At 68.0% G+C, this 55,018-nt stretch carries 54 protein-coding genes and 2 tRNA genes (2 of these 56 only partly in view); 37 read left to right on the top strand and 19 right to left on the bottom strand.

The window, feature by feature from the left end:
* A protein-coding gene (locus AC1RUS_RS08330) for a nucleoside hydrolase (RefSeq protein ID WP_492914900.1) crosses the window boundary here: on the bottom strand, window positions 1-649 show its 5' portion. Its footprint begins 293 nt before the window's first position; 649 of the gene's 942 nt are visible here — the first part of the coding sequence; it begins with the start codon at window positions 647-649; its stop codon lies beyond the left edge, outside the window.
* Complete coding sequence (locus tag AC1RUS_RS08325; RefSeq protein WP_492914897.1) at window positions 646-1,293, bottom strand: phosphoribosylanthranilate isomerase; 648 nt, start codon at window positions 1,291-1,293, stop codon at window positions 646-648. The genes AC1RUS_RS08330 and AC1RUS_RS08325 overlap by 4 nt, the downstream gene beginning before the upstream one ends.
* Window positions 1,294-1,402: 109 nt before the next feature.
* Here AC1RUS_RS08325 and AC1RUS_RS08320 point away from each other — a divergent pair, with 109 nt between their 5' ends.
* Window positions 1,403-2,248, top strand: coding sequence for a carbohydrate kinase family protein (locus AC1RUS_RS08320; protein ID WP_492914895.1), 846 nt, complete (start codon window positions 1,403-1,405; stop codon window positions 2,246-2,248).
* Here the strand turns inward: AC1RUS_RS08320 and AC1RUS_RS08315 are convergent.
* A complete protein-coding gene (locus AC1RUS_RS08315; protein WP_492914894.1) occupies window positions 2,232-3,509 on the bottom strand; it encodes a NupC/NupG family nucleoside CNT transporter in 1,278 nt (425 codons plus the stop codon). The genes AC1RUS_RS08320 and AC1RUS_RS08315 overlap by 17 nt on opposite strands.
* Window positions 3,510-3,793: 284 nt before the next feature.
* Here AC1RUS_RS08315 and AC1RUS_RS08310 point away from each other — a divergent pair, with 284 nt between their 5' ends.
* The 4 genes from AC1RUS_RS08310 to dusA all read left to right on the top strand — a co-directional run bounded on the left by AC1RUS_RS08310 (window position 3,794) and on the right by dusA (window position 9,658).
* On the top strand, window positions 3,794-6,169 hold the full coding sequence (locus AC1RUS_RS08310; protein WP_492914892.1) for a TonB-dependent receptor: 2,376 nt from the start codon (window positions 3,794-3,796) through the stop codon (window positions 6,167-6,169).
* Window positions 6,170-6,298: 129 nt separating this feature from the next.
* Window positions 6,299-7,312, top strand: coding sequence for a LacI family DNA-binding transcriptional regulator (locus tag AC1RUS_RS08305; protein WP_492914890.1), 1,014 nt, complete (start codon window positions 6,299-6,301; stop codon window positions 7,310-7,312).
* A gap of 2 nt (window positions 7,313-7,314) precedes the next feature.
* Window positions 7,315-8,415 (top strand): esterase-like activity of phytase family protein, encoded by a 1,101-nt coding sequence (locus AC1RUS_RS08300; RefSeq protein ID WP_492914889.1) that lies wholly within the window; start codon window positions 7,315-7,317, stop codon window positions 8,413-8,415.
* A gap of 229 nt (window positions 8,416-8,644) precedes the next feature.
* Window positions 8,645-9,658 carry a tRNA dihydrouridine(20/20a) synthase DusA gene (gene dusA, locus AC1RUS_RS08295; RefSeq protein ID WP_492914888.1) on the top strand — a complete coding sequence of 338 codons (1,014 nt, stop codon included), beginning with the start codon at window positions 8,645-8,647 and terminating at the stop codon, window positions 9,656-9,658.
* Between the two features lie 2 nt (window positions 9,659-9,660).
* On the opposite strand, the gene AC1RUS_RS08290 is transcribed toward dusA, so the two are convergent.
* Window positions 9,661-10,176, bottom strand: a complete 516-nt coding sequence (locus tag AC1RUS_RS08290) for a TIGR02281 family clan AA aspartic protease (RefSeq protein ID WP_492914886.1) — start codon at window positions 10,174-10,176, stop codon at window positions 9,661-9,663.
* 256 nt (window positions 10,177-10,432) lie between these two features.
* On the opposite strand from AC1RUS_RS08290, the gene AC1RUS_RS08285 reads away from it, so the two are divergent.
* A complete protein-coding gene (locus tag AC1RUS_RS08285; protein WP_492914884.1) occupies window positions 10,433-10,759 on the top strand; it encodes a hypothetical protein in 327 nt (108 codons plus the stop codon).
* A gap of 4 nt (window positions 10,760-10,763) precedes the next feature.
* Here AC1RUS_RS08285 and AC1RUS_RS08280 read toward each other — a convergent pair whose 3' ends face one another.
* Complete coding sequence (locus AC1RUS_RS08280; protein WP_492914882.1) at window positions 10,764-10,979, bottom strand: DUF1289 domain-containing protein; 216 nt, start codon at window positions 10,977-10,979, stop codon at window positions 10,764-10,766.
* Between the two features lie 84 nt (window positions 10,980-11,063).
* On the opposite strand from AC1RUS_RS08280, the gene AC1RUS_RS08275 reads away from it, so the two are divergent.
* From AC1RUS_RS08275 to AC1RUS_RS08250, 6 genes are all read left to right on the top strand, one after another.
* Window positions 11,064-11,399, top strand: coding sequence for a hypothetical protein (locus AC1RUS_RS08275; protein ID WP_492914880.1), 336 nt, complete (start codon window positions 11,064-11,066; stop codon window positions 11,397-11,399).
* 38 nt (window positions 11,400-11,437) lie between these two features.
* Window positions 11,438-12,319 carry a nicotinate-nucleotide--dimethylbenzimidazole phosphoribosyltransferase gene (locus AC1RUS_RS08270; RefSeq protein ID WP_492914878.1) on the top strand — a complete coding sequence of 294 codons (882 nt, stop codon included), beginning with the start codon at window positions 11,438-11,440 and terminating at the stop codon, window positions 12,317-12,319.
* Window positions 12,320-12,467: 148 nt separating this feature from the next.
* A complete protein-coding gene (locus tag AC1RUS_RS08265) occupies window positions 12,468-13,682 on the top strand; it encodes an acyl-CoA dehydrogenase family protein (protein WP_492914876.1) in 1,215 nt (404 codons plus the stop codon).
* 127 nt (window positions 13,683-13,809) lie between these two features.
* A complete protein-coding gene (locus AC1RUS_RS08260) occupies window positions 13,810-14,955 on the top strand; it encodes an acyl-CoA dehydrogenase family protein (RefSeq protein ID WP_492914874.1) in 1,146 nt (381 codons plus the stop codon).
* A gap of 164 nt (window positions 14,956-15,119) precedes the next feature.
* The gene (locus AC1RUS_RS08255) at window positions 15,120-15,494 is read left to right on the top strand and encodes a hypothetical protein (protein WP_492914871.1); all 375 of its coding nucleotides are present in this window, start codon (window positions 15,120-15,122) and stop codon (window positions 15,492-15,494) included.
* 205 nt (window positions 15,495-15,699) lie between these two features.
* Window positions 15,700-15,843 carry a hypothetical protein gene (locus AC1RUS_RS08250; RefSeq protein ID WP_492915298.1) on the top strand — a complete coding sequence of 48 codons (144 nt, stop codon included), beginning with the start codon at window positions 15,700-15,702 and terminating at the stop codon, window positions 15,841-15,843.
* 43 nt (window positions 15,844-15,886) lie between these two features.
* On the opposite strand, the gene AC1RUS_RS08245 is transcribed toward AC1RUS_RS08250, so the two are convergent.
* Both AC1RUS_RS08245 and AC1RUS_RS08240 read right to left on the bottom strand, forming a co-directional pair.
* Complete coding sequence (locus AC1RUS_RS08245; protein WP_492914869.1) at window positions 15,887-16,186, bottom strand: DUF8200 family protein; 300 nt, start codon at window positions 16,184-16,186, stop codon at window positions 15,887-15,889.
* A gap of 69 nt (window positions 16,187-16,255) precedes the next feature.
* Window positions 16,256-16,864 carry an LOG family protein gene (locus tag AC1RUS_RS08240; RefSeq protein ID WP_492914867.1) on the bottom strand — a complete coding sequence of 203 codons (609 nt, stop codon included), beginning with the start codon at window positions 16,862-16,864 and terminating at the stop codon, window positions 16,256-16,258.
* A gap of 93 nt (window positions 16,865-16,957) precedes the next feature.
* Here AC1RUS_RS08240 and AC1RUS_RS08235 point away from each other — a divergent pair, with 93 nt between their 5' ends.
* The 3 genes from AC1RUS_RS08235 to AC1RUS_RS08225 all read left to right on the top strand — a co-directional run bounded on the left by AC1RUS_RS08235 (window position 16,958) and on the right by AC1RUS_RS08225 (window position 20,163).
* The gene (locus AC1RUS_RS08235; RefSeq protein WP_492914866.1) at window positions 16,958-17,806 is read left to right on the top strand and encodes a hypothetical protein; all 849 of its coding nucleotides are present in this window, start codon (window positions 16,958-16,960) and stop codon (window positions 17,804-17,806) included.
* Window positions 17,734-19,662, top strand: a complete 1,929-nt coding sequence (locus tag AC1RUS_RS08230) for an ABCB family ABC transporter ATP-binding protein/permease (protein WP_492915296.1) — start codon at window positions 17,734-17,736, stop codon at window positions 19,660-19,662. Before AC1RUS_RS08235 ends, AC1RUS_RS08230 begins: the two co-directional genes overlap by 73 nt.
* 63 nt (window positions 19,663-19,725) lie before the next feature.
* The gene (locus AC1RUS_RS08225) at window positions 19,726-20,163 is read left to right on the top strand and encodes a VOC family protein (RefSeq protein ID WP_492914864.1); all 438 of its coding nucleotides are present in this window, start codon (window positions 19,726-19,728) and stop codon (window positions 20,161-20,163) included.
* A 3-nt stretch (window positions 20,164-20,166) separates the two neighbouring features.
* On the opposite strand, the gene AC1RUS_RS08220 is transcribed toward AC1RUS_RS08225, so the two are convergent.
* The 3 genes from AC1RUS_RS08220 to AC1RUS_RS08210 form a co-directional block, all read right to left on the bottom strand.
* Window positions 20,167-20,577 carry a hypothetical protein gene (locus tag AC1RUS_RS08220; protein ID WP_492914863.1) on the bottom strand — a complete coding sequence of 137 codons (411 nt, stop codon included), beginning with the start codon at window positions 20,575-20,577 and terminating at the stop codon, window positions 20,167-20,169.
* Between the two features lie 199 nt (window positions 20,578-20,776).
* Window positions 20,777-20,851 (bottom strand) — tRNA-Asn (locus tag AC1RUS_RS08215).
* Between the two features lie 143 nt (window positions 20,852-20,994).
* Window positions 20,995-21,069: transfer RNA gene (locus AC1RUS_RS08210), tRNA-Asn, on the bottom strand.
* Between the two features lie 348 nt (window positions 21,070-21,417).
* Here AC1RUS_RS08210 and AC1RUS_RS08205 point away from each other — a divergent pair.
* The 6 genes from AC1RUS_RS08205 (at window position 21,418) to AC1RUS_RS08180 (ending at window position 29,929) form a co-directional block, all read left to right on the top strand.
* Complete coding sequence (locus AC1RUS_RS08205) at window positions 21,418-21,990, top strand: protein-L-isoaspartate O-methyltransferase family protein (RefSeq protein ID WP_492914861.1); 573 nt, start codon at window positions 21,418-21,420, stop codon at window positions 21,988-21,990.
* A gap of 162 nt (window positions 21,991-22,152) precedes the next feature.
* On the top strand, window positions 22,153-23,592 hold the full coding sequence (locus tag AC1RUS_RS08200; protein WP_492914859.1) for a TolC family outer membrane protein: 1,440 nt from the start codon (window positions 22,153-22,155) through the stop codon (window positions 23,590-23,592).
* A gap of 129 nt (window positions 23,593-23,721) precedes the next feature.
* Window positions 23,722-24,258 (top strand): pole-organizing protein PopZ, encoded by a 537-nt coding sequence (popZ, locus tag AC1RUS_RS08195; RefSeq protein ID WP_492914857.1) that lies wholly within the window; start codon window positions 23,722-23,724, stop codon window positions 24,256-24,258.
* A gap of 216 nt (window positions 24,259-24,474) precedes the next feature.
* On the top strand, window positions 24,475-27,198 hold the full coding sequence (locus tag AC1RUS_RS08190) for a valine--tRNA ligase (RefSeq protein ID WP_492914855.1): 2,724 nt from the start codon (window positions 24,475-24,477) through the stop codon (window positions 27,196-27,198).
* A gap of 605 nt (window positions 27,199-27,803) precedes the next feature.
* A complete protein-coding gene (locus AC1RUS_RS08185; protein WP_492914853.1) occupies window positions 27,804-29,561 on the top strand; it encodes a class I adenylate-forming enzyme family protein in 1,758 nt (585 codons plus the stop codon).
* A gap of 8 nt (window positions 29,562-29,569) precedes the next feature.
* Window positions 29,570-29,929: a DUF1801 domain-containing protein gene (locus AC1RUS_RS08180; protein WP_492914851.1), complete on the top strand. Its 360-nt coding sequence runs from the start codon at window positions 29,570-29,572 to the stop codon at window positions 29,927-29,929.
* Window positions 29,930-29,942: 13 nt separating this feature from the next.
* Here the strand turns inward: AC1RUS_RS08180 and AC1RUS_RS08175 are convergent, their stop codons facing one another.
* Window positions 29,943-31,427, bottom strand: a complete 1,485-nt coding sequence (locus tag AC1RUS_RS08175; RefSeq protein ID WP_492914849.1) for an amidase — start codon at window positions 31,425-31,427, stop codon at window positions 29,943-29,945.
* Between the two features lie 99 nt (window positions 31,428-31,526).
* Here AC1RUS_RS08175 and AC1RUS_RS08170 point away from each other — a divergent pair, with 99 nt between their 5' ends.
* A complete protein-coding gene (locus tag AC1RUS_RS08170; protein WP_492914848.1) occupies window positions 31,527-32,258 on the top strand; it encodes a TlyA family RNA methyltransferase in 732 nt (243 codons plus the stop codon).
* Window positions 32,259-32,313: 55 nt separating this feature from the next.
* Here the strand turns inward: AC1RUS_RS08170 and AC1RUS_RS08165 are convergent, their stop codons facing one another.
* Entirely contained in the window at window positions 32,314-32,925 is a 612-nt protein-coding gene (locus tag AC1RUS_RS08165; RefSeq protein WP_492914846.1) for a hypothetical protein, read from the bottom strand.
* A 274-nt stretch (window positions 32,926-33,199) separates the two neighbouring features.
* On the opposite strand from AC1RUS_RS08165, the gene AC1RUS_RS08160 reads away from it, so the two are divergent.
* The 6 genes from AC1RUS_RS08160 to AC1RUS_RS08135 all read left to right on the top strand — a co-directional run bounded on the left by AC1RUS_RS08160 (window position 33,200) and on the right by AC1RUS_RS08135 (window position 38,851).
* Complete coding sequence (locus AC1RUS_RS08160) at window positions 33,200-34,429, top strand: class I SAM-dependent RNA methyltransferase (RefSeq protein ID WP_492914844.1); 1,230 nt, start codon at window positions 33,200-33,202, stop codon at window positions 34,427-34,429.
* A gap of 7 nt (window positions 34,430-34,436) precedes the next feature.
* Window positions 34,437-35,486: a class I SAM-dependent methyltransferase gene (locus tag AC1RUS_RS08155; RefSeq protein ID WP_492914842.1), complete on the top strand. Its 1,050-nt coding sequence runs from the start codon at window positions 34,437-34,439 to the stop codon at window positions 35,484-35,486.
* A 58-nt stretch (window positions 35,487-35,544) separates the two neighbouring features.
* Window positions 35,545-36,564, top strand: a complete 1,020-nt coding sequence (locus tag AC1RUS_RS08150) for an acyltransferase family protein (RefSeq protein WP_492914840.1) — start codon at window positions 35,545-35,547, stop codon at window positions 36,562-36,564.
* A 70-nt stretch (window positions 36,565-36,634) separates the two neighbouring features.
* Window positions 36,635-37,006 (top strand): YciI family protein, encoded by a 372-nt coding sequence (locus AC1RUS_RS08145; protein WP_492914838.1) that lies wholly within the window; start codon window positions 36,635-36,637, stop codon window positions 37,004-37,006.
* Entirely contained in the window at window positions 37,003-38,259 is a 1,257-nt protein-coding gene (locus AC1RUS_RS08140; RefSeq protein WP_492914836.1) for an RNA polymerase sigma factor, read from the top strand. The genes AC1RUS_RS08145 and AC1RUS_RS08140 overlap by 4 nt, the downstream gene beginning before the upstream one ends.
* 70 nt (window positions 38,260-38,329) lie before the next feature.
* Window positions 38,330-38,851, top strand: a complete 522-nt coding sequence (locus AC1RUS_RS08135; protein WP_492914834.1) for an SRPBCC family protein — start codon at window positions 38,330-38,332, stop codon at window positions 38,849-38,851.
* Here the strand turns inward: AC1RUS_RS08135 and AC1RUS_RS08130 are convergent.
* Together AC1RUS_RS08130 and AC1RUS_RS08125 are read right to left on the bottom strand one after the other, a co-directional pair.
* Window positions 38,848-39,399 carry an SRPBCC family protein gene (locus tag AC1RUS_RS08130; protein WP_492914832.1) on the bottom strand — a complete coding sequence of 184 codons (552 nt, stop codon included), beginning with the start codon at window positions 39,397-39,399 and terminating at the stop codon, window positions 38,848-38,850. The genes AC1RUS_RS08135 and AC1RUS_RS08130 overlap by 4 nt on opposite strands.
* Entirely contained in the window at window positions 39,399-40,484 is a 1,086-nt protein-coding gene (locus tag AC1RUS_RS08125) for a PA0069 family radical SAM protein (protein WP_492914830.1), read from the bottom strand. The genes AC1RUS_RS08130 and AC1RUS_RS08125 overlap by 1 nt, the downstream gene beginning before the upstream one ends.
* Window positions 40,485-40,529: 45 nt before the next feature.
* On the opposite strand from AC1RUS_RS08125, the gene AC1RUS_RS08120 reads away from it, so the two are divergent.
* Window positions 40,530-41,054 carry a glycosyltransferase family protein gene (locus AC1RUS_RS08120; protein WP_492914828.1) on the top strand — a complete coding sequence of 175 codons (525 nt, stop codon included), beginning with the start codon at window positions 40,530-40,532 and terminating at the stop codon, window positions 41,052-41,054.
* A 4-nt stretch (window positions 41,055-41,058) separates the two neighbouring features.
* Here the strand turns inward: AC1RUS_RS08120 and AC1RUS_RS08115 are convergent, their stop codons facing one another.
* The gene (locus AC1RUS_RS08115) at window positions 41,059-42,612 is read right to left on the bottom strand and encodes a lytic transglycosylase domain-containing protein (protein WP_492914826.1); all 1,554 of its coding nucleotides are present in this window, start codon (window positions 42,610-42,612) and stop codon (window positions 41,059-41,061) included.
* Between the two features lie 59 nt (window positions 42,613-42,671).
* On the bottom strand, window positions 42,672-43,490 hold the full coding sequence (locus AC1RUS_RS08110; protein WP_492914824.1) for a uracil-DNA glycosylase: 819 nt from the start codon (window positions 43,488-43,490) through the stop codon (window positions 42,672-42,674).
* A gap of 165 nt (window positions 43,491-43,655) precedes the next feature.
* Here AC1RUS_RS08110 and AC1RUS_RS08105 point away from each other — a divergent pair, with 165 nt between their 5' ends.
* From AC1RUS_RS08105 to AC1RUS_RS08090, 4 genes are all read left to right on the top strand, one after another.
* Window positions 43,656-45,329 (top strand): electron transfer flavoprotein-ubiquinone oxidoreductase, encoded by a 1,674-nt coding sequence (locus tag AC1RUS_RS08105; protein ID WP_492914822.1) that lies wholly within the window; start codon window positions 43,656-43,658, stop codon window positions 45,327-45,329.
* Between the two features lie 114 nt (window positions 45,330-45,443).
* Window positions 45,444-47,174: a tetratricopeptide repeat protein gene (locus AC1RUS_RS08100; protein WP_492914820.1), complete on the top strand. Its 1,731-nt coding sequence runs from the start codon at window positions 45,444-45,446 to the stop codon at window positions 47,172-47,174.
* 38 nt (window positions 47,175-47,212) lie between these two features.
* Window positions 47,213-48,100, top strand: coding sequence for a 4-(cytidine 5'-diphospho)-2-C-methyl-D-erythritol kinase (locus AC1RUS_RS08095; RefSeq protein ID WP_492914818.1), 888 nt, complete (start codon window positions 47,213-47,215; stop codon window positions 48,098-48,100).
* A 10-nt stretch (window positions 48,101-48,110) separates the two neighbouring features.
* Window positions 48,111-48,773 (top strand): peptidylprolyl isomerase, encoded by a 663-nt coding sequence (locus AC1RUS_RS08090; RefSeq protein ID WP_492914817.1) that lies wholly within the window; start codon window positions 48,111-48,113, stop codon window positions 48,771-48,773.
* Here the strand turns inward: AC1RUS_RS08090 and AC1RUS_RS08085 are convergent.
* The 3 genes from AC1RUS_RS08085 to AC1RUS_RS08075 all read right to left on the bottom strand — a co-directional run bounded on the left by AC1RUS_RS08085 (window position 48,770) and on the right by AC1RUS_RS08075 (window position 51,584).
* Window positions 48,770-49,573: a lipid II flippase Amj family protein gene (locus tag AC1RUS_RS08085; RefSeq protein ID WP_492914815.1), complete on the bottom strand. Its 804-nt coding sequence runs from the start codon at window positions 49,571-49,573 to the stop codon at window positions 48,770-48,772. The genes AC1RUS_RS08090 and AC1RUS_RS08085 overlap by 4 nt on opposite strands.
* Before the next feature lie 116 nt (window positions 49,574-49,689).
* Entirely contained in the window at window positions 49,690-51,216 is a 1,527-nt protein-coding gene (locus AC1RUS_RS08080) for an ammonium transporter (protein WP_492914813.1), read from the bottom strand.
* Between the two features lie 29 nt (window positions 51,217-51,245).
* Entirely contained in the window at window positions 51,246-51,584 is a 339-nt protein-coding gene (locus tag AC1RUS_RS08075; protein ID WP_035046383.1) for a P-II family nitrogen regulator, read from the bottom strand.
* Window positions 51,585-51,909: 325 nt separating this feature from the next.
* Between AC1RUS_RS08075 and AC1RUS_RS08070 the strand changes: the two genes are divergently transcribed.
* The 4 genes from AC1RUS_RS08070 to glyS all read left to right on the top strand — a co-directional run.
* Entirely contained in the window at window positions 51,910-52,260 is a 351-nt protein-coding gene (locus tag AC1RUS_RS08070; RefSeq protein WP_492914811.1) for a DMT family protein, read from the top strand.
* An 84-nt stretch (window positions 52,261-52,344) separates the two neighbouring features.
* Window positions 52,345-53,271: a fasciclin domain-containing protein gene (locus AC1RUS_RS08065; RefSeq protein WP_492914809.1), complete on the top strand. Its 927-nt coding sequence runs from the start codon at window positions 52,345-52,347 to the stop codon at window positions 53,269-53,271.
* An 87-nt stretch (window positions 53,272-53,358) separates the two neighbouring features.
* Window positions 53,359-54,243 (top strand): glycine--tRNA ligase subunit alpha, encoded by an 885-nt coding sequence (locus tag AC1RUS_RS08060; RefSeq protein WP_492914807.1) that lies wholly within the window; start codon window positions 53,359-53,361, stop codon window positions 54,241-54,243.
* 5 nt (window positions 54,244-54,248) lie between these two features.
* A protein-coding gene (glyS, locus tag AC1RUS_RS08055) for a glycine--tRNA ligase subunit beta (RefSeq protein ID WP_492914804.1) crosses the window boundary here: on the top strand, window positions 54,249-55,018 show its 5' end (the start). The gene runs 1,360 nt beyond the window's last position; 770 of the gene's 2,130 nt are visible here — the first part of the coding sequence; the start codon lies at window positions 54,249-54,251; its stop codon lies beyond the right edge, outside the window.

Raw genomic sequence — 55,018 nt, 5'->3', positions numbered from 1 at the left:
CGGACGCGGCCAAGGCTTCGGCCTGGTCGTTGGTCATTACGCATCGCGTCGTGACGTCCAGGCCCACCAGGGTCACCGGCCAGGCGGCCGCCAGGACCTCGGCGGCGGCTTCGGGATCGTTGTGGATATTGGCCTCGGCGAACGGCGTGACGTTGCCGGACTTGCCGCCAGTCCCGAACGCTCCGCCCATGACCACCACCTGGTCAACCAGGTCGGCGATGTCGGGCGCTGCGCGCAGGGCCAGCGCCAGGTTGGTCAGCGGGCCTATGGCCAGCAGGGTGATCTGGCGGGGATGGGCCCGGACGAGATCGACGATGCGCTCATGTGCGACGCCCGGCTCGACGGCGCTCACGACCGGCGGAATGTCGATATCGCCCAGACCGTTCTGACCATGCACATGGGTCGGCGACGGGCCGCGTGGGGAGGCCAGGGGCGCGGATGCGCCGCGATGGACCGGCGCGTCGGGGCAGAAGCGGTAGCGAAGATAGAGGGCGTTGCGGGTGGTGGTCTCGATGTCGGCGTTGCCGAACACCGTGGTCATGGCCAGCAGGCGCAGGGCCGGACTGGCGCGCAGATAGAGCAGGGCCAGGGCGTCGTCGACGCCCGGATCGGTGTCGAGGATGACCAGCTTCGGCGACGCGACGCTCATCCATAGACCGCGCGGCAGACGGCTTCGCACTTGGCCAGGTCGAAGGCGCCGTCGGTGCGGACGCCCGACTCCATGTCGATCCAGTAGAGGGCCCCGTCGGGCGCGGCGATGCGCTGAAGGATGTCGCTGACCGTCGCCGGGCCGATGCCGCCGGAATAGCCGCAGAACGGGCCGCCAGGCGTAAGGGGCGGCCAGTCCTTGGGTTTGACGCCCGTGCCGAACGACACGTCGTACAGCCAGTCGACGCCGGCCTCGTCCGGAAAGGCGCCGGCGCATTGCAGGACCGTGCGCACGCCCATCCGGCGGCCATAGTCGCGGGCGGCGGCGATCTGGTCGGCGTTGCTGCCCTGGAAGCTGTGATTGACCTGGATGCGTTGGACGCCGCCCACCGCAACGGCGGTCGTCAGCGGCGCGGCGACGATGTCGCGCGCCCCGGCTCCGCAGATATGGGCCGCCCAGCGCAGGCCCGGCTCGGCCAGCAGGCCGGCGCGAACCGCGGTGTCGGGGAACAACGCCTTGTCCTCCTGGTCGGGATCGACCAGCACGCCCCACTCGATCGGATAGCGGGCCGACAGGCTCTTCAGGCCGGGGAGCAGGTCGAGGCGATCGACGCCGGTGAAGGCGATGAAGGTGGGCGGCTGCATGAGGAAATCCGGAGACGTGTCGAACGTGAAAGTCCTTGCAAACTAGCAAGTGAAACGTTTCAGTCAATCTTCATCTCCGCAGTGGTGCGGGGTGTCGCCGGAGACGGGCATGGCGCGGATATCGGTGGTGGTCTCGGGCTTCGCGACCCTGGACTATGTCGTCAGGGCGCAGGGCGTGTTCACCGGTCAGGGCACGCTGACCATGCGCCAGGGCGTTCACGACGCCTGGCCGCGCGCCGGCGGCGCGGCGCTCTATGCCGGCCTGGCCCTGGCCAAGGCCGGCGTGCCGACCGCGCCCTTGACCTGGGTCGGCGACGACGGCGATGGCTGGAGCTATCGACGCGTCTGCCTGGAAGGCGGCCTGTCACTGGACGGGATCGCCGTCGCCCAGGGCGCGCCCTCGACCCGTTGTCTGCTGATCTACAACACCGACGGGACCTATGGCTGCCTGCTGCGGCCGGGCCCAGCCGTGCTGGGCCCGGCGCAGCGGGCCTTGGCGGCGCGCGCCGAATGGCTGGCGATCTCGGCCGGACCGGCGGAGATCGCCCAGGCCTTGCTGGACGACCTCGCGCCCGCCACGCGCTTGGCCTGGATCGCCAAGTTCGACCCGGCCTGCTTCCCGCCCGACCTCGTGGCGCGGCTGACGGCGCGCGCTGACGTGATCTTCTGCAATGGCGGCGAGCGCGCCTGGTTGGAAGGCGAGCGGCGGGGCGCGCCCTCCGCCGGCCAGATCCTGTTCGAGACGCGCGGCGCGGAAGGGGTGTTCGTCGAAGGCTCGGGCGGCGTCGTCCATCATCCCGTCCAGCCCGTGGCGGTCGACGACGCCACCGGCGCGGGCGACACCTTCGCCGGCGCGGCGCTGGCCGTCCTGGCGCGGGGCGGGGCTGCGGACGCGGCGGCGCGAGCGGGCCTGGACGCCGCGCACGCCCTGCTCGCGGCTAGGGCAGGGCGCTGAGCAGGCCCATGATCGTCGCGGTCAGGCAGGTGGTCAGGAAGGCCGCCGCCAGAGCCTTGAAGCCCAGTTCCACGACCTCGCCGACCTTTTCCGGGGCCATGGCTGAGAGGCTGCCGATCAGGATGGCGACGCTGCCGACATTGCCGAAGCTGCCCAGAGCGTAGGTCAGGATCAGTAGGCTCTTGGCCTGCAGCGCGCCGGCCGGCAGGGCCATCATGTCGCTATAGGCCACGACCTCGTTGGCGGCGACCTTGGTGCCCAGCAGCGCGCCGACCGTCTGCAGGTCGCTGAGCGGCGTTCCGGTCAGCCAGACGATCGGCGTCAGCAGCTTGCCCAGGAGAAAGCCCAGCGTGATGGGGGCGCCCGTGTGGGGAAGGGCGGCCAGGCCCATGTTGATCAGGGCGATCAGCCCGACGAAGACGATCAGCAGGCCGGCGATGTTCAGCACCATCTTCACCGCATCGAGCGTGCCGAAGGTCAGGGCTTCCAGGCTGCTGCGATAGGGGCTGGCCAGGACGATCGGCTCATGCGCCTCGGAGGGCGCATCACCGGGAATGATCAATCTCGCCATGCCGATCGCCATCGGCGTGCTGATCAGCGAGGCGATCAGCAGGTGGCTGAAGGCGTTGGGCATCTTGGCCGAGATCAGCGCGCCCAGCACGATCATCATGGAGCCGCCGATCACCGACAGGCCGTCGACCATGATGATGAACAGCTCGCCGCGCGACAGCTTGGGCAGGAACGGTTTGACCAGCAGCGGGGCCTCGATCATGCCCAGGAATACGCAGGCCGAGGTCGAGACGCCGACCGGGCCGCTGACGCCGAACAGCTTGCCGAACACCCAGGCCGCGCCGCGCACGATCCAGATCAGGATCTTCCAGTGCCAGAGCAGGGCCGAGAGCGCTCCGACCAAAAGGATGGCCGGCAGGGCCTGGAAGGCGAAGATGAAGGCGGCGCTGGGGTCGGCGACGCTGAACGGCGCGCGGCCGCCGCCCAGATAGCCGAACATGAAGCTGGAGCCAGCGCGCGAGGCGGCTTGCAAGGCGTCCATGCCATGGGTGGCGGCGGCGAAGGCGGCGGTGATAGCCGGTACGCGGGTCAGCAGGATCGCCAGGCCGATCTGGCAGGCCAGGCCGACCAGCACCGGCTTGACCGGAAAGGCGCGCTTGTTCTCAGACAGCAGCCAGCCGATGCCGATGAAGGCGACGACGCCGCACAGGCCGCGGGCGATTTCCCCTGGGGCGATTTCACTGGCGATCATGAGACGGTGTCCGGGCGAGCGATCTTGCGGGTGTATAGAGTGAAACGTTTCAATGAAAGGGCTTCAAATCCGCCTATAGTGTCATCGGCAGGATGGAGGCGCACGAAAACATATTGAAGCGGGTTCTTACCCGGTCGCTATTGAGAAGACAGGGTTTGCCGCGCAATCGGGCGCCGATGCGCCTCGTCGCCATCGTGATGAAAATGTCATTGAACTCGAATATGAAACGTTTCACTAAATGACATCGACATCCGCGCAGGCGGGTCGCCTAAGGGGGCTTGAGCATGAAGACGTCCATCTGGCTGGTTTCGAGCGCGCTGTGTTCGGTGCTGGCGACCGGCCCGGCCATCGCCCAGGAAGCGGCCAAGCCGGTCGCCGCGCCGAGCGAGACCATCGACGAAGTGGTGGTCACCGCCGAGCGCTTCGGCTCGGGCCTGACCCGCGCCACCTTCACCCTGGGCGCCGAGGACATCCAGCAGCGCCCCCTGGGCGCGGAGATCACCCAGGCCCTGGTCAAGGTTCCCGGCATCCAGGTCTCCACCGGCGACACCCGCGGCGGCAGCTTCTCGTTCGAGATCTATATGCGCGGTCTCAGCGACGAGCAGATCGGCCTGACCCTGGACGGCGTGCCGACCGGCGACTCCCGCTTCAACGGCGGCTCGCCGCCGGCGCGGTTCATCGAGTCCAACAATGTCGGCAAGATCGTCGTCTCGCAGAGCGCCGGCGACATCGGCGCGCCGTCGCGCTTCGCCCTGGGCGGCTTCATCGATTTCATCACCGACGCGCCGCGCAAGGACTTCGGCGTCACCGTCGAGGGCGGGGCCGGCTCGTTCGACTTCACGGGCCTCTATGCTCGCGTCGACAGCGGCGAGATCGCGCCGGGCCTCTCGGGATATCTGAGCTACTCCACCCAGAAGAACGACATCTGGGCCGGCCGCGACAGCCGCCACTCCAAGCGCGATCACTACGAGTTCAAGGCGCTGAAAGAGTTCGACGACGGCTCGTCGATCCAGGCCCGCGTCTCCTACAACGACCAGACCGACAACGACTTCAACATCGTCACCAAGGGCGAGTTCGAGGCCGCGCCGCGCAGCGATCGGGCGCTGGACGCCATCACCGGCATTCCGGCCAAGGACATCGATTTCGGCGGCGCCCTGGGCGGCACGCGCAAGGATTGGCTGGCCTATGTCAACGGCCGCTTCAAGCTGAGCGACAGGGTCATGCTGAGCGTCAATCCATACTACCAGACGCTGAAGGGCGAATCCTTCCGTTACCAGGACCGCCAGCGCATCCTGACCGGCGGCGATCCGCGCGCGGTGACCAGCTACAACGCCAATGGCGGCGCGGTGCGCCCGACCCTCACGACCCTGCGCAACAGCAACGTGGTCGGCGGTCCGGCTGACATGCGGGTGACCCCGCGCGATCGCGAGCGCTATGGCGTGACCAGCGAGATCAAGGCCGACGACCTGATCGCCGGCCACAGCTTCCGGGCCGGCGCCTGGTACGAGGGCGGTGACTCCACCGAGAAGCGCAACTTCTACCCGATCATCAATTCAGCCACGAGCATCGCCTATGACCGCTCCAAGCTGAACTATGTGGAATACGAGCGCACGGCCTCGGTCGAGACGGTGATGCTTTACGCGCAGGACCAGATCAAGCTGCTGGACGAGCGGCTGAAGATCGACCTGGGCGTCACCTGGTACGACGTCAAATACGACGCCAAATCGCCGCTGGAATACAAGGCCAACGTCAAGTTCTCACAGCACTCGGACGTCAATCCCAAGCTGGGCGCGACCTTCAAGCTGGCCGACGCGCTGGAGGCGTTCGGCGGCTACGCCAAGAACTTCGCCGGCATCCCGGAGGACGCCTTCCTCGGCTCCACGGCGGTGATCAATCCCAACGACCTGACGCCGGTCTCGACCGAGAACGTCGACCTGGGTCTGCGCTATGTGAAGCCGAACCTGGCCTTCTCGATCCAGGCCTATGACGTCGAGCTGAAGAACAATGTCGGCATCGTGCCGCGCGACTCGACCGCCGCTCTCGATCCGCAGGAAGTGGTGCGCGGCAATGTGGCGACCAAGGCCGCCAACATCGCCGGCATCAAGACCAAGGGCGTCGAGCTCACCGGCTATTACGACTTCGGCGCGGTCGATCTCTACGGCTCCTATTCGCACCAGGACGCCAAGCACGACAACCCGGCTGTCGGCAGTGCGGCGCGCAAGGCCCTGGCCTCGGTGGGCGTGATCGGCGGCGCCGGCGTGCGCGACATCCCCAAGGACTCGTTCTTCGGCCAGGTTGGCTGGAAGCCCTTTTCGGGCCTGAAGCTGGAGGCCAACGCCCGCTATGTCGGCGATCGCGTCGGCGGTCACATCATCGCGCCGGTCACCTTCCAGGAGCTCGGGGTCGAGATGATCGACGGCTACACCCTGGTGGGGCTGACGGCGACCTATGACGTCAAGCGCGAGGGCGTTCCGGATCTGCGGCTGCAGTTCAACGTCGATAACCTGTTCGACGAAGAATATATCGGCGCGGTCAGCGGCTCGACGGCCACCCAGCCGGAGTTCGGCTACACCGCCGCGACGCCCAACGCCCGCACCCTTGACCGCTACTTCGTCGGCGCGCCGCGCACCTACACCGTTTCGGTGCGGGCCCGTTTCTGACGCTCGGATGCGATGGCCTCGTGACCCTCATTCCGGGGCTTTCGCAGGGGCGGGCCGCAAGGTCCGCCCCGCTTTCTTGACGCGCGAGCTGAAAGGTTTCACGTGCTGAACGGCAAACGGGACCGACGCATGGCCAAGAACGATCCGCCGCAGAACGACACGGGCCGCCGCGCCACCTTGAAAGAGGTCGCCAAGGCGGCGGGCGTGTCCCTGGCCAGCGCGTCCTATGCGATCAACGGCGCCGGATCGGTGGGCGAGGCGACCCGCGAGCACATACTCAAGGTCGCCGCCCAGCTGGGCTATCGCCCCAACCAGAGCGCCAAGGCGATGAAGACCGGCCGCACCGGCGCCATCGGCCTGATCCTGCCCGACCTGACCAACCCCTTCTTCCCCAGCCTGGCCCAGGGCGTGATCCAGGCGGCGCGCAGCTATGGCTACAGCGTCTTCCTGACCGACACCGAAGGCTCGCCCGAGGCCGAGCAGCGCTCGGTCAGCCTGCTGATCGACCATGGCGTCGACGGTGTGGTCTGGTTCCCGATCGCCGACACCGACACGGTGGGCAAGATGATCGGCAATACGCCGACCGTGGTGCTGGACCGCAATCTGCCGGGCTATGACGTGATCCAGGCCGACTACGCTGACGGCGGCCGGCTGGCGGCCGAACACCTGATCGAGGCTGGCCACGTGAACATCGGGGTGATCTCGGGTCCGCACGCGGCGTCCAGCGCCCGGCAACGGGCGGAAGCGGCGATCGCCGTGGTGCAAGAGCGCGCCAACCTGACCTGGCACGTCCACAACGCCTTCGCGCTCGATCTCGAACCGCAGGTGACGGCGGCGCTGGAGGGGCGCGCCGCCACGGCTGTGATCGCGGGCGCCGACCTGATCGCCATCGGCGCCATCCGACACATCCAGTCGATGGGTCTGTCGGTGCCGGGCGACGTCTCGGTGATCGGCTTCGACGACATCCCCTGGGCCGAGTTGAACAGCCCGGCCCTGACCACGATCGACATGCCGGTCGAGGACATGGCCGCCGCCGCCGTAGAGACCCTGGTGCGGCGCATGGCCAACAAGACCGAGCCTCGTCGCCGGGTGATGTTCAATGTCGAACTGATCGCGCGCGACTCCGTGCGTCGCCTGGGTTGAACATGCGCGCCGTCGCGGTCCTATGGCTGTGGCTGGCCCTGGCCGGCGCCGCACAGGCCGCGCTCCGGATCAGCCTGATCGGCGCTTATGACGTCCCCAAGACCCTGGCGATCGACGGCGCGCCGTTCGGCGGGGTGTCGGGCGTCGACTACGATCCGAGGACCGGCGAATGGCTGATGATCTCGGACGACCGGTCCGACAAGGCCCCGGCGCGGTTCTATGCGGGGCGCCTGACCTATGACGTCCGGGGCGTGTCGGCCTTCGCCCTGACGCGCCGCGTTATCCTGCGTCGCGAGACCGGCGAGCCGTTTCCACCAACCGACGGCCGTGACGGCGAGCGCGCCGACGCCGAGGCCCTGCGGCTGGATCCCCTCAACGGCGAGGTCGTCTGGGCCAGCGAGGGCGATCCGACCCGCGGCTTCGATCCGGCGGTGCGTCGCGCCGGCGCCGACGGCGCGCCTCTGAGCCGGCTCGCCTTGCCGGCCGGTCTGGCGTTCGATCCGGAAGGCCGGTCCGGCGCGAGGGCCAACCTGACCCTCGAGGGGCTGAGCTTCTCGCCAGACGGCCGATCGCTGTGGATGTCGATGGAGGCGCCGTTGATCCAGGACGGGCCGGTCAGTTCGGCGACGGCCGGCGGCCTGATCCGCATCACCCGTCTGGACCGCCGGGGCGCGATGCGAGCCCAGTTCGCCTATCGCCTGGATCCGATCCAGGTCGCGCCCGGCGCCGGCCTGCGCGCCGACAATGGCGTGAGCGAGATCCTGGCTGTGGACGATCACCGCCTGCTGGTGCTGGAGCGGTCCGGCGTCGAGATCCGCAAGGGCCACTTCGCCTTCCACTGCCGGCTCTACCTGGTCGACACCCGCCGTGGGCAGGATGTCGCCGGCCGCGAGAGCCTCTCGGGCGCGCCGGTCCGGCCGCTGGCCAAACGACTGCTGGTCAATTTCGCCAAGCTCGAACAGATCGACGCCGGCAATCTGGAAGCCATGACCTGGGGGCCTTCGCTGAAGGACAGGCGGCGGACCCTGGTCCTGATGGCCGACGACAATTTCGATCCCGACAGCCCCGGCGCGCTGCTGGTGCTGGCTGTGGCGGGACTTTAGACGGTCCGTCTTGGCTAGGGGCAGTTTCCGCGCCGCCTTGCGCGGGATCAACGTGCTGGAGACGCGTCGGCCATTTTGGCGTATCAGGGCGCGCCGATTGCCGGACGGAAGTTTTTGGCGTGTGCGCCTTGTGTTCAGCGCGCCGTCGTAGGATGGCCAGAGGCGTCGTAGAGCAGCATACGAAGGACGAAGTCGAGCACGTTTCGACGTGTCGAAAAACTGTCGGAACATGAAGCAATTTCAACCGCATAGATTTTCCGTCGCGCCGATGATGGATTGGAGCGACCGGCATTGCCGCTCGTTGCATCGGGTGCTGTCGGGCCGGGCGCTGCTGTATTCGGAGATGGTGACCAGCGGGGCCGTGGTGAACGGTGATTGCGAGAAGCTGCTGGGCTTCGACGCCGATCAGCATCCGGTGGCGCTGCAACTGGGCGGGTCGGATCCGGCCGAGTTGGCGCTGGCGGCGAAGATCGGCGAGGACTTCGGCTATGACGAGATCAACCTGAACGTTGGCTGTCCGTCGGACCGGGTGCAGAGCGGCCGGTTCGGGGCCTGCCTGATGCGCGAGCCGCAGCTGGTCGCCGAGTGCATGGCCGCGATCCAGGATGCGGTCTCGGTTCCCGCCACGGTGAAGTGCCGGATCGGCGTCGACGACCAAGACCCCGAGGAAAGCCTGTTCACCCTCGTCGACGCCAGCGCGGCCGCGGGGATCGATAGTTTCGTCGTCCACGCCCGCAAGGCCTGGCTGAAGGGTCTGTCGCCCAAGGAGAACCGGGACATTCCGCCGCTGGACTACGACCTGGTCTATCGGCTCAAGCGCGATCGGCCCGACCTGACCATCGTCATCAACGGTGGCGTCACCGATCTCGACGCCGTCGAAACCCATCTCCAGCACGTCGACGGCGTAATGCTGGGCCGCTCGGCCTATCACGAGCCGGGGCTGCTGGGGGCGGTGGACCGGCGGGTGTTCGGGGCGTCGGGGCCGGACGTGTCGGAGTTCGAGGCGGTCGAGCGCTTCAAGCCCTATATCGCCGAGAAGCTGGCGGCGGGCGTGCATCTGGCGGCCATGAGCCGGCACATGCTGGGCCTGTTCCATGGCCTGCCGGGCGCGCGCGCCTGGCGGCGGATCCTGACCGTCGAGGGCGTGAAGTCTGGAGCCGGTCTCGATGTCGTCGAGCGCGCGCTTGACGCGGTGCGCGAGGCGCTGGCGGCTCGCGAGGCGAAGGTCGCCGAGAGCGTCTGATCCTACGGGTGCAGGATCAGCGCCTGGGGCGTGGCCTCGAAGCGCGACAGCCGGCCCAGATAGCTCATGCCCAGGAGCGAGGTCTCCAGGCCCTTTTCGATGACCAGGGCGTCGACGTCGCGGACGCGGGCGCCGGCGATGGCGACGCTGGCCAGCTTGACCGACGCGGCGCGGGTGCGCCCGTCAGCGGTGATGACGCTGTAGTCGTAGTTCAGCTTGCCGGTGTCGATGCCCAGGCGCTGGGCGTCGGCCATGCTCAGCGAGACGGCGGTGGCGCCGGTGTCGACCAGGAACTTCACGGCCTTGCCGTCCACGGCCGCCTCGGCCCAGAAGTGGCCGTCGGCGTCCTTGGTGATCTGGGCCGCGCCTTCCGATCCGCCCAGCGTGGCGCTGGCGGCGGTCGGGGCGCGCAGCTCCGGATGACGCAGATCGTCCAGGGAAACCACGGCCTTGGCGGCTCCCACCGCCGAGAGCGCGCCCACCATCGCGATCATCGCGAACTTGAACATCGAAGACATCCTGCCTTGTAGGCTTTGTGACCGTTTCTACGGCCGTTGAGCGCCACCTTAGCGCGGCAGGCGTTTGCAAGGCGTGAATCGGAGCGTTGATTTATTGCGCATAGTTAATGATTACATAATCGTGACGGTGGGCGTTCGGAAAAGACTGTGATTAAACTTGTGTAATGAAATTGATGTCCTCGAATTAACTTCAGGTCTGTTTTAGGCGGCAGTATCTCTCGCGCACAGAAAGTTGCTTATCGAGGGAACAACGCACATGAAGACGATCATCATCGCCGCCGTGGCCGCCACGGCGCTGGCGGGCGTCGCGCAAGCGGCTCCGCTGTCGGACAGCCAGTTCCTGCAAGCCGCGCGCTGCCGGGGTCTGGCGGCTTCGGAAGGTCTCGGAAAACTGGACACCGCCGGCATCGACGCGGTCCTGCGCGCCGAAGGTGACGGACGCGACCAGCCGGTCCGCGCTTCGGCCGGCCGCAAGATCGCCGAAGGCCAAGCCCAGGGCGACAAGGCCGACGGCGCCAAGAAGGAAAAGCTGCTGGCCGAGCGTCAGTCGGCGTGCGGCGAGTGGCTGGCCGCGGGCAAGTAGGCCGTCAGGTCCGGCCGGCCATCAGGCTGGCCATCGGATCGGGGCGACCGGGGAGGGCGGCCATGATGTCGGCTCTCTCCTGGTCGCTCAGCTTCGCCCAGCCGGCGATCTCCGGAAGGGTGCGGCGACAGCCAAGGCAGTAACCAGTGACGCCGTCCACGGCGCAGACCTTCACGCAAGGCGTGACGATCGGTCGGGGCGGTCTGGCGTCGGAATTCATCGTTTCAATCTCTTCGTTCGACCGCCGGGACGCAAGTCTCGGCGGCCCGGCGAAGCCATGTCTCAAACCTGGAGAGCTCCCGTCATGCGCAAGATCATCCTTTCGACCATCGCCGCCGCCGCCCTTTCCGCCAGCGTTGCGCCGGCGTTCGCCGCCGAGCCTCGCTGGACCGACGCGCAATATCTGCGGGCCAGCCGCTGCGTGGGCCTGGCCCAGTCCGAAGCCCTGGGCGCGGTCGACGCCACGGCGCTGGTCACCGTGCTGAAGAGCCAGGCGCGCGGTCGCGAGAGCTCGATCACCGATCGCGGCGTGTCGCTGCGCGCCGAGGCCCTGCGCCAGGGCAAGACCAAGGACGAGGCCCGCAAGGCCTCGCTGGTCGCCGAGCGCGCCGACGCCTGCAAGACCTATCTGGCCAGCTGATCTAGCAATTGGGCGCGGGCCTCTTTAAGTCCGCGCCCATGACCGCTTCTCCCTTCGACGACATCCGCGCCCTGGCCTACGGCCTTCCGTCGGCCGGCCCGACGCCTGTGCTCGACCAGGCCAACCGTCTCGCCGAGATCTCGGCCTGGCTCACCACCTGGACCGGCAAGACGCCGCCGGCGGTGAACCGTCCGGTCGTGGCGCTCTATGCGGGCGCGCGTCAGGGCGTGGGGCCGCGGGGCTATGCGCGCGACAGGCTGGAGGCCGTGGCTTCGGGCGGCGCGACCGTCTGCCGGCTGGCTGGCGTTCAAGGCGCGGGCCTGGAAGCCTTTGATCTAGCCGTTGATCGCCCGACGCCCAACGCCGTCGACAAGCCGGCGATGAGCGAGAAGGAATGCGCCGCCACCATGGCCTTCGGCATGGAGGCCCTGGCCAAGCAGCCCGACCTGCTGGTCCCCGGCGTCATCGCCGCCGAGACCGACATGATCGCCTCGTCGATCGCCCTGGCTCTGTTCGGCGGCGAGGCCGGCGACTGGACCGACGCACCCGATCTCGTGGTCGCCGCCGTGACGCGGGCCCGGGAGGAGGGCGATCTTTCCGATCCGCTGGAGGTCCTTCGCCAACTGGGCGGACGCGAGACGGCCGCCGTGGCCGGCGCGATCCTGGCCGCGCGCGTGCAAAAGATCCCGGTGCTGCTGGACGGCTACGCCGCCTGCGCCGCCGCCGCCGTGTTGATGAAGATCGATCCCGACCTCGTCGCCCATTGCCTGGCCGCCCATGTCGGCGCTTCGAAGGGCCATGCGCGCCTGTTGGCGGCTCTCGACAAGCGGCCGCTTCTGGCGCTCGATATCGCCGTCGAGGAAGGGGTGGGCGGCGCCAGCGCTCTCGCCCTCGTCAAGCTGGCCTGCGAGGCGCGGTAGGCGTCGAAAGACGCGCTAACTGAACGCGGATCATATTCGCTTCCGTTGACGCTAACGTCATCTTTCCAAACGCTCGTTCGACATCTATCGTGGCGCCCGACACAACAAATCGGCCCTCAGTCAAAGAGGCCGGAACCGGGAGCCCGCCATGAATCTCGACTTCTCGCCCGAGGACGTCGCCTTCCGCGACGAAGTCCGCGCCTTCATCGCCGAGAACTATCCGGCTGGCCTGCGTGAAAAGCAGGAAGAGGGCGAGGAAATGGCCAAGGAGGACTTCCTCTCCTGGCACCGCACCCTGGCGAAAAAGGGCTGGGTCGCCCCGGCCTGGCCCGAGAAGTTCGGCGGCCCCGGCTGGACCTCGGTTCAGCGCTACATCTGGTCGGAAGAGACCGCCCGCGCCGACTGCGTGCCGATCCTGCCCTTCGGCATCAACATGGTCGGGCCGGTGATCTACACCTTCGCCACGCCCGAACAGAAGGAGCGGTTCCTGCCGCAGACCCTGTCGGGCGACATCTGGTGGTGCCAGGGCTATTCCGAGCCGGGCGCGGGCTCGGACCTGGCCTCGCTGAAGACCAAGGCCGAGCGCTTCACCGGCGACGACGGCAAGGAATACTACCTGGTCAACGGCCAGAAGACCTGGACCACCCTGGCTCAGCACGCCGACTGGATCTTCTGCCTGGTCCGCACCGATCCGACCGCCAAGATCCAGGAAGGCATCTCGTTCCTGCTGATCGACATGAGGTCGCCGGGCGTCACCGTGCGTCCGATCATCACCCTGGGCGGCGAGCACGAGGTCAACGAGGTCTGGCTCGAGAACGTCAAGGTGCCGGTCGAGAACCGCATCTTCGACGAGAACAAGGGCTGGACCTGCGCCAAGTTCCTGCTGGCCCACGAGCGCTCCGGCATCGCCGGCGTCGCCCGCTCCAAGCGCGGCATCGAGCGCATCCGCGCCATCGCATCGACCGAGCTGTCGGATGACGGCGAGACCCTGATCAAGGACCCGCAGTTCAAGCGCAAGATCGCCGAACTGGAGATCGACCTGACCGCCCTGGAGTTCACCGAGCTGCGCACCCTGGCGGGCGAGGCGGCCGGCAAGGGGCCCGGTCCGGAGTCCAGCGTCCTGAAGATCAAGGGTACAGAGATCCAGCAGCGGATCACCGAGCTGGTCCTGGAAGCGGCCGGCCACTACGGCGCGCCGTATTTCCGCGGCTTCCCGACCGACGGCGACAACGCCCATCCGATCGGCCCGGACTTCAGCCACCGCGCGGCTCCGACCTATTTCAACGTCCGCAAGACGTCGATCTACGGCGGTTCCAACGAGATCCAGCGCAACATCATCGCCAAGATGGTGCTGGGGCTCTAGCCCACACTTGTCATCCCGGGCGCGCCAACGGCGCGACCCGGGACCGCCAATTCACAGACCTTGAAGGTCCCGGCTCTCCGCTACGCTACGGCCGGGATGACAGAACAAAAAGAACGGAAACCCTGGGATGGATTTCAACTTCACCGAAGAGCAGTCGATGGTCCGCGACACGGTCGCGAGCTTCCTGCAGGACAAGTACGACTTCGAGACCCGCCGCAAGATCGTCGCTTCCGACGCCGGCTGGCGCGCCGACTACTGGAAGACCTTCGCCGAGGAGCTTGGCATCTTGGGCGCGCCGTTCAGCGAGGAGCTGGGCGGCCTGGGCGGCGGCGCCATCGACAACATGATCATCATGGAAGAGTTCGGCAAAGCCCTGGTCATCGAGCCCTATCTGGGCACGGTCGTGATCGGCGGCGGCTTCATGAAGCACTCGGGCTACGCCCACGCCGCCTCGGTCATCGAGGGCATCGTCGGCGGGACCACCACCATCGCCTTCGCCTATGCCGAGCCTCAGGGCCGCTACACCTGGCGTGACCTGAAGACGACCGCCAAGAAGGAAGGCTCCGGCTATGTCCTGAACGGCCACAAGGCCGTGGTGGTCGGCGCGCCGTTCGCCAGCCACCTGATCGTCACGGCCCGCACCGGCGGCGCCCAGCGCGACGCCGGCGGCGTGTCGGTGTTCCTGATCGACAAGAGCCTGCCGGGCGTCGTCACCCGCGACTATCCCACGGTCGACGGCGGTCGCGCCTCGGAAGTCTATTTTGAGAACGTCTCGATCCCGGCCGACGCCCTGATCGGCGGCGAGGGCGAGGGCCTGCCGCTGGTCGACAAGATCATCGACGAGGCCACGGCCGCCGTCGGCGCCGAAGCCGTCGGCGTGCTGCGCAAGCTGCACGAAGGCACGCTGGACTATGCCCGCCAGCGCAAGCAGTTCGGCACCGCCATCGCCAACTTCCAGGTGCTGCAACACCGGATGGTCGACATGTTCATCAATGTCGAGCAGGCCGTGTCGATGACCTACATGGCCACCATCAAGATCGACGAGGACGACGCCACGCGCGCCAAGGCCGTCTCGTCGATGAAGGTCCAGATCGGCCGGGCCTGCAAGTTCGTGGGCCAGAACGCCATCCAGATCCACGGCGGCATGGGCATGACAGACGAGCTGGCCATCGGCCACTATTTCAAGCGCGCCTCGCTGATCGAAGGCCTGTTCGGCTCGGTCGATCACCACCTCAAGCGCTACGAATCCCTGGCGTTCGACGCCGCCGCCTGAGGTCTGAGGGCGGCGACGCCCACGGAACATCGGCCCTGAAATGAAGGAGCCGCCTGCGTCACGCCGACGCGGGCGGCTTTTTCTTCGCCCCATCCCAGATTCACCGCCCAAGCCCGACCGGGACAGTCGTTCAACCCTTCGACCACACCGAAGGAGGCAAGCGGATGACCGGCGAGAACAGCGGCGACGAGCGGATCATGACCGACGAAGCGGTCGCCCTGGTGGAAGCCAATGCGCGCCTGCTGATCGATCAGATCCGCGCCGCCAAGCTGACGGCGTCGCAGCTCGAGGCCGCTCTGGCCCTGGTGGTGGGCGTGGTCGCCAACGACCCTGACCTGCAGGGAGGCGTTGTGCTGCAACGGATTGCGGGCCAGGTACGGCTGTGCGCCGACGTGCCGGAGCTGGCCGCCGAGACCATCGGCTGCGACATCGAGCGGGTGAACCCGGCCATCCTGCGCGCCGCCGCAGGCGTGCTGTGCGACGTCGAGAACGCCATCGAGATCTTTGAGGCCCAGGGCGAGCAGGTCACGCTCCACTAGGGCTAATAACGACCGTGTGCGGATCAAAACGTCGGTCGACCGATCGGCGCGAAATCGGCATGTTCCGTGCGCTGATATAGTCTGTATGCGGAATAAAAATGCTTGCGACCCGGTCTGTTCGGCGCATGCTTGGCCTCGACGCGCTGACGACTAGGAGGGTGGGAGCCCCTGTAAGCCGCGCGCGTCTCCTGGTCCAACGGCCTGTCTGGGAGACGCCGCCATGAACGTATCGAAGATGAACCACGCCATGCTGTCCTTCGCCTTGATCGGCGGGATGCTGGTGGGATCCAAGTCGGGTTCGACGCCGAAGACGCCCAAGTCGTCTTCCAGGCCCTCGAACCGGAAGTAGCGTAAAGAGGGCGATCCGCGCCAAGCGGATCGCCCTTTGCGTCTTACGGCTTGGCGGCCGTGTTGCAGTCGGTGATGCCGGCGTCGTCCAGGGCTTCGCCGCGATAGTTGAACGAGACGACTGCGCCGAGTTCGGCGGCGACCTTGCGGCAGGCCCGGCCGATCGGCAGGGACTTCACCTGCGGCGCGGCGCAGACATCGCCGTTGCAGCGCCAGGCCGCGCCATCCTGGATCAGGCTGGGAACCTTGGCCGGAGCCTTGAGCTTCAGAACCGCGCCTTCGGCGGCGAACGCGCCAGTCGACAGGGCGGAGGCCGCGACGAGCGCGGTCACGAAAATACGCATGACTGTTTCCTTTATCCCCTTGGTCGACGGGGAGGCCGACCAACTGGGAAAGTGCGTTGCGTTTGGAAACTAAGTCAATAGGCGAACGCTCGTTTGAGGGCCGCTTTGATAGAATTCCGCGTCCCATGACAAGAGCATTGGCGTCACATCCTCAGCTTTCTCGACCGAGCGCCAGGTTTCGGCCAGGGCCGGAGGGGTCAGGCCCTCGTCGATGGTGTGCTTGAGCAAGGCGAACAGCGGGTCCCAGAAGCCGCGCGGATTGTGGAAGACGATCGGCTTCTGGTGCAGGTCCAAGCGACGCCAGGACAAGAGCTCAATGATCTCTTCCAACGTGCCGATGCCGCCGGGCAGCACGACGAAGGCGTCGGCCTTCTCGAACATCATCATCTTCCGCTCGTGCATGTTGTCGACGACGATGGTCTCGACGTCGTCGAAGGGCTGCTCGCGGCCGGTCAGGAACTTGGGGATGATGCCCAGCACTCGACCGCCGGCGCCATGCGCGCCCCGGGCCGTCGCGCCCATCAGGCCCACGCCGCCGCCGCCATAGATCAGCTTCAGCCCCGCCTTGGCGAAGCTGGCGCCGATCTCGCCGGCGGCCTGGATGAAGGCGGGATCGGCGTCGTTGGAGGAGCCGCAATAGACGCAGACGGAGTCCAGGCGGCTAGACTCATCGGACATCGTCGTTCACTCCAGCAAAAGAAAAGGCGCGCCTTGGCGGCGCGCCACCTATGTAAAGCCCGGCGCGGTTCGTCGCGCCGACATGAGCGCCGCATGATCAGGATTCGCACCGCCCCTTTCAAGTCGCTGCTCGCCCGGGGCGTCCTCGCGGCGGCCTTGATGGGGACGAGCGCCGTGCTGACGGGCTGCGGCGACGCCCACAAGGACGAATGGCGGCCCGGCAAGCAGCCGACCGCGGCCTCGACCCAGGCCGACGCGGCCGAGGCGGGCTATGTCGCGCCGCCGCGCGTCGAGCAGGCCTCACGCGTGCCGGCTGGCCTGCTGCTGACCGGCGTCGGCGCCCCCGGCGCCAGCATTCGCCTTGGCGCGCCCACCGGCGAGACGGTGGTGGGCCAAGCCGACTCGGGCGGCAAGTGGAGCCTGACGGTGCCGCTGGGCCAGGGCGTTCGGCTGTATGGCCTGTCGATGACCCGCGAGGGACGCACCGTCCAGGCCGAGGGCTATGTGATGATTACGCCGGAGGGTGCGGTGGCGCTGTTGCGGGCGGGGGCGGGCGCCTGGCGGCTGGCTCCTGGGTCGAGCTCGCCCCACATCCTGGCCGTCGACGTCGATCCCGAAGGCGGCGCGGTGATCTCGGGCATGGCCGCGCCAGGCGCGGGCCTGGGCGTCCGTGTGGACCGCACGCCGCGCGCCGTGGGCCAGGCGGCCGACGACGGGCGCTTCTTCCTGTCGCTCAGCGAACCCCTGGGCCCCGGCGCGCACGACATCCAGGTCAGCGGCGAGGGCGGCGAGCAGCGGATCACCATCGAGACCTCGCCCGCCGCGCGGCTGGTCGACGGTCCGGTGCGCACTCAGAGGCTGGACAGCGCCTGGCGCGCCGACTGGATGACGCCCGGCGGCGGCCTTCAGACCACCTTCCTCATCCTGTCCGCGAGCCGATGAGGGGTTTCGGCTCTTCGCCCTCGTCGCGCGAGGCGGTGTCCGGCGCGATCGCCGCGCCGACGGTGCGGGTGCGCTTCTGGAGCGCGATGGGCGACCTTTTCCGGCTGGTGCTGCGCTCCGACGCGCCCGGCCTGCGTTGGCGGGTCGCACTTGCGCTAGGCTTCACCCTGGTCGGCAAGGCCCTGGGCGTGCTGGCGCCGCTGCTGCTGGGCGCGGCGGTCAACCGACTGGCGGCCGGGCAGGGCGCGGCGGCGACCGTGACCTGGGCCTTTGCGGGACTGGCGGCCGGCTGGGCCCTGGTGCGGTTCATCTCGGCGGCGGCGCCCCAGGCCCGGGACGCGGTCTTTACGCCCGTCGCCCAGGCGGCCCAGAACCGCGCGGCGGTCGAAACCTTCTCGCACGCCCTGTCGCTGTCGATCGACTTCCACCAGTCCAAGCGCACCGGATCGCTGTCGCGGGTGATCGATCGCGGCGCGCGGTCTATGGACTTCCTGTTGCGCAGCCTGGTGTTCAACCTTGCCCCTACGGCGATCGAGCTGGTTATGGCCGCTGTCGTCCTGGCCAAGGCCTATGACTGGCGTTTCGCCGCCATCGCCCTCGTGACCGTCGGCGTCTACGGCTACATCACCTTCGCCATCTCCGACTGGCGCATCGGTCACCGCCGCGCCCTCAACGAGGCCGACGCCGAGGCCGCCGGCCGGGCCGTCGACGCGCTGATCAACTACGAGACCGTCAAGTCGTTCGGCGGCGAGGAGCGGGCGGTCGGCGGCTACCAAGGCGCGCTCGACATCTATGGCCGCGCCCAGATCCAGGCGACCAACTCCCTGACCGTGCTCAATGTCGTTCAGTCGGCGGTGATGAGTCTGGGTCTGGGCGTCATGGCGGTGCTGGCCGGGACCGAGGCCTCGGCCGGGCGCATGGGGCCGGGCGACGTCACGGCCGCCGTGCTGATCCTGATCAATCTCTACGCCCCGCTGAACATTCTCGGCTTCGCCTATCGCGAAATCCGCCAGTCCTTCATCGACATGGAGGCCATGCTCGACCTGCGCCGGCAGAGCGCCGACGTGGCCGACGCTCCGGGGGCTGTCGACCTGCCGCCCTGCGCCGACCAGAGGGGCGGGGCCGTGGTGTTCGATGCGGTGTCCTTCACCCACGGCGCGCGGTCGGAGGGTCTCAAGGAGGTCAGCTTCTCGATCCCGCCCGGCAACACCGTCGCCATCGTCGGACCGTCCGGGGCGGGCAAGACCACCTTGGTGCGGCTGGCGCTGCGGATGATCGACCCGCAGTCGGGCCGCGTCACGTTGGATGGCCACGACCTGAAGGACCTGCGCCAGGCCTCCCTGCGCCGCGCCGTGGCGCTGGTGCCGCAGGACGTGGCGCTCTTCAACGACACCGTGATGGGCAACATCGTCTTCGCGCGTCCCGGCGCGACCGAGGCCGAAGTCTGGGCCGCCGCCGAAGCCGCCGAGCTGGGCGAGTTCATCCGCAACCTGCCGGACGGCATGGCCACCAAGGTCGGCGAGCGCGGGCTGAAGCTATCGGGCGGCGAGCGCCAGCGGGTCGGCATCGCCCGGGCCCTGCTGGCTCAGCCGCGCGTGCTGATCCTCGACGAGGCCACCAGTGCGCTGGACAGCCGCACCGAGGCGGCGATCCAGGAAACCCTGCGCAAGGCCCGAGCGGGGCGGACGACGCTGGTGGTGGCCCACCGTCTGTCGACCATCGCCGACGCCGACGAGATCGTGGTGCTGCGACGCGGCCGGATCGTCGAGCGCGGCGCCCACGCGGCCCTGCTGGAAGCGGGCGGCGAGTACGCGGCGCTGTGGCGGCGGCAGACCCGGGACAAGGCGCCGGCCTGACCGGGCTTTCGTCCTGTCGCATCGAGGCGTTATATCCAGGCCATCCAGTCTGGGAGTCTCGCCTTGCGCTATCTGCACACCATGGTCCGCGTCCGTGATCTGGACGCCTCGCTGCGGTTCTATTGCGAAGGCCTGGGCCTGACCGAGATGTACCGGATGGAAAACGATAAGGGCCGCTTCACCTTGGTGTTCCTGGCCGCGCCGGAAGACGTCGAACTGGCCAAGGAGCGCCGCGCGCCTCTGGTCGAGCTGACCTACAACTGGGATCCCGAGGACTATCAGGGCGGTCGCAACTTCGGTCACCTGGCCTATCGGGTCGACGACATCTACGAGACCTGCCAGCGCCTGATGGACATGGGCGTGACCATCAACCGTCCGCCGCGCGACGGCCACATGGCCTTTGTGCGCTCGCCGGACAACATCTCGGTGGAGCTGCTGCAGGACGGCAGCCTGGAGCCGGCCGAGCCTTGGGCCTCGATGCCCAACACCGGCGCCTGGTAGGGTCTATTTCCGCATGGCGGCCAGCTCTTCGAGCCGGCGGCGGGGGTGATCGGCGATGGCCTTCCACATCAGCTCCTCCAGACGCAGCCGATAGGCCGCGTCATAGCCGGCGGTGAACGGCGAACGGATGCTGCCTGCGGGATCGGCGGCGACGGCCCGGGCCAGACTCTTGCGCGCCAACACCGCCTCGCGATCGACGGGAGCCTCCGTCCGCTCGGCGGCGATCCAGCTGTCGATCTCGAGCGTGGCCTTCACGGCCGTCTGGATCAGGGCGGGCAGGGAGTGGATGTCCTGGCGAATCTCGGCCGTCATCTGCGGTCGAATGGCCAGCGGGTCGATCACCTTGAAGTCCAGGGTGGCGACCACGCGCTGGAGGGTCGCGGGCCAATGGTCGTCTGCGGTGATCATGCTCAAGCCATAGTCCCGAGGGACGCGTCGGAGAAGGTCGCGTACCGCTGTTCGCTACCCGGTGAAACCCGGCGTAAGGCCGCACCCAGGCTACAATCCTCAAATTGGGGAAGCTTGGCCGTGCGTGCGCGGCAAGCATCGGGCGGCGAGCCGCCAAACAAGGCAAGACTATGAGAAGGAAGGCCAAGCTTAGGCCGTCCGGAGGTGGCTCCGCGGGTAGGATTCGAACCTACGACCAGCCGGTTAACAGCCGGCTGCTCTACCACTGAGCTACCGCGGAACAGGTCGCCTCAGGAAGAGGCGGGGTGATAGCCGCCTCGACGACTCGATGCAAGGCGCGAGAACGCTTCGAGGCGAACTAAATATTGGAAGGTTGTGGAGAATTTCGCCGGCGACGCTCCCTCGGAAATCCGAAGGAGCGAGTGGCTCCGCGGGTAGGATTCGAACCTACGACCAGCCGGTTAACAGCCGGCTGCTCTACCACTGAGCTACCGCGGAACAGGTCGCCTCAGGAAGAGGCCGGGTGATAGCCGCCTCGACGACTCGACGCAAGCAACTTCGAACAAAAAAACAGCCCGGCTTGTGACCGGGCTGTGGAAGTCAGTGATGGTGGGTGCCTTCAAAGAAGACCCGTTAAAATTGGGCCTTTATGGTTAATTGGGCCTTAATTTCCGAAGGCGCCAAAAGGTCGCAACCGCCCGTGTTCCTTGCGAAGGTTGGCTTCGGCGCCACGCGAGGCGGACAAAGCCGAGGCCTTGGCGCGCTTCCGCGCCGTTCGCATTGCGTTGAGGGGAGGGGCGGACCTATAAGCCTGCTCTCGAACGTCCAAGTCCGCCGAGGGATTCCATGAGCACCGATTTCGCCGCCGCGCGGCTGAACATGGTGGAAAGTCAGATTCGCACCGCTGACGTGACGGATCTGCCGCTTCAGGACGCCCTGCGCGTCGTGGCGCGCGAGGCCGTGGTGCCGGCCGGCAAGGCCTACCTGGCCTATGCCGAGACCGAGATCGAATACGCGCCGGGCCGCTGGCTGCTGCGTCCGCGCGACGTGGGCAAGCTCCTGCAGTTCCTCAAGCCCCGCGCGGGCGAGAAGGCCCTGGCCATCGCCGCGCCCTACGCCGCGGCCGTGCTGGAGGCGATGGGCCTTTCGGTCGAGCGTCTCGACGGCGACGACCTGAGCGCGCCGACGGGCGAGGGCTATGATGTCATCATCTGCGAAGGCGCAGTCGGCGCGGCTCCGGCCGCCTGGACCAAGGCCCTGGCCGTCGGCGGACGCCTGGGCGTCGTCGAGCGCGGCGGGCCGGTCGGTCGCGCCACGATCTATGTGAAGGCCGAGGACGGCGTGGGCCGTCGCGCGGTGTTCGACTCCACTCCGCCCGTCCTGGCCGGCTTCACGGCCGAGCCTGGGTTCGCGTTCTAGGTCCGGCCCGAAGGTTTCACCGACGGGTCGGTTTGTCGTTTTGGAAACATGCGCGCAACGTGTGCGTGAAAAAAGCTTAACTGGCGGCCAGTGGCGGTCGGCCCTACACGCGCTCATATAGTGCGGGCGCCAGCTTCGCGTGTCTTGGGGATAAAGAACTTGATGTCGAATAGCCGCCGGGCCGCTTTGCTGGCCGCCGCTTGCAGCCTGAGCCTGATGGCCGGCTTCGCCTCCGCCGCCCAGGCCGAGACGCTGACCGACGCCATCGCCCTGGCCTACCAGACCAACCCCTCGCTCCAGCAGCAGCGTGCGTCGCAGCGCGCCACCGACGAGACGGTGGTCCAGGCCAAGACCGCGTTCCGCCCCACCGCCACGCTCTCGGCCGACGTGACCGGCACCCGCACCGATCCCTCCGGCAGCAGCCGCCACATCGACACCGCCGGCAGCGGCGCGACGCTCAGTGTCAGCCAGACGCTCTACACCGGCGGCAAGGCCAGCGCGAACCTGACCGCAGCCGAAGGCGACGTGTTCGCCGCCCGCGAGAACCTGCGCACCGTCGAGCAGAACGTGTTGATCGCCGTCATCCAGGCCTATGTGGACGTGCGTCGCGACCAGGAACGCCTGCGCATCTCACAAGAGAACGTCGCGGTGCTGAACCGTCAGCTCGAGGAATCCAACGCCCGCTTCGACGTGGGCGAGATCACCCGCACCGACGTGGCTCAGTCGCAAGCCCGTCTGGCCGCCGCCCAGGCCCTGTTGACCTCGGCCGAGGCTCAGCTGGCGATCAGCCGCGCCAGCTATGCGGCGGTGATCGGCCAGAACCCGACCGACCTCGCGCCCGAGCCCTCGATGGCCTCGCTGCTGCCGCCGACGGTGGAGCAGGCCTTCGACGCCGCGGAGAACAACAACCCGGCCGTCCAGGCCGCGCGCTACAACGAAGCCGCCGCCGCCGCCCGCGTGGCCTCGGCCCGCGCCTCGCGCCGCCCGACCGTCGCGGCCCGCGCGACCCTGGGCTACAGCGCCAGCGAAGTCGCCGGCGTCGGCGACCAGTTCAAGGACTACGACCAGGCCCTGTCCGGCGCGGTGACCGCTTCGGTTCCGCTGTTTACCGGCGGCCTGACCTCGTCGCAGATCCGCGCCGCTCTCGAGCGCGAGAACGCCGCCCACATGGCGGTCGAGGTCGCCAAGCGCTCGGCCCTGCAGTCGGTCTCGAACGCCTGGGCCAACCTGCTGGCCTCGCGATCGAACCTGGTGTCGAACGAAGAACAGGTCCGCGCGACCCGCATCGCCTTCGAAGGCGTGCGTCAGGAGCAGCAAGTCGGCCTGCGCACCACCCTGGACGTGCTGAACGCCCAGCAGGAGCTGCGCGCCGCCGAGCTGGCCCTGGTCGGCGCCCGTCGCGACGAATATGTCGCCAGCGCCGGCGTCCTGCAGGCCATGGGCGCTCTGAACATCACCTCCCTGGCGCCGTCGGTCGAGAAGTACGACGCCAAGACGTCGTTCAACCGCGTCAATCACGCCCTGGGCTGGGTGCCCTGGGAGCCCGTGATCCAACTGGTCGACAAGATCGGCGCGCCGTCGACGAAGCCGAACTCCAAGTAGGTTCAGCCGCGTCCATTTGGCCCATGTGGAATCCTTGCGCTTGCTTAAGCGGCGCAAGGTCTGCACCATCAAAGGCTAGCGCCCCCTGGGGCGCATTAGGATTCGTACCTCTTTTCGACGGCCCCGCACATGTCCGACCAGAGCTCTCAAGAACCGACGATGGAGGAGATCCTCGCCTCCATCCGGCGCATCATCTCCGAAGATGACGCTCCGGCGGAGCCCGAGGCCGAACCCGCGCCGCCGCCGCCCGCGCCCGAGCCGGCGTATGAGGCGCCGCCGGAAGACGACGTTCTCGAACTGACCGATCCGATCGCGCCGGAGCCCGAGCCCGAGCCGGAACCCGTCGAGAGCGTCGGCGACCTGGACGTCTATTCGCCCGCGCCCGAGCCGGAACCCGCGCCCTACGTCCCGCCGCCGCCGGTCTTCGACCGCGACGACGTGGCCGACAAGCTGGTCGGTGATCATGCGTCGACCCTGGCCGCCAGCGCGTTCGGCAGCCTGAGCTCGGCCCTGCTGATGCCCAAGGACGCCCGCACGCTGGAAGACGTCGTGCGCGAGCTGCTGCGCCCGCTGCTCAAGGAGTGGCTCGACCAGAACCTGCCGCGCATCGTCGAGACCAAGGTGGAAGAAGAAGTCCACCGCATCGCCCGCGGTCGCGGCGTATAAAGCTCTGCGTCATCCCCCGCTTCATACGGGGGACCCAAGCCGTGCTGGCCAGTTTCGTTTTGGAAACGCCGCCTGGGTCACCCGGACAAGCCGGGTGATGACGATGAAATGGAAAAGGCGGTCGCTCGAGCGGCCGCCTTTTTCCGTTCGAAATCCCCTTGAAATCCAGGTCGCCCGGTTTCGCGCGGCGGCCGCAGATGGCATACCCGCAGCGCCATGCTTGATAAGACCTTCGATCCCAAATCCGTCGAACCCCGCCTGTACGCCGCCTGGGAGGCCTCCGGGGCCTTCAAGCCGAGCGAGGATCCGAACGCCGAGCCGTTCGTCATCGTGATCCCGCCGCCGAACGTCACGGGCAGCCTGCACATCGGCCACGCCCTGAACAACACGCTGCAGGACGTGCTGACCCGCTTCCACCGCATGCGCGGCAAGGCCGCCCTGTGGCTGCCGGGCACCGACCACGCGGGCATCGCCACCCAGATGGTGGTCGAGCGCCAGCTGGCCGCCGCCGGCAATATCGGCCGCCGCGACCTGGGTCGCGAAGCCTTCGTCGACAAGGTCTGGGAATGGAAGGCCGAGAGCGGCGGCGCGATCACCAACCAGCTGCGTCGCCTGGGCGCCAGCTGCGACTGGTCGCGCGAACGCTTCACCCTGGACGAGGGCCTGTCGGCCGCCGTCCGCAAGGTGTTCGTCCAGCTCTACAAGCAGAACCTGCTTTATCGCGACAAGCGCCTGGTCAACTGGGACCCGCAGTTCCAGACCGCCATCTCCGATCTCGAGGTCGAGCAGAAGGAGGTCGACGGCGCCTATTGGCACTTCGCCTACCCGCTGGCCGACGGCGTGACCTTCCAATACCCGGTCGCCTTCGACGAAGAGGGCAAGGCCACCGAATTCGAGACCCGCGACTTCATCGTCGTGGCCACCACGCGTCCCGAGACGATGCTGGGCGACACCGCCGTGGCCGTCCATCCGTCGGACGAGCGCTACAAAGACTTGGTCGGCAAGCACGTCGTGCTGCCGATCGTCGGCCGCCGCATCCCGATCGTCGCCGACGACTACGCCGACCCGACCAAGGGCTCGGGCGCGGTGAAGATCACGCCCGCCCACGATTTCAACGACTTCGGCGTCGGCAAGCGTCACGGCCTGGAAGCCATCAACATCCTGACCCCCGACGCGCGCCTGAACGAGAACGTTCCGGCCGAGTACCAGGGCATGGAGCGCTTCGCGGCCCGCAAGGCGATCATCGCCAAGGCCGAGGAAGAGGGCTGGCTGAAGGAGATCGAGAAGACCAAGCACATGGTCCCGCACGGCGACCGTTCGGGCGTGGTCATCGAGCCCTATCTGACCGACCAGTGGTACGTCGACGCCAAGACCCTGGCTCAGCCGGCCCTGAAGGCCGTCGAAAACGGCGACACCGTCTTCGAGCCCCGCCACTGGGAAAAGACCTATTTCGAGTGGTTGCGCAACATCGAGCCCTGGTGCGTCTCGCGCCAGCTCTGGTGGGGTCACCGCATCCCGGCCTGGTTCGGCGAGGACGGCCACATCTTCGTCGAGGAGACCGAGGAAGAGGCCCTGGCCGCCGCCATCCTGCATTACGGCCACGAGGCCCCGGTCCTGAAGCGCGACGAGGACGTCCTCGACACCTGGTTCAGCTCGGCCCTGTGGCCGTTCTCGACCCTGGGCTGGCCCGAGAAGACTAGCGACGTGGCGCGCTTCTATCCGACCAGCACCCTGGTCACCGGCTTCGACATCATCTTCTTCTGGGTCGCCCGGATGATGATGATGGGCATCCACTTCATGGGCGAAGTCCCGTTCAAGCAGGTGTTCATCAACGCTCTCGTCCGTGACGAGAAGGGCGCCAAGATGAGCAAGTCCAAGGGCAACGTGATGGACCCGCTGGTCCTGATCGACGAGCTGGGCTGCGACGCGGTGCGCTTCACGATGACGGCGATGTCGGGCCAGGCGCGCGACATCAAGCTGTCGAAGCAACGCATTGAAGGCTATCGCAACTTCGGCACCAAGCTGTGGAACGCCTCGCGCTTCGCCCAGATGAACGAGTGCGTCCGCGTCGAGGGCTTCGATCCCTCGACCGTCCAGCAGCCGATCAACAAGTGGATCCGGGGCGAGACGGTCAAGACCGTCGCCGAGGTGACCCGCGCTCTGGAGGAGCCGTCTTTCGACGCCGCCGCCACCGCGCTCTACAAGTTCATCTGGAACGTCTTCTGCGACTGGTACCTCGAGCTGGCCAAGCCGATCCTGAACGGCGACGACGCGGCGGCCAAGGCCGAGACCCGCGCCACCGCTGCCTGGGCGCTGGACGTGATCCTGAAGCTGCTGCACCCGGTGATGCCCTTCATCACCGAGGAGCTGTGGGAGAAGACGGCCGAGTTCGGCGCGCCCCGCAAGGGCATGCTGATCGTCGAGCAGTGGCCGCAGCTGCCGGAAAGCTGGATCGACGCCGACGCCGAGGCCGAGATCGGCTGGCTGGTCGACACCGTCAGCGAGATCCGTTCGGTCCGCGCCGAGATGAACGTGCCGCCGGGCGCCAAGCCGCCGCTGACCGTGATCGGCGCCAGCGCCGAGACCAAGGCGCGCCTGGCCCGGCACCGCGACCTGCTGCTGACCCTGGCTCGCCTGGACAGCGCCCGCGAGGCCGACGCGGCCCCGACCGGCGCGGTGCCGTTCGTGCTGGGCGAGGCCACGGGCGCCCTGGCCATCGCCGAGTTCATCGACCTGGCGGCCGAGAAGGCCCGCCTGACCAAGGAGATCGCCGGCCATGTCGGCGAGATCGAGAAGACCAACAAGAAGCTGAACAACCCCGACTTCCTGGCCCGCGCCAAGGAAGAGGTGGTCGAGGAAAACCGCGAACGCCTGGCCGAAGCCGAAGCCGCCAAGGCCAAGCTGGAAGCGGCGCTGAGCCGTCTGGCGGCGGTCGGCTAAGGCGCTGGATCGGCTCTATTCCCGTTCTTTATGGGGATAGAGCCGTCTTGCCTTCAAACAATTCAATGTCTTACGCTTTTCTCGTGTTTTTCTATCCCCGGCTCCCGGGGCGGCCCGATAATGCTCGTCACCTGAAGGCACGGGGAGGGCGCACGTACGGCGACCGAGGCGGCTTTCGGGTGTGGTCGAGCGGGACTAGGGCGCGGGCTGAAATCGCCCGCGCGGTCCGGAGAGCGCCAACTCTCCGCCCGCCGGGGGCCTCATTCGGGGCGGGTTAAAACCCCGCGATCCGAAGGCTTCCGTCTGAAGGCCACGCGAAGCGTCTGTCTTCGTCGAAACTGTGCTCAACACTGCAAATTATCCGGGCGAGGCCCGGGCGCTTCGCACCCTCCCCATCGGCTCAGCGGTCGAACCGCGTGAGGGCGAGAGCCCGTATCCATGTGCCTGTTTCCGCCGCGCGGGTCTCGAAGCTTCCCTTCCGGAAGCCGTCTAACTTATCAATGTTCCCCTAGGGTCAAACAGACGTTTGCATCCCGCTCGCGGCTGTGCTTTCTCGCTGTTGAACGCGCTCGACCAACAAGGCGCGACACACCGGGAGAGTAAACATGACCCAGGCCGCCGCCACCCCCGCGTCCGTTCCGTGGCCCGCCATGTCGGTGCAGCAGGCCTACGCCCTGATCACCCAGCCCGGCACGCCCGGCGAGATGGAAGAGATCGAGATCCGGGGCGTGAAGACGCGCACCTGGAAGAACGCGCCGCCGACCCTGCGCGACACTCTGGTTTTGGGGCGCGCCCACGGCGAGAAGATCTTCCTGGTCCACGAGGACGAGCGGGTCAGTTTCGAAGCCTTCTATCGCGCCGCCGGCGTGTTCGCCGCCGAGCTGGCCGCCAAGGGCGTTCAGAAGGGCGACCGTGTCGCCATCGTCATGCGTAACCTGCCCGAATGGCCCGTGGCCTTCTACGGCGCGCTGTCGATCGGTGCGATCGTCACGCCGCTGAACGCCTGGTGGACCGGTCCGGAACTGGAATACGGCCTGATCGATTCCGGGGCCAAGACCCTGATCGTCGACATCGAGCGCTACGAGCGCCTGGCCGAGCATTTCGACAACTGCCCCGAGCTGGAGCGGGTCTATGTCAGCCGCGCCAAGGAGGAGATCGCCCATCCGTACGTCTCGCGCCTGGAGACGGTGATCGGCTGTCCCAACGACTGGATCAAGCTGGACGAGGCGCCGCTGTCGACCGTGGCGATCTCGCCCGACGACGACGCGACGATCTTCTACACCTCGGGCACGACCGGTAAGCCCAAGGGCGCGATCGGCACCCATCGCAACGTCAACAGCAACATCTTCGCCGCCGCCGCCGCAGGGGCCCGCAGCTTCCTGCGCCGCGGTGAAGCTCCGCCCGAGCCCGATCCCAACGGCCCGCAACGCGGCTCGTTGATCTCGGTGCCGTTCTTCCACGCCACCGGCTGTTTCGCGGTGCTGAATCCGTCGCTGTTTGGCGGCGCCAAGCTGGCCATGATCCGCAAGTGGGATCCCGACAAGGCCATGCAGCTGATCCAGGACGAGCGCCTGACCCAGATGGGCGGCGTGCCGACCATCGCCTGGCAGATCATCGAGCATCCCAACCGCGAGAAGTATGACCTCTCGTCGATCGAGGCCGTGGCCTATGGCGGCGCGCCGTCGGCCCCGGAACTGGTGCGCAAGATCAAGGAAATCTGGCCCAAGGCCTCGCCCGGCAACGGCTGGGGCATGACCGAGACCTCGGCCACCGCCACCAGCAACTCGGCCGAGGACTACGAGAACCGCCCCGACAGCTGCGGCCCCGCCGTGCCGGTCACCGACCTGAAGATCATGACCGTCGAGGAGCCGCACCGCGAGCTGCCGATCGGCGAGGTCGGCGAGCTGTGGTGCCGGGGCCCGCAGGTGGTGCGCGGCTACTGGAACAAGCCCGAAGCCACCGCCCAGACCTTCATCGACGGCTGGGTGAAGACCGGCGACCTGGCGCGTCTCGACGCCGAGGGCTTCTGCTTCATCATCGACCGCGCCAAGGACATGCTGATCCGCGGCGGCGAGAACATCTACTGCATCGAGGTCGAGAACTGCCTCTACGATCACCCGGCGGTGATGGACGCGGCCCTGGTCGGCATCGAGCACAAGACCCTGGGCGAAGAACCCGCCGCCGTCGTCACCCTCAAGCCGGGCGCGGAAGCCACGGAGGCCGAGCTGCGCGCCTTCGTCGCCGATCGCCTGGCGGCCTTCAAGGTGCCGGTGAAGGTGGTGTTCTGGCATGAGACCTTGCCGCGCAACGCCAATGGCAAGATCATGAAGAACGAACTCAAGAAGGTTTTCGTCGAGGGGTAGGGCGAGAGATGGTCCAGTCGAAGGCGGCCAGCGTGGACGACTTCATGGTCGAGGTCTCGCCCGACCGCCGCCCGGCGCTGGACCGCCTTCGGGCCCTCTGCCGCGAGACCTTCGGGCCCGAGCACGAGCTGATGGCCTTCGGCATGCCGGCTTATGGCGATCCCAAGACGCCCTGGATCGCCTTCAACAGCCAGAAGCAGTACATCGCGCTCTATGCCGGGCAGGGGGCGATCGAGACCTTTGGCGACCGTTTGGGCGGCGCCAGCTGCGGCAAGGGCTGCATCCGCTGGCGCAAGCCCGAGGCCATAGACTTCGCGGTCGTCGCCGACATCCTGGCCGACGTGAAGGCGCGCAAGGTCCCAGCCTAGCGCGCCTCCAGATCTAGGCGCTGACCGGCGGCTTGCGATGGGCCCAAGGCTGTGCCGCCTCCAGCTGATAGGCCAGCTCGAACAACAGCGTCTCGCCGCCGGCTCTCGCGGCGAAGTGGGCCCCGACCGGCAAGCCGTCGGCGGTCCAGTGCAGCGGCACGCTCATGGCCGGCGCGCCGGCCACGTTCTGCACCGGGGTATAGCCGACATAGTTCATCAGCCGGACCTGCAGCTCTTCGAATGGAACCGAGCCGCTGACGAAGCCCAGTTCGACCGGCGGGCTGCCCAGCACCGGCGACAGGATGACGTCGTACTTGGTCAGCCAAGCGTCATAGGCCTGCGATGCGGCCTTCAGGCGGCCGACGGCGGCCTCCAGCTGGCCGGGCTTCAGGCCGCCGACCAGCTCCGCCATGCCCAGGCTGAAGGGCTCCAGCACGTTGGCGTCGGCCTTGCGGCCCAGGGCCTTGCTGACCCCGGCGACCAGCTCGGCCGCGCCGGTGGACCACAGGGCGGTGAAGTCGGCGCCGAACTGGGCGCCGTCCATCGGCCAGTCGGTGGGCTCGACGCGGTGGCCGAGGCTGGCCATCAGCTTGGCCGCCCCTTCGATGGCGGCGACCACCTCGGGATCGGGCTTGTGGCCCGTGCCGGTGTTCATCACCAGGCCGACCTTCAGCGTCTTCACCTTGCCCGGACCGACCACGCCGATCGGCGCGAAGGGCGAGCCGGCGGCGGTGCGTTCGCTGATCGCGAAGAGGGCGGCGCTGTCGCGAACGCTGTGGGCCACGCAGTGCGCCACTGACAGGTCGATGCCCCGACTGCTGGGTCGGCCCTCGATCATCCGTCCACGCGACGGCTTCAGACCGAACAGGCCGCAGTTGGAGGAGGGAATGCGGATCGAGCCGCCGCCATCGCTGGCGTGGGCGAAGGGGACGACGCCCGCCGAGGTCGCCGCCGCCGCGCCGCCCGACGAGCCGCCGGACGAGCGCTTCAGGTTCCACGGATTGCGCGTCGGCAGGAAGCCGAGGGGTTCGGTGGTCGGCAGGAAGCCATATTCCGGCGTCGACGACTTGCCGATCACCACCAGACCCGCCTGGTCATAGGCGTCGATGAAGGCGGTCTGGGCCTTCTCGGGCCGGGCGCCCATGGTGGCGCGCGAGCCGTAGCGGGTGGGCAGGCCCTTGTAGGGATCCAGGTCCTTGATCAGGAACGGCACGCCGGCGAAGGGACCCGTCAGCTGGCCCGACCTGGCCTTGTCCATCGCCCGGTCGAAGTCCGACGTGACCAGCGCGCCGATCTTCGGCTGCAGCGCCTCGGCCTTGCGGATGGCGTCCTCGACCAGCTCGGCGGCGGTGACCTCCTTGCGGCGCACGCGGCCGGCCAGCTCGGTGGCGTCGGGCGTCCAGGGGGCGGGCGCGCTTGCCTTGGGCTTGGCGTCGGCGGACGAGGCGGCGGCGATCGCGGCCGAGGCGGCCAGCAGGCCGCGGCGACTGAAGTTCATGAGGTCCCTCCCGAGCGACCGGCGTCTTGGCGCGCCGGTGAACGGTGTTCAGTTGAACCTGAAGCGACCTGGGCCGCAAGTCCGTGCTAGACCGCGCCGATGAAACGCAAACGTATCGATGTCGTCCTGATGGAGCGCGGCCTGTTCGACAGCCGCGCCAAGGCCCGAGCGGCCATCGAGGCCGGCCTGGTGACGGTCGGCGGCAAGCTCCTGCGCAAGGCGGCCGACATGGTCGACGACGACGCCGAGATCGAGTCGTCCGCCGCCCACCCCTGGGTCGGGCGCGGCGCGCTCAAGCTGGTGCACGCCCTGGACCTCTGGCCGGTCACCGTCGAGGGCAAGGTCGTCATCGACGTCGGCGCCTCGACGGGCGGCTTCACCGAGGTGCTGCTGTCGCGCGGCGCGGCCAAGGTGTTCGCCGTGGATGTCGGACGCGACCAGCTGCACGCCAGCCTGGCCGATCATCCGAAGGTCGTCGAGCTGTCGGGCACCGATGCCCGGGCGCTGGACGGCGATCTGATCGATGAAGAACCGCAGCTGATCGTCAGCGACGTCAGCTTCATCTCGATGACCAAGGCCCTCCCGGCCGCCATGGCGCTGGCGCCGTCGGGCGCGGACCTAGTGGCCCTGGTCAAGCCGCAGTTCGAGGCCGGCCGCGAACACGTGGGCAAGGGCGGACTGGTCAAGGATCCCGAGACCATCGCCCGCGTCCATCGCGAGGTCGTCGCCTTCCTGGAAGACGCCGACTGGACAGTCATGGGCCAGGCCGAAAGCCCGATCACCGGCGGCGACGGCCAGGTCGAGGGCCTGATCTGGGCCCGCCGGAAATAGAAACGGCCGCCGGCTTCCGCCGGCGGCCGTCTGATCTCTTCAAGTCAGGTCGGTCTTAGTCGACGACCTGGTACTTGCCCTGGGCGTCGGGGCAGACGCGCACGAAGCGCTTCTGGACGCGGCCGTCCGGCAGGTAGATCGGGCTTTCGGCCAGGGTGCAGCCGTTGATGTCGGTCGAGGAACGCTGCTCGACGCGGTACGAATAGCTGTCGCGGCGATAGGCGTCGCGGTCGGCCTCGCGGCGGGTGTCCTCGTAGCGTTGGTCGGCATAACGATCGTCGTAACGGTCGTCATAGGTGTTGTAGGCGTTCGACGGCGGCGGGGGAGGCGGCGGCGGGGTCGCGCCCGGGCTGCAGGCCGCCGAGTTCTTGCCGATGTTGCTGCCGATCACGGCGCCGAGCAGGCCGCCCAGGACGGCGCCTTCGGTGCGGGCGCCGTTGCCCGACACGCCGCTGCCGATGGCCGCGCCGATGCCGGCGCCGGCCAGACCGCCGCCCGTGCCGCGCTGCGTCGTGCTGCGGCGGCAGGGATCGTAGTAATAGCCGTTGTTGTCGTAGGCGCCGCCGCTGCGATAGGCGGGCTGGCCGTAGGCCTGGGCGCTGGCGACGGTGGGGGCCAGAGCGCCGGCGGTGACGGCGGCGGCGAGGGCGCACAGGGCAAGCTTCATGTTCGGCGTCCTATTGGTCATGGTTCAACGCTATCCCAACCAGAGATGTCTTTTTTGGGTCAGCCGAAACAAGCTTGGCCTACCCGACATTGGCACTTTCGTCGCGCGAACATGAACGGTCCCTGAGCGAAGGGTTCATCTTCGTTCACGCCAAATCCCACATTTGATGTATGGACACGCGCGAGACGCGTCGTTCGACGCGCGCCCGACCTCGGTCCTGGGCTTGAAAGGCTGGAACGCGTGAAGGTTCCGCCGCCAGATATTGGAATACGGAATGCGTGAAGTGATCATCGACGCGGTCGGCGCCCAGGGCGACGGCATCGCCAGGGGCGAGGCTTTCGTGCCGCTCACCCTGCCGGGCGAACGCGTCTCGGCCCAGATGGAAGGCTCGCGCGGCGAACTGATCGAGGTGCTGGATGCCAGCCCCGACCGCGTCACGCCGCCTTGCAAGCACTTCGGCCACTGCGGTGGCTGCGCGTTGCAGCACTGGTCGGCCGAGCCTTACCTGGCCTGGAAGGGGGACCAGATCCGCTTCCAGCTGTCGCGCGAGGGCCTGGAGACCGAGATCCTGCCGACCTTCGCCGCGCCGCCGGCCTCGCGTCGTCGGGTGGCCCTGCACGCCCGGGGCGGCAAGGGTGGCGTGCGCCTGGGCTTCAAGGAGCGCCGCTCCTGGAATCTGGTGAAGATCGAGGAGTGCCCGGTCAGCGATCCGCGCCTGGTCGCGGCCTTCCCGGCCCTGGCCCGCCTGGCCCAGCCGTTCCTGGAGCATCCGAAGTCGGCGCCGACCCTGCACGTCACCCTGACCGCGACTGGCCTGGACATCGACGTCACCGGCGTCGAGGCCAAGAGCGGCGGGCTGTCGGCCGACGCTCGCATGGTCGCGGCCATGGCGGCCAGCGAAGGCGACTTCGCCAGGGTCACCATGTCCGGCGAAGTGATCTACATGGCCCGCCAGCCGATCGTGAAGCTCGGTCCCGCCGTCGTCGCCCTGCCGCCCGGCAGCTTCCTTCAGGCCGTGCCGCAGGCCGAGCGCGCCATGGTCGCCTTCGCGCTGGAGCACGCCCAAGGCGCCAGCAAGATCGCCGATCTCTATTGCGGGGCGGGCACCTTCACCTTCCGCCTGGCCGAGATCGCCGCGGTCCACGCCGCCGATTCCGCGGCTCCCGCCATCGCGGCCCTTAAGGGCGCGATCGGCGCCGCGCCGGGCCTCAAGCCGATCACCGCCGAGGCTCGCGACCTGGTGCGCCGCCCGGTGCTGTCGACCGAACTGGCCAAGACAGACGTGGTGGTCATCGACCCGCCGCGCGCCGGCGCGCTGGAGCAGACCGTCGAGATCGCAAAGTCCAAGGTAAGCAAGGTGATCAGCGTCTCGTGCAACCCGGCCACCTTCGCCCGCGACGCCAAGATGCTGGTCGAGGCCGGCTTCAAACTCGACAAGGTGCTGCCTGTGGACCAGTTCGTCTGGTCGCCCCATATTGAGCTCGTCGGGGTCTTCTCGCGATGAGGCAGGCATGGACGAGCGAGAGCGGAGCGCCTTCGCGCTAGACGCGGTCGGACAACGCGCCAAGGCGGCGGCCAAGGCTGCGTGGTGGAGCGCCGCCGGCGGCTTGGCCCGGGCCATCACCCGGCCCACCCACGGCGAGACCGCCCGGAGCTTCGCGCCGGAAGGGCCGCCGGTCTCCAAGGCGCGCCTGCGGCGATCCTATCTGGAAGCCTTCGAGAAGGACGCTCGCGATGTCGCCGCCGGGCTCTATCCCGCCGTCGAGGACGCGCCGAGCCAGCCCGTCAAGTCGCTGCTGCGGGCCCTGGACTTCCTGGTCGACGCCCGCGTGGTCGACCAGCGTCGCCGCCGGGGTGACGGCGTTGAGGTGAGGCGGGAGCCTGAAACCGAAGCCTATCCAAACTATTATCGCCAGAATTTCCATTACCAGTCGGGCGGCTGGTTCACCGCCGAGAGCGCCCGCCGCTACGACGCTCAGGTCGAAGCGCTGTTCGCGGGCACGGCCGGAGCGATGCGCCGGCGAGGCCTGGCCCCGCTGGCCCGGCATTGGCGTGGGCGTGACCAGCGCGACCTCAGGCTGGTCGACGCGGCCTGCGGCTCCGGCGCCTTCCTGCGCGACCTGAAGTCGGCGTTCCCGCGCGCCGCCATCGCCGGCCTCGACCTCTCGTCGGCATATCTCGCCAAGGCGCGTCGCCGGTCGGGCGCGGGCACGGTGCAGGCCAATATCGAGACCCTGCCGTTCGCCGACGGATCGTTGGACGCGGTGTCTTGTGTCTACCTGTTCCACGAACTGCCGCCGCGCGTTCGGCCGGTGGTCGCCGCAGCTATCGCCCGCGTCCTGAAGCCGGGCGGCGTGCTGGTCTTCGTCGACTCGGTTCAGCCCATCGACGAGCCGGATCTGGCGCGACTGCTGGAAGCCTTCCCGGCCTATTTCCACGAGCCCTACTATTCGACCTATGCCCAGACCGACCTGCCGGCCCTGTTCAGCGGCGCGGGCCTGCGGCTGGTCGATCAGGATCAGGCGTTCCTGACCAAGGCCATGCTGTTCGAGAAGGCCTGAGGCTGGACGGACGCGCCGGGGCGCGGCACTAACGCCCTCTGTGTCGGGGGCGAGCGCGTTGGGGCAAGCGATCGAGGGCGGGCGTCGCTATGAGGCCCTGGACGGGCTGCGCGGCGTCGCGGCTCTGGGCGTGCTGCTCTACCATCTGGGCGGCTGGACCTATCGCCCCTGGCTGATGGCCCACGGCTATCTGGCCGTCGACTTCTTCTTCTGCCTGAGCGGCTTTGTGTTGGCCCACGCCTACGGGACGCGCCGGATCGGCTGGCTGGGCTTCATGCGCGCCCGTCTGATCCGGGTCTGGCCGCTGATCGCCCTGTCGATGGTCGCCGGCGCGCTGGTGATGATCGGCCACCGCGACAACATCCTGATCTGCCTGCTTATGGGCCTTCTGGTCCTGCCCCGGATCTGGGTGAAGTCGGAAGACAGCTTCTCACCGCTTTTCCCTTTGAATCCGCCGGCCTGGTCGCTGTTCCTGGAGTTGTTCGCCAGCGTCCTGTGGTTCCCCGCAAGGCGATTCTCGACCCTTTGGCTGGTGCTGGTGATCCTGGTGTCCGGCGGGGTGCTGATCCCGATCGCCTATGGCATGGGCGGGGTGCAGACCGGTTGGGATCGGGCGACCTATTGGATCGGGATTGTCCGCACCATCTTCCCGTTCGCCCTGGGCTGGGGGATCTATCGGATCCAGGCCTATATCCAGGTCAGCCTGCCGGCCTGGCTGCTGGCCGTGGTGCTGCTGGCGGCCCTAGCCGTGCCGCCGATGGACTACACCGCGACGTATGACCTGGTCTGCCTCGGCGTCGTGTTTCCGTTGATCGTCCTGCTCGGCCATCGCGACCCCGACGGCTGGATCGGGAAGATCTGTCGATTCAGCGGCGAGGTGTCCTATCCCCTCTACGCCCTGCACTGGGTGGTCTGGGAGTTGCTGCTGCGGACGTTCCGCCTGATGGGCGGCAAGCGCTATCCGGACGCCTTCGTGGCCGTGTCGGTGGTGCTGATCATCGTCGCCGTCTGGGGCGTCCTGAAGCTGTACGACGAACCCGTCCGCCGCTGGCTGAAGGCGCGTCTGGTCCGCACCTGAGATTTTTCACGCATCCGATGTCGGACGGCGGCATGCTCATCCGTCCTGGGATCAAGACGAGGGACCGCCCATGCTCTACGCCATCCTCTGCTACAACGACGAAGACGCCGTCTGCGCCTGGTCGCAGGAGCACAACGACAAGGTCATGGCCGACCTCGGCGTGGTCGAGGCGAAGCTGGCCAAGGCCGGCCGCCTGGGTCCTGTCGCGCGCCTGATGCCGACCACGGCCGCCACCACCCTGCGTAAGGACCGCGAGCCGCCGCTGGTGCTGGACGGTCCGTTCGCCGAGACCAAGGAACAGCTGCTGGGCTTCTTCGTCGTCGAGTGCGTCGATCTCGACCAGGCCATCGAGACGGCCAAGGAATTAGGCGCGGTCAATCCGGGCGGTTCGTACGAGATCCGGCCGATGGCCCTGATGCGTCCGGGCGTGCTGCCGGCATGACCGACCCCGCCTGGATCGACGCGACGCTGGCCGGCGCCCGTCCCCAGGCGGTCGCGGCCCTGCTGCGCTATTTTCGTGACCTGGACGCGGCCGAGGAGGCCTTCCAGGACGCCTGCCTGCGGGCTCTGAAGAACTGGCCCGAGAAGGGGCCGCCGCGCGATCCGACCGCCTGGCTGATCTTGGTGGGCCGCAACGCCGCCATCGACGCCAGCCGTCGGCAAGGCCGCTATCAGGCGCTGCCGCCCGAGGAGCTGCTGTCGGATTTGGAAGACGCCGAGACCGACCTGGCCGAACGGCTGGACGGCTCGCACTATCGCGACGACGTGCTGCGGCTGCTGTTCATCTGCTGCCATCCCGACCTGCCGGCCACCCAGCAGATCGCCCTGGCGCTTCGGGTGATCTCCGGCCTGTCGGTCAAGCAGATCGCCAAGGCCTTCCTGGTCGGCGAGGCGGCCATGGAGCAGCGGATCACCCGCGCCAAGGCCCGCGTGGCCGGCGGCGACGCGCCGTTCGAGACGCCGGGACCGGTCGAGCGGGCCGAGCGGCTCGCGGCTGTGGCGGCGATGATCTACCTGGTCTTCAACGAAGGCTATTCCGCCAGCGGCGCTGCGGTGGAGGCGAGGGGGGCGCTGTGCGACGAGGCCATCCGCCTGGCCCGTCTGCTGCTGCGCCTGTTCCCGGCCGAGCCGGAGATCATGGGGCTCACGGCGCTGATGCTGCTGCAGCACGCCCGCGCGCCGGCCCGTTTCGACGCCGCGGGCCAGGCGATCCTGCTGGAGGACCAGGACCGCACGCTGTGGCGGCCGCGCCTGATCGGCGAGGGCCTGGCCCTGATCGACAAGGCGATGTGGCGACGCCGGCCCGGGCCCTATCAGGTCCAGGCGGCCATCGCGGCGCTGCACGCCCGCGCCGCCCGACCCGAGGACACCGACTGGGTCGAGATCGACCAGCTCTACGCGACGCTGGAGCGCATGCAGCCTTCACCGGTGGTGACCCTGAACCGCGCCGTGGCGGTGTCGAAGGTTCGCGGACCCGAGGCGGCCCTGGCGATGATCGAGCCGCTGGAGCCGCGCCTGGGCGGCTATTTCCACTTCCATGGCGCGCGCGGGGCGTTCCTGCTGGGGCTGGGCCGCAAGGACGAGGCCCGTGAGGCTTTCGACCGCGCCATCGCCCTGGCCGGCACCGCCGCCGAGGCCGCCCATATTCGCCAGCATCTGGATCGCTTGGTCGCGGAGAACGCGGCGAAGGCCTGACGTAACGTTAGAAATCGGTGTTTTCTATCCGACAGGCGGCGACTCGAGCGCCGGAACCCAGGGGGACTAAATGGCCGTCGCCATCGCACTGATCGCCGTGTTCATCAGCCTGTTCGTGGTCTTCATCGGGACACGGCCCAACAGCTTCCGCATCGAACGCAGCGCGACCATCGCCGCGTCCCCCGAAAAGATCGTGGCGTTGATCGACGACTTTCATGCCTGGAGCCAGTGGTCGCCCTGGGAGAAGGTCGATCCCACCATGACCCGCACCTACGAAGGTCCCGAGCGCGGCGTCGGCGCCGTCTATGGCTGGACGGGCAACGGCAAGGCCGGCACGGGAAGGATGGAGATCCTCGAGGACACGTCCTCCAAGGTGCTGATCAAGCTGGACTTCCTCAAGCCGTTCGAGGCCCACAACACCGCCATCTTCACCCTGGAGCCGCAGGGCGAGGCGACCCGCTTGGTGTGGGCGATGGAGGGCGATCGGCCCTTTATCGGCAAGCTGATGGGTCTGGTTTTCGACATGGACAAGCTTGTCGGCGGGGACTTCGAGAAGGGCCTGGCCGATCTGAAGCGGGCGGCGGAAGCCTAGTGCGCCAGCGCCTTGGCCAGCTGGTCCAATAGCAGCCGCCAGCCGGCCTCGCGCCGCCTGGGTCCGTTCGCGCCCACGAAGAACGCGCCCTGGTGCGCGCAGGTCAGGGCCGTTCCGTTGGTCATGGGCGTCAGGGTGATCGTAACCAGCGCGGCCGAAATCCGGCGTCCGCCCAGGGCCATGGTCGAGGCCTCGACGATGCGGCGGCCGGGCGTGATGTCCAGATAGGTCCCGTCACTGGCCAGGACCGCGCCCTCGAACGGTCCGCCGGGCTTGAAGCGATAGCGGGTCCGCGTGAGGCCGCCGACCTTGAAGTCGGTCTCGAAGACCTCGACGTCGTGGTTCGGGCTCTCGGCGAACCAGCGGCGCTTGACTTCGGCGTCGGCGAAGGCGGCGAACACCCGCTCGGGCGTCGCCGAAAGGACGCGCTCGATCACGAAGGTGTCGTGGAGGGCGCCGGTCTCCGCTGCCTCCGGACTTGCAATCAGCGAGGTGATGACCTCGCGCAGGCGCCGAAGGCTCTCGCCATCCAGGGCCGGGGCCGTCATCAGAACAGGCTCAGCTGATCGCCAGCCTTGGCCGGGACCTTGAACGCGCCGACGTCCATCTTCTGCGAAGGGCGTTCGAGGTCGAGCTTGCGCACCGCCACCTGAAAGCGCTGGCCCATCACCTCGGCCACGGGACCTTCGCCGGTCATCCGCTTGCCCCACTCGGAATCGTAGGCCGCCCCGCCGCGCATCTGCCGCACCAGCGACATCACGCGCTTGGCGCGGTCGGGGTGGTCGGTCTTCAGCCATTGCTGAAACAGATCATTGATCTCCAACGGCAGGCGCAGGGCGACGTAGCCGGCCGAGGTGGCCCCGGCCTCGGCGGCGCGTTGCAGCACCGCCTCCATCTCATGATCGTTCAGAGACGGGATCGAGGGCGCGAACATCACCGTCACCGGCACGCCGGCGGCGGCCAGTTGGCGGATGGCGTCGATGCGGCGCTCAGGCGTGGCGGCGCGCGGCTCCATGCTGCGCGCCAGCCGTCTGTCGAGCGTGGTGACCGAAACCGCCGCCCGCACCAGCCCGGCCTTGGCCATCGGTCCCAGGATGTCGAGATCGCGGGTGATCAGCGCCGACTTGGTGATGATCGTGAAGGGGTGGCTGAACCGGCTCAGCGTCTCCAGGATCGCCCGGGTGACGCGCAGGGTCTTTTCCTGCGGCTGATAGGGGTCGGTGTCGCCGCCGATATGGATGACCTGCGGCCTGTAGGTCGGCTTGGACAGCTCCCGCTCCAGCAGCTTTCCGGCCTCGGGCTTGAAGAACAGCTTGGACTCGAAGTCGAGGCCCGGCGACAGGCCCAGATAGGCATGGGCCGGGCGGGCGTAGCAGTAGATGCAGCCGTGCTCGCAGCCCCGATAGGGATTGATCGAGCGGTTGAAGCTGATGTCGGGGCTGTCGTTCTTGGCGATGATGGTCTTGGATTTCATCGGCTGGATGGTGGTGACCAGCGGCCGCGCCGCTTCGTCATCCTCGGTCCAGCCGTCCTCGAAGGCTTCGGATTTGAAAGTCTCGAAGCGTCCGGTGTCGTTGGTGCGCGCCCCGCGACCGCGAAGAGCGACCCTGTGCATGTTCTGAGGAGCGACCATGAGCGAACTCTAGTCGCGCAATGAGAACGTATCAAGAACATAAGCGTGCTTCGCCTTGACCGCGAGGCCGCGTCCGTCGAAGCAGAGACCATGATCACCGTCGTCGTTCCGGTTCTGCGTCACGCGCCGCCCCTCGTAGCGCTGCTCTCCGATCTGGTGCCTGCCGCAGTGGATGGCCTGGTCAAGGCCGTGGTCCTGGCCGGCGATGACGGCGAGGCGCTGCGCAGCCTGTGCGACGACAGCGGCGCGGTGCTGGTCAGCATCTCCGGCGATCGTGGACGACAGCTGGCGGCCGGCTGCGCGGCGGTGCGGAGCGACTGGATTATGACGCTCGATCCCGAGACCGTGTTGCCGGAAGGCTGGCGCGCGCCAATCGAGAAGCATCTGACCGGCGGCGCGGGCGCGGCGGCCTGGTTGTCGAAACCGGGTCTGGCTGCGCGCCTGTTCGGCCCGCCGCTGGGCGTGCTGGTCCGCAGGCTCGACTACGAGGCGGCCGGCGGTTTCGGTCCGGGCGATGGCGCTGAGAAGGCGCTTACCCGCAGGCTAGGGGCCAGGCGGATCGGCTACTGACGACCTAGAGGTCCAGCCGGAAGTCGATCTCGCGCGCGCCGCTCGCGGCGGCGTCCAGGGTGCGGGTCTCGGCGCCCATAAGCCGGCGATAGGTCCAGTACGAGGCCACGACCTTCTCGACGTAGTTGCGGGTCTCGACGGCGGGCAGGCTCTCGATCAGCAGCAGGCTGTCGCAGTCGGCGCCCAGCTGGGCCTGGGTCTTCAGCAGGGTGCCCGGACCGCCGTTATAAGCGGCCACGGCGCGCAGCATGTCGTTGCTCTGCAGGCCGCGATCCATCAGCCAGGTGAAATAGTCCTGGCCGACCCTCAGGTTGAAGGCGGGGTCGAGCAGCGGGGTGTTGTCGGCCAACAGCTTGTCGTCGCCGGCGGCGCGGGCGGCGGCGATCGGCATCAGCTGCATCAGGCCAACGGCGCCGGCGCCGGAGACCGCCATCGGATCGAAGCGGCTCTCCTGGCGCACCAGGGCGTAGACCATGGCCTTGTGGATTGTGAAGCCGCCCTTGGGCTCCAGCGGGGGCAGGGGATATTCCTCCGTTCCCAGGCGGGCCACGGGCCGGCCGCCGTTCAGCGGAGCGCGGGCGTTCAGGGCCAGGGTCAGGGCCATCCAGTCGCCGCGCTGCTTCTCGTCCGAAGCCAGCGACAGGCCGGTGCGCAGTTCCAGGCCCGCTTCGGTCCAGCGGCCGATCTGGGCGAGAGCGGCGGCGCGGCGGGCGCGCTCATCGCTGCTCATCAGGTGGCTCAGCGAGGCGACATCGGGGCCGTCATAGCTGAAGCGGCTGATCAGGGCGGCGATCGGATCATCGGGATCGTCGGGCAGGGCCACGCCGGCCAGGGCCAGTTGGCGGGCGGCGATCATGCCGTAGAAGGTGTTGGGCGAATGGGCGGCCTGGATCAGGAAGGTCCGGGCGTCGGTCCCACGTCCGGCGGCGCTGGCGGCGCGTGCGGCCCAGAACGAGCCGGCGGCCCGCAGCCAGTCGTCCTGGCCTTCGTCGCGGGCGACTTGGTCGAAATAGTCCTGGGCCTGGGCCAGCTGGCCCATGCGGTACGACGACAGACCCGCGATCCAACGCTCGCCGCTGGCCTTGGCCAGGGTCAGGGCCTTGGCGACGTCGCCGGAATAATAGGCCTCGCGGGCGCCGCGCGCCTTATCGGCCGGCGGCGGGCCCTTGTCGGAGGCCACGAACAGGGCCGGAGCCTTGGGCGCGGGGGCCTTGCCGGGCTTGCGCTTGACGGCCAGCGTGTAGACCCGATCCGCCCCGGCCTCGTCGCCATAGGCCTTCAGCCAGCCGGTCAGGTCGTCGTAGTCGGCGGTGTAGGCGCTGGGGTGCATGACCTTGGCGTAGGCGAGGCGGCCAGCCAGGCTCTTGTCGCGGGTGTTGGCGAAGGCGGCCTCGGCGGCGTCGAAATCGCCGCGCTCGGTGGCTGCAAAGGCCGCGCGATAGAAGCGGACGTCATCCTTGGACAGCGGCTCGAGACTGGCCGCTTGGACGCCAAAGCTGGCGCACAGGCAAAGCGCGACGGCCGCGAGAACGGCCAGAGGGCGAGCGATGAGCTGCAATGCGTATCCGCGCGTCTCCGAGAGTCGCGCGTCCCCGTTCCGACTGGTCGGCAGAAGGTCTAGTGGGGACGGTCCGGCCGATCAAGCCTTTCGGTCAGCGTCAGCAAATCCTGCCACGCCTTCTTTTTGGCTGCCGGTTGCCTGAGCAAGAAGGCCGGATGCAGGGTCGGTAAGCTGGGCAATTCCATCTTCTGGTCGGCCGAGGTCCATTCGAACCAGCGGCCGCGCAGGGACAGAATGCCTTCCTCGCGCTTCAGCATCGCCTTGGCCGAGGCGCCGCCGACCAGCATCAGCATCCTGGGGTTCACCAGGGCGATGGCGCGCTCGACGAAGGGCGCGCAGATCGCCTGCTCCTGCGGCGTTGGCGTGCGGTTGCCCGGCGGACGCCAGAAGACGGTGTTGGTGATGAAGGCGCGGTCGGTCAGGCCGGCGGCCTTCAGCATGCGATCCAGAAGCTGGCCGGCGCGGCCGACGAACGGCGCGCCTTGCGCATCCTCGTCCGCGCCAGGGCCTTCGCCGATGATCATCAGCGGCGCGTCGCCTGGACCGCGCGAGAACACCGCCTGCTTGGCCCCTTGGGTCTTTAGCGGACAGCCGTCGAAGGCGGCGATGGCGGCGGCCAGCTGCTCCAGATCCTGGCAGGCGGCCGCGACGGCTCTGGCCTGGGCGACCGCCGCCGAGACGTCGGCCGAACCGCCGGACACCAAAACAGGGCGGGGCGGCGGGGCGATGGGCTGAGGCTGGCTCTTGGCGCGCAGCAGGGCCGCGCCCTCGGCCAGGCGGTCGATCGGCGCCTCGGCATAGGTGGCGTCGACGCCCGCATCCGCCCAGAAGGCGAGCAGGCTTTCGACGGCGCGCGGATCCACGGCGAGGCTCATGGCCGTATCCATAGCGCGATCTTCTTCGTCTCTCCACGCTGCGGCGCAACAAAAGTCGGCTCTTTATCCTTGACCACCACCGCGTCACGTTCGGATAAGGTCAGATTCAAACAGTCATAAGACGGGCTCCATCCAAGCAGCGATGGGCCCGGGGCGGGAGATCCCATGAGCGAAGTCCTCGAACGCGAGTCGATGGAATACGACGTCGTAATCGTCGGCGGCGGTCCCGCGGGCCTCTCGGCCGCGATCCGACTCAAGCAGCTGGCCGCCGAGGCCGGGACCGAGGTTTCGGTGGCCGTGCTGGAAAAGGGCTCCGAAGTCGGCGCGCACATCCTGTCGGGCGCGGTGATCGATCCCAAGGCCCTGAACGAGCTCTTCCCCAACTGGAAGGAAGAGGGCGCGCCGCTCGAGACGCCGGTCACCAAGGACCGCTTCCTGATCCTGGGCCCGCAAGGCGAAGCCTCGCTGCCGATGTTCGCCCTGCCGCCGTTCATGCACAATCACGGCTGCTACATCGCCTCGCTGGGCAATGTGACCCGCTGGCTGGCCGGCAAGGCCGAGGAGCTGGGCGTCGAGATCTATCCAGGCTTCGCCGCCTCGGACATGGTCTGGAATGACGACGGTTCGCTGAAGGGCGTCGTCGTCGGCGTCGTGGGCATCGCCAAGGACGGCCATCACAAGGGCGACTATCAGCCCGGCATGGAGTTGCACGGCAAATACGTGTTCATCGCCGAGGGCGTGCGCGGCTCGCTGGCCAAGCAGCTGATCGCCAAGTTCGACCTGTCGGCCGGCAAGTCGCCGCAGAAGTTCGGCATCGGCATCAAGGAGCTGTGGCAGGTCCCGCCCGAGAAGCATCAGCCGGGTCTGGCTGAACACACGACAGGCTGGCCGCTGGACGACAAGACCGGCGGCGGCAGCTTCATGTATCACTTCGGCGATAACTACGTGTCGATCGGTTACGTGACGCACCTGAACTACAAGAATCCCTGGCTGTCGCCGTTCGACGAGTTCCAGCGGTTCAAGCACCATCCGTCGGTCAAGCCGCACCTGGAAGGCGGCCGTCGTATCTCGTACGGGGCGCGGGCCATCACCGAGGGCGGGTATCAGTCGATCCCCAAGCTGACCTTCCCGGGCGGCGCGCTGATCGGCTGCTCGGCCGGCTTCGTCAACGTGCCGCGCATCAAGGGCAGCCACAACGCCATGAAGACCGGCATGCTGGCCGCCGAGCAGGCGTTCAAGGCCCTGGCCGCCGGCCGCGCCAGCGACGAGTTGGTCGAATACCAGACCGCGTTCGAGAAGAGCTGGGTCGCCAAGGAGCTGAAGATCGTCCGCAACGCCAAGCCGTTGCTGGGCAAGCTGGGCACCTTCTTCGGCGGCGCTGTCGGCATGTTCGACATGTGGGTCACCCACCTGACGGGCGGCTTCTCGTTCTTCGGCACGATGCAGCACGACAAGACCGACGCAGCCTCGACGGGCCTGGCCAAGGACTACAAGCCGATCGTCTATCCCAAGCCGGACGGCGTGATCAGCTTCGACAAGCTCTCCTCGGTGTTCATCTCGGCCACCAACCACGAGGAAGACCAGCCGGCCCACCTGAGGCTGAAGGATCCGTCGATCCCGATCGCGGTGAACCTGCCCAAGTACGGCGAGCCGGCGCGTCTCTACTGCCCGGCCGGCGTCTATGAGGTGCTGTACAACGAGCAGGGGACCGATCCGCGCTTCCAGATCAACGCCCAGAATTGCGTCCACTGCAAAACCTGCGACATCAAGGACCCGTCACAGAACATCGTCTGGACCACGCCGGAAGGCGGCGGCGGCCCGAACTATCCCAACATGTAGAGATCAGGGCCTTCCGTTCGATGTGAGCGGAAGGCCTTCTTCTTGCGGTGCGGCGCGATGCGTTTTCGCGCGCTGCCGCTTGCGGCGCGGATCGAAACCCAACAGGGTGGCGGGATGCGTTTCAAAGTCCTTCTCGCCGCCGCTTCGCTCCTGACCCTGACGGCCTGCGCCACCGCCGGTCCCGAAGGCTCCGGCCTGCGGGGCTCCGTCGGGTCCGGCTATTCCGTGTTCGACGCGCGCACCTCCTATGGTCAGTTCCTGGCCGGGCAGGCGGCGCTGCGCGACGGGCGCACCAAGGAAGCGGCCGACTATTTCGGCGTCGCCGGCGTGCTGGGCGACGACCCGGGCGTCATCGGCGAACGCAGCTTCACCGCCTTGCTGCTGTCGGGCGAGGTGAGCCGGGCCGCTTCGGTCGCGCCGCGCGGCGAGGACGCCACCGAAGCCGTCAAGCGCCTGGGGACCCTGACTCGCGTGGTCGAGTTCCTTGCCACGGGCAAGGGCAAGGAAGCCCAGGCCCTGCTGAAGGCCGAACCGATCGGCTTCCCGCATCGCCAGGCCACCACCCTGCTGGCCCCGTGGGCCGCCGCCGCGGCCGGCGACGCCGAAGGCGCGATCGTCCAGCCGGTGCTGCAGAACGATCGACTGGTGCAGTATTTCGGCCAGTTGGGCCAGGCCCGGCTCTACGAGCGGGCCCGGCGCTATGACGAGGCCGAGACTGACTACAAGGCCCTGACCGGCTCGTCGGCGACGGCGGGTCTGTTCGTCCTCGACTACGGCGCGTTCCTGGAGCGTCGCAAGCGCGGGGCCGACGCCGTGGCGCTGTACGACCAGGCCCTGGCCGCCAATCCCGACGACGCGGCGCTGCGCAAGGCGCGCGCACGGGCGGCCGCCAAGGGATCGGCCCCCGCCGCTCCGAGCCTGAAGGAAGGCGCGGCCCAGAACCTGGTCGCCTGCGCGGCCACCTTCGCCGGCGACCGCCAGACCCAGTTCGCCCTGGCCTATCTGCGCCTGGCCCTGCGGCTGGACCCCCAGCGCGACGAGGCCTGGCTGCTGGTCGGCGACCTGCTGAACCAGGGCGACGACCACAAGGGCGCGATCGAGGCCTTCAACCATATCCCGGCCAGCTCGCCGCAGTACCAGTCGGCCCAGGGCAAGCTGGCCTGGACCTATCAGGAGAGCGGCGACAAGGCCCGCGCGTTGGAGATCGCCCGCGCGGCCCTGACCGCCGCGCCGACCGACCGCGACGCCCAGATGGCCCTGGCCGACCTGCTGCGCGCCAACGAGCGCTGGGACGAGTCCGCCGCCGTGCTGGACAAGCTGGTCGCCCAGGAGGCCAGCCGGCCAGACTGGCGCGTGCTCTATCTGCGCGGCATCGCCCTGGAGCGGGCCGGGCGCTGGTCCGAGGCCGAGCGCGATCTCGGCGCGGCCCTGAAGCTCAACCCGGACGAGCCCGAACTGCTGAACTTCCTGGGCTATTCGTGGATCGACCGGAACGAGAAGCTGCCCGAGGCCTTGGCCATGGTCCAGAAGGCCGTCGACGCGCGACCGCAGTCGGGCGCGATGCTCGATTCGCTGGGCTGGGCCTATTACCGCCTGGGCGACTACAAGAAGGCGGTCGAGAAGCTGGAAGGCGCGGCTGAACTCGAACCCGGTGATCCCGACGTCAACGACCACCTCGGCGACGCCTACTGGCGCGCCGGACGGCGGACCGAGGCCCAGTTCCAATGGCGGCGCGTGCTGAGTCTGGAGCCCAGCGACAAGCAGAAGGCCGCCGCCGAGACCAAGCTGAAGACCGGCCTGGCCGCCAACGGTCCCGCGCCCGCGTCGACGCTCGCCAATAACTGAGCTATCGGACGGGCGTTCGCTCGTCAGTGGGGCCCTCCATGCGCCTTTCCGCCTTCGCCCCGGCCAAGGTCAATCTGTTTCTGCATGTCGGCGGGCCCGACTCCGAGGGCTATCATCCGGTCTCGAGCCTGATGGTGTTCGCCGACGTCGGCGACGAGGTCTCGATCCAAGCCGCCGACGCCCTCAGCTTCGAGACCACCGGCCTGTTCGGCGCGGCCATTCCGGCGGGCGACGACAATCTGGTGATGCGGGCCGCGCGCGCCTTCCACGCGACCGCCGCCACGCCTCTGCCGCCGTTCCGCCTGCTGCTGGACAAGCGCCTGCCGATCGCGGCGGGCCTGGGCGGCGGGTCCAGCGACGCGGGGGCGGCCCTGCGCCTGCTGCGCGACGCGCTGGCGCCCGCGCTTTCCGACGCCAGCCTGGAAGCGATGGCGGCCAGCCTGGGCGCGGACGGCGCGGCCTGCCTGTGGGGGCGGGCGGTGATGGCCGAGGGGCGGGGAGAGCGGCTGTCGTCCGCGCCGGGCCTGCCGTCGCTGAACGCGGTGCTGGTCAATCCGCTGGTCCCGTCGCCGACCGGCGCGGTCTACCGCGCCTACGACGCCGCCGTCGCGCCGGAGGGCGAGGCCCGACCCTGGATGCCCGACGCCTTCGAGAGCGCCGAGGAGGTCGCCGCCTGGTTGGCCGCCGCCACCCGCAACGACCTGGAAGCGCCGGCCGTCGCCCTGGAGCCGCGTATCGGCGAAGTGCTGGACGTGCTGCGGGACGAACCCGAAACTTTGCTGCCCCGCATGTCAGGCTCAGGCGCGACCTGCTTCGCCCTCTGCGCGGGCGACATCGAGGCCGAGGGCCTGGCGGAACGGCTGCAGAGCATGCGGCCTGACTGGTGGGTCCGGCGTTGCAGGCTGGATGGCCAGGGGAATGGATAAGGAGACGGTGATGTTCAAGCGACGCGACCTTCTGGCCCTGGCTCTAGCCCTTTCGGCGACCTCGGCCCTGGCCCAGACCGCTCCGGCGCCCGCCGCGCCGCCGCCCGCTGCCAAGCCTGCCACGGTGCGGGTCAATCTGGACACCGGCCAGGGCCGGATCGTCATCGATCTGGAGGTCGAGCGCGCGCCGATCACCGCCGGCAATTTCCTGCGCTATGTCGACCAGAAGCGCTATGATGGCGCCAACTTCTTCCGCGCCTCTCGCGCGCCAGGTTCGGTGGACTACGGCCTGATCCAGGGCGGGGTGCAGAACGACCCGGCCAAGGTGCTGCCGCCGATCAAGCACGAGCCGACCACCAAGACCGGCATCAAGCACACAGACGGCACGCTCTCGATCGGCCGCAACGCGCCGGGTTCGGCGACCTCTGACTTCTTCATCTGCGTGGGCGACGCGCCCTATCTCGACGCCGATCCGGCCGCGCCGGGCGACAATCTGGGCTTCGCGGCCTTCGGCCACGTGGTCGAGGGCATGGACGTGGTGCGCAAGATCCTGGCCCTGCCGACGCCGGGCAAGGCCAATAATCCGGTGATGAAGGGCCAGATCCTGGATCCGCCCGTGCCGATCCTGCGCGCGCGTCGCGCGCCGATCGCGCCGACGCCGGCCGCGCCCTAGATCATCCGAGCCAGCAACGCCACGCCGGCCGCGGCCGGGACAAGCATGGTCTGGGCCAGCACCGTGCCGACGGCGCGGCTGGCGGCGAACCACACCACGGCCCGGCGGAAGCTGGCCTCGCTGGTGCGCCCGTCCATGACGTCGTCGGTCATGACCGACAGGTGCGGGTCGATGAACACGAACAGCAGGATGGTGGCCACGCCGTTGATCACCGACGACAGGCTGACCGCCGTCACCCGATATTGCGGGTCGAGATAGCCAGCGTAGAGCGATGCGAAGACGCCGACGGTCAACAGCGCCTGGGCGGCGATGTTCAGCACGATGATGCGGATCGGCGCGCCGGCGGTCTTGGTCAGGCCGACCAGATGCCCGGCCGACGGCGCTGTCGCCGCGTCCCGGATGTAGGAAATCCCGCCCTTGGCGAAGGCGTGCAGCAGCAGCTTCGGGATCGAGCGGTTGATCTGGAAGTGAGCCACCGCCCCGGTGAACAGCCGCTGGAAGGTCGGGATGGCCAGGGCGCCGACAATGGCGGCGGCGCTGGCCGACATCAGCAGCCAGCGGAAGTCCGACAGCAGGTGATCGCCGACGCCGTGGACCAGGCTGGTCTCGATCCGCTTTGACAGGAAAGGACCCTGGAAGGCGTTGGAGGCGCGCGACAGCAGCACCAGCACGTTGAACAGGGCGAATGACATGGCGATGCGCCGGGTCCGCACACCGGCGATCCGCACCGCATAGGCCAACGCGCCCACGAGGTGGATCACGAAGGTCAGGGCGCAGAGGAGGGCGAGTTGAATGTCCATGCCGACCGGGTCTGGAAGAGGATCCGCAAGTCGTAGTCGAGCTTTGGGTCTCGCGCACGAAAAAGGCGCGGAAGCCGAAGCTTCCGCGCCCTCGTCTTGTGGCCGAGCCGTAAGGCTTAGCTGTGGTAGGCGCGTTCGCCGTGCTCGGAGATGTCCAGGCCTTCTTCTTCGGCTTCAGGCGAGGCCTTCAGACCGATGATCAGCTTTATCACGAAGAACACGATGGCCGAGGCGATGGCCGACCAGACGATGGTCAGGCCGACGGCCTTCACTTGGGCCAGCACCTGGGTGCCCAGGCTGTAGACGGCGGTGTCGCAGGTCGACAGGTCGCCGTCCTTGGCGCAGCTGGTGTAGTCGACGACGCCGGCGCCGCCCCAGGCGGGGTTGACCAGCAGGCCGGTGCCGATGGCGCCGACGATGCCGCCGATGCCGTGGATGCCGAAGGCGTCCAGGCTGTCATCGTACTTCAGCGCGTTCTTCACGACCGAGCAGAAGAAGATGCAGATCGGCGAGACGACCAGACCCAGGATGACCGCGCCCATCGGACCGGCGAAGCCGGCGGCCGGGGTGACGGCCACGAGGCCGGCGACGACGCCCGAAGCCAGGCCCAGGGCCGACGGCTTCTTCTTGGTGACCCACTCGACGACGATCCAGGACAGGCCGGCGGCGGCGGTGGCGACGAAGGTGTTGATCATCGCCAGCGAGGCGTAGCCGTTCGATTCCAGGTTGGAGCCGGCGTTGAAGCCGAACCAGCCCACCCACAGCAGGCCAGCGCCCACGAGGGTCAGGGTCAGCGAGTGCGGGGGCATCGGCTCCTTGCCGTAGCCTTGACGCTTGCCGAGGATCAGGGCGCCGACGAGGGCCGCGATGCCGGCGTTGATGTGAACCACGGTGCCGCCGGCGAAGTCGAGCGCGCCCCAGGTCCAGATCTGACCGGCCTTGATCGGCGCGGTCGGAGCCAGAGCGATGGCGTCAGGACCCGGCCACCACCAGACCATGTGGGCCATCGGGTAGTAGGAGAGCAGGGGCCACAGGACCGCGAAGGCCACGATGGCGGCGAACTTCATGCGCTCGACCAGCGAGCCGACCACGAGGGCGGCGGTGATGGCGGCGAAGGTCGCCTGGAACGAGATGAAGGTCAGTTCGGGGATCACGACGCCGGTCGAGAACGTCGCGACGTTGCTGGCCGGGGTCACGTCCTTGAGGAACAGGCGACCCAGGCCGCCGACGAAGAGATCCCAGCCGCCGCCGTCGGTGAAGGCGAAGCTGTAGCCCCACAGCACCCAGGCGATGAAGCCGATGATGGCGACGGTCGAAACCTGCATCATCACCGACAGCATGTTCTTGGAGCGGACCAGACCGCCGTAGAACAGGGCCAGGCCGGGCAGGATCATCAGCAGGACCAGGACGGTCGAGACGAGCATCCAGGCGTTGTCGCCCTTGTCCACCGTGTCGGTGATCGTCGGGGCGGCGGCGGGCGCGGCTTCAGCCGGCGCAGCGGCCGGAGCCGGAGCGGCCTCGGCGGGCGCGGCGGCGGCCGGCGCGGGCGCGGCCTCCTGGGCGAAGGCCATCGACCCCAGCGGAGCTCCGGCCAGTGTCGCGGCGAGCACAAGCCCCGCCAGCGGTTTGAAGGTCAATTTCATCGTCGGTTATCCCCTGTTCCCGATGAGCACTAAAGAGCGGCCGGGCCGGTCTCGCCGGTCCGGATGCGAACGGCTTCTTCCACGTTGAGGACGAAGATCTTGCCGTCGCCGATCTTGCCCGTGGCCGCGGCGGCTTTCACCGCTTCGACCGCCTTGGCCGCCGAAGCGTCGTCCACGACCGCTTCCAGCTTCACCTTGGGAACGAAGTTCACTTGGTACTCCGCGCCCCGATAGATCTCGGTCTGGCCCTTCTGGCGGCCGTAACCCTTGACTTCGGACACCGTCAAACCTTCGACCCCAGCCGCGACGAGCGCCTCGCGGACCTCGTCGAGCTTGAAGGGTTTGACGACCGCTATGATCAGTTTCATCCGCCTTGCTCCGGCCCGCCTTGTTCGCGGGCTCCCCTTGCTTGGTTGGCGGGCGCTTGCGCCCGATGATCACCGCCGACGCGGCACACTCAGCGCTGCATCGTTTTCCCCGGCGATGGCCACGCTATCGGGCGGGGGTCTTTGCGTGCGGGCGACGATCAAGGAATTGGAAAGGAAATAGGCAAGCTGCGCGTTTTGTGAGCAAAGCGCGCGATCCTTGCGCTAAAAACCAGCGATCTTGACCCTGACGCCTGAGGTGGCGGGAGAGGAGCCCGTTGGTCTAGACTGAGCCTCTTCCAGTTCGATCGTCCCACGAGGTTTCCGTATGCCTGCTGCCTGGCTGAAGTTCGCGCCCTGGCTGATGCTGATCGCCTCGAACGTGTTTATGACCTTCGCCTGGTACGGCCATCTGAAGAACAAGAGCCTGACCCTGCCTCTGGCCATCGTCAGCAGCTGGTTGATCGCTCTGCCCGAATATATGCTGGCGGTTCCGGCCAATCGGCTTGGCCATCAAGTCTATTCGACAGCACAGTTGAAGACGGGCCAAGAAGCCATAACCTTGATCGTCTTCACGCTGTTCTCGTATTTCTATCTTGGCGAAGCGATGAAGTGGACGACATTTCTAGGTTTCGCCCTGATCGTCGCCGGCGCAGCCCTGGTGTTCTTCTTCAAGTAGTCGAACAACTGATCACGAGCCCGTGAGCTTGGAACCGAGTCGACGTCTCAGGCGTAGACCCTGCCAAGGAACAGGAGCTCCGCCATGATCATCCGTCTTCTCTCCGCCGCCGCCGTCGCCGCCTTGATGTCCGGCGCCGCCCTCGCCCAGACCGCCCCCTCCGCCGCCGACCAGACGCCCGCGCCGGCCAGCGCCGCCGCCGCGCCCGTCGTCGCCAAGGGCGACCTGGTCGAGACCGCCCGCGCCTCGGGCCAGTTCACCACCTTTATCAAGGCGCTGGACGCCACGAACCTGACCAGCGTGTTGAAGACCAACCAGAACCTGACGCTGTTCCTGCCCACCGACGCGGCCTTCGCGGCCCTGCCGGCTGGCGAGCTCGACAAGCTGATGCTGCCGGAGAACGGCCCGCAGCTGCAGAAGGTGCTGACCTATCACCTGATCAACGCCAAGGTGGACTCGGCCAAGATCAAGGGCGCCAAGGGTGAGGTGAAGTCGGTCGAGGGTTCGCCCCTGGTCCTCGACGGCAGCGGCCCGACCGCCATGGTCGACGGCGCCACGATCGTCCAGGCCGACGTGATGGCCAGCAACGGCGTGCTGCACGTGGTCGACAAGGTGCTGCTGCCCAAGGACCTGCCGGGCGTGCAGGCCAGCGCCGCGACGGATGAGGCCGCCACCGCCAATGTCTCGGCCACCGAGCAGATGGCCCAGACGACGCCCGCGCCGGCGCCCGCCGACTCGCTGACCAATCCGGCCATGCCGCCGGCCGCGGTCAATGATCCGAGCGCCCTGAACACCAACCCCGCCACCACGCCGTCGGCCTCGACCACGGCCAGCGACACCGCCGGCGTCGTGCCGATGTCGTCCCAACCGGCGGACGCCCAGGCCACCCTGAAGGCCGGCGACACCAACGTCGTCACCAACGGCCCGGTCGCCGACACCCCCGAGAACCGCGCCAAGTACGGCCTGCCCGACAGCAACGCCGGCAAGCGCACCAAGGCCAAGGGCAACTAAGCCCTTTCCGCGTCCCAACTTTGCTTGAAGCACATGTCGGCGGGCCCTATGGTCCGCCGACTTTTTTCTGGCCCTGTTCGGACACTGATGTCGCGCCCCAAGCCCACTTCGTTCCAAGCTCTGATCCTGACGCTCCATAACTACTGGAGCGAGCATGGCTGCGTGATCCTGCAGCCGCACGACGTCGAGGTTGGGGCGGGAACCCTGCACCCGGCCACCGTCCTGCGCGCCCTGGGTCCCAAGCCTTGGAACGCGGCCTATGTGCAGCCTTCGCGCCGTCCCAGCGACGGCCGCTACGGCGACAACCCCAACCGCCTGCAGCACTATTACCAGTACCAGGTGATCCTGAAGCCGAACCCGGCCAACATGCAGGATCTCTATCTGGGCTCACTGGAAGCCATCGGCCTGGACCTGCGAATCCACGACATCCGCTTCGTCGAGGACGACTGGGAAAACCCCACCGTCGGCGCCTGGGGCCTGGGTTGGGAAGTCTGGTGCGACGGCATGGAAGTCAGCCAGTACACCTACTTCCAGCAGGTGGGTGGCCTGGACGTCTCGCCGGTGGCCGGCGAGTTGACCTACGGCCTGGAACGTCTGGCGATGTACGTGTTCGGCGTCGACAACGTCTACGACCTGCCGTTCAACGATTCCGGCGTCAGCTATGGCGACGTGTTCCTGGAAAACGAGCGCCAGCACTCGGAAGCCAACTTCCACGGCTATGACGTCGCCGTTCTGAAGGGTCAGTTCGAGGACATGGAGCGCCAGGTCCCGCTGATGCTGGCCCGCCAATACCAAGGCAAGGCCCTGGTGCTGCCCGCCTACGACATGGTCCTCAAGGCCAGCCACCTTTTCAACCTGATGAACGCCCGCGGCGCGATCGCCGTCGCCGAGCGCGCCAGCTACATCGGACGCATCCGCGATCTTTGTAAGATGTGCGCCTCCGAGTGGGTGAAGCAGCAGGAAGCCGCGTAAATCACATGCCCCAGCTTCTCCTCGAACTGTTTTCCGAAGAAATCCCCGCGCGCATGCAGGCCAACGCCGCGCGCGACTTGGAGCGCATGGCGCGCGAACACCTGGCCGCCGCCGGCTTCCTGCCCGAGGCCCTGAAGACCTTCGCCGGTCCGCGCCGCCTGACCCTGGTGGTCGAAGGGCTGCCGATCGCCCAGGCCGACCGCAAGGAAGAGCTGAAGGGCCCGCGCGTCGGCGCCCCGCCGCAGGCCATGGAAGGCTTCCTGCGCAAGGCCGGCCTGACCCAGGACCAGCTGGTCGAGCGTGACGGCGTCTACATGGCCTTCATCGAGAAGAAGGGCCGGGCCACCGCCGAGATCGTCGCCGAGATGGTGGAAGCCATCGTTCGCGGCTTCCCGTGGCCCAAGTCGATGACCTGGGGCAGCGGCAAGCTGCGCTGGGTGCGTCCGCTCAAGCGCATCCTGTGCGTGCTGGATCGCGAGGTTGTGCCGTTCAGCATCGACGGCATAGAGAGCGGCGACGTCAGCGAAGGCCACCGCTTCATGCGCGTCGGCTATGGCTGGGGCGGCCAGCCCTTCAAGGCGCGCGACTTCGACGAGTACGAGAAGGGCCTCAACGACCACTTCGTCGTGCTGGACGTCGAGGAGCGCAAGGCGCGCATCCTGGAAGGCTGCAAGACGCTGTGCTTCGCCCGCAACCTGGAACTGGTCGAGGACCAGGGCCTGCTGGAAGAAGTCGCCGGCCTGGCCGAATGGCCCTCGCCGGTGCTGGGCGACAT

The organism is Caulobacter sp. GW821-FHT10F06, assembly GCF_058809215.1.
Note: the sequence above shows the minus strand (reverse complement) of the source record. Positions and strands in the feature narration are given on the sequence as shown.

Bases quoted from the DNA above. Each gene is read 5' to 3' on its own strand.
- AC1RUS_RS08300 (WP_492914889.1), top strand. From the start codon at position 7,315: ATGCGCGCCGTCGCGGTCCTATGGCTGTGGCTGGCCCTGGCCGGCGCC.
- AC1RUS_RS08110 (WP_492914824.1), bottom strand. From the start codon at position 43,490: ATGAGCCTCGCCGTGGATCCGCGCGCCGTCGAAAGCCTGCTCGCCTTC.
- AC1RUS_RS08095 (WP_492914818.1), top strand. From the start codon at position 47,213: ATGCGCCTTTCCGCCTTCGCCCCGGCCAAGGTCAATCTGTTTCTGCAT.
- AC1RUS_RS08255 (WP_492914871.1), top strand. From the start codon at position 15,120: ATGACCGGCGAGAACAGCGGCGACGAGCGGATCATGACCGACGAAGCG.
- popZ (WP_492914857.1), top strand. From the start codon at position 23,722: ATGTCCGACCAGAGCTCTCAAGAACCGACGATGGAGGAGATCCTCGCC.
- AC1RUS_RS08085 (WP_492914815.1), bottom strand. From the start codon at position 49,573: ATGGACATTCAACTCGCCCTCCTCTGCGCCCTGACCTTCGTGATCCAC.
- AC1RUS_RS08315 (WP_492914894.1), bottom strand. From the start codon at position 3,509: ATGATCGCCAGTGAAATCGCCCCAGGGGAAATCGCCCGCGGCCTGTGC.
- AC1RUS_RS08285 (WP_492914884.1), top strand. From the start codon at position 10,433: ATGAAGACGATCATCATCGCCGCCGTGGCCGCCACGGCGCTGGCGGGC.
- AC1RUS_RS08235 (WP_492914866.1), top strand. From the start codon at position 16,958: ATGATCAGGATTCGCACCGCCCCTTTCAAGTCGCTGCTCGCCCGGGGC.
- AC1RUS_RS08155 (WP_492914842.1), top strand. From the start codon at position 34,437: ATGGACGAGCGAGAGCGGAGCGCCTTCGCGCTAGACGCGGTCGGACAA.
- AC1RUS_RS08205 (WP_492914861.1), top strand. From the start codon at position 21,418: ATGAGCACCGATTTCGCCGCCGCGCGGCTGAACATGGTGGAAAGTCAG.
- AC1RUS_RS08280 (WP_492914882.1), bottom strand. From the start codon at position 10,979: ATGAATTCCGACGCCAGACCGCCCCGACCGATCGTCACGCCTTGCGTG.
- AC1RUS_RS08080 (WP_492914813.1), bottom strand. From the start codon at position 51,216: ATGAAATTGACCTTCAAACCGCTGGCGGGGCTTGTGCTCGCCGCGACA.
- AC1RUS_RS08265 (WP_492914876.1), top strand. From the start codon at position 12,468: ATGAATCTCGACTTCTCGCCCGAGGACGTCGCCTTCCGCGACGAAGTC.
- dusA (WP_492914888.1), top strand. From the start codon at position 8,645: ATGAAGCAATTTCAACCGCATAGATTTTCCGTCGCGCCGATGATGGAT.
- AC1RUS_RS08090 (WP_492914817.1), top strand. From the start codon at position 48,111: ATGTTCAAGCGACGCGACCTTCTGGCCCTGGCTCTAGCCCTTTCGGCG.
- AC1RUS_RS08135 (WP_492914834.1), top strand. From the start codon at position 38,330: ATGGCCGTCGCCATCGCACTGATCGCCGTGTTCATCAGCCTGTTCGTG.
- AC1RUS_RS08100 (WP_492914820.1), top strand. From the start codon at position 45,444: ATGCGTTTCAAAGTCCTTCTCGCCGCCGCTTCGCTCCTGACCCTGACG.
- AC1RUS_RS08190 (WP_492914855.1), top strand. From the start codon at position 24,475: ATGCTTGATAAGACCTTCGATCCCAAATCCGTCGAACCCCGCCTGTAC.
- AC1RUS_RS08275 (WP_492914880.1), top strand. From the start codon at position 11,064: ATGCGCAAGATCATCCTTTCGACCATCGCCGCCGCCGCCCTTTCCGCC.
- AC1RUS_RS08075 (WP_035046383.1), bottom strand. From the start codon at position 51,584: ATGAAACTGATCATAGCGGTCGTCAAACCCTTCAAGCTCGACGAGGTC.
- AC1RUS_RS08130 (WP_492914832.1), bottom strand. From the start codon at position 39,399: ATGACGGCCCCGGCCCTGGATGGCGAGAGCCTTCGGCGCCTGCGCGAG.
- AC1RUS_RS08175 (WP_492914849.1), bottom strand. From the start codon at position 31,427: ATGAACTTCAGTCGCCGCGGCCTGCTGGCCGCCTCGGCCGCGATCGCC.
- AC1RUS_RS08290 (WP_492914886.1), bottom strand. From the start codon at position 10,176: ATGTCTTCGATGTTCAAGTTCGCGATGATCGCGATGGTGGGCGCGCTC.
- AC1RUS_RS08245 (WP_492914869.1), bottom strand. From the start codon at position 16,186: ATGCGTATTTTCGTGACCGCGCTCGTCGCGGCCTCCGCCCTGTCGACT.
- AC1RUS_RS08240 (WP_492914867.1), bottom strand. From the start codon at position 16,864: ATGTCCGATGAGTCTAGCCGCCTGGACTCCGTCTGCGTCTATTGCGGC.
- AC1RUS_RS08310 (WP_492914892.1), top strand. From the start codon at position 3,794: ATGAAGACGTCCATCTGGCTGGTTTCGAGCGCGCTGTGTTCGGTGCTG.
- AC1RUS_RS08260 (WP_492914874.1), top strand. From the start codon at position 13,810: ATGGATTTCAACTTCACCGAAGAGCAGTCGATGGTCCGCGACACGGTC.
- AC1RUS_RS08200 (WP_492914859.1), top strand. From the start codon at position 22,153: ATGTCGAATAGCCGCCGGGCCGCTTTGCTGGCCGCCGCTTGCAGCCTG.
- AC1RUS_RS08170 (WP_492914848.1), top strand. From the start codon at position 31,527: ATGAAACGCAAACGTATCGATGTCGTCCTGATGGAGCGCGGCCTGTTC.
- AC1RUS_RS08105 (WP_492914822.1), top strand. From the start codon at position 43,656: ATGAGCGAAGTCCTCGAACGCGAGTCGATGGAATACGACGTCGTAATC.
- AC1RUS_RS08325 (WP_492914897.1), bottom strand. From the start codon at position 1,293: ATGCAGCCGCCCACCTTCATCGCCTTCACCGGCGTCGATCGCCTCGAC.
- AC1RUS_RS08125 (WP_492914830.1), bottom strand. From the start codon at position 40,484: ATGGTCGCTCCTCAGAACATGCACAGGGTCGCTCTTCGCGGTCGCGGG.
- AC1RUS_RS08145 (WP_492914838.1), top strand. From the start codon at position 36,635: ATGCTCTACGCCATCCTCTGCTACAACGACGAAGACGCCGTCTGCGCC.
- AC1RUS_RS08320 (WP_492914895.1), top strand. From the start codon at position 1,403: ATGGCGCGGATATCGGTGGTGGTCTCGGGCTTCGCGACCCTGGACTAT.
- AC1RUS_RS08305 (WP_492914890.1), top strand. From the start codon at position 6,299: ATGGCCAAGAACGATCCGCCGCAGAACGACACGGGCCGCCGCGCCACC.
- AC1RUS_RS08165 (WP_492914846.1), bottom strand. From the start codon at position 32,925: ATGAAGCTTGCCCTGTGCGCCCTCGCCGCCGCCGTCACCGCCGGCGCT.
- AC1RUS_RS08160 (WP_492914844.1), top strand. From the start codon at position 33,200: ATGCGTGAAGTGATCATCGACGCGGTCGGCGCCCAGGGCGACGGCATC.
- AC1RUS_RS08140 (WP_492914836.1), top strand. From the start codon at position 37,003: ATGACCGACCCCGCCTGGATCGACGCGACGCTGGCCGGCGCCCGTCCC.
- AC1RUS_RS08180 (WP_492914851.1), top strand. From the start codon at position 29,570: ATGGTCCAGTCGAAGGCGGCCAGCGTGGACGACTTCATGGTCGAGGTC.
- AC1RUS_RS08060 (WP_492914807.1), top strand. From the start codon at position 53,359: ATGTCGCGCCCCAAGCCCACTTCGTTCCAAGCTCTGATCCTGACGCTC.
- AC1RUS_RS08270 (WP_492914878.1), top strand. From the start codon at position 11,438: ATGACCGCTTCTCCCTTCGACGACATCCGCGCCCTGGCCTACGGCCTT.
- AC1RUS_RS08065 (WP_492914809.1), top strand. From the start codon at position 52,345: ATGATCATCCGTCTTCTCTCCGCCGCCGCCGTCGCCGCCTTGATGTCC.
- AC1RUS_RS08185 (WP_492914853.1), top strand. From the start codon at position 27,804: ATGACCCAGGCCGCCGCCACCCCCGCGTCCGTTCCGTGGCCCGCCATG.
- AC1RUS_RS08070 (WP_492914811.1), top strand. From the start codon at position 51,910: ATGCCTGCTGCCTGGCTGAAGTTCGCGCCCTGGCTGATGCTGATCGCC.